Origin of the sequence: Paenibacillus sp. FSL H7-0943 (assembly GCF_037963265.1) — a bacterium.
GTDB lineage: Bacteria > Bacillota > Bacilli > Paenibacillales > Paenibacillaceae > Paenibacillus_AQ > Paenibacillus_AQ odorifer.
This window is the reverse complement of record NZ_CP150148.1, coordinates 1,903,157-1,960,827: the sequence shown is the minus strand read 5'-3', so window position 1 is coordinate 1,960,827 and position 57,671 is coordinate 1,903,157. Positions and strand designations below refer to the sequence as shown.

Below are 57,671 nucleotides of genomic sequence, written 5' to 3'. Positions count from 1 at the left end.
CAACATTAGATAAGTTTTGAGGCCCATCCGTACCATATCATGATCATCTACGAGCAACACTTTTATGACACTCATGCTCTACTCCTCCTCGTCCTGTGTATCTGTTCCTAACGATCTATTCTGCTCTAATTCTGGGTTCCCTTGAACAAACTTAGGAATATGTACACGGATCGTCGTTCCCGCACCCTTGCGGCTAATAATCTCCACTTGCCCACCCAGTTTCTCCGCCCGTTCGCGCATGGTGGTGAGACCGTAGGAGCCTTGTTTTTGCTGCACATGTTCAAAACCTTGACCGTCATCACTAATACTCAGCACAACTTGTCTTGATCCTTCACGAAGTGATAGACTGACCAGTCTAGCCCCGGCATGCTTCACAATATTCGCCATCGCCTCTTGAATAATTAGGAACAGCTGATGTTCGATTGCTTCCGATAACTCGCCCTGAAGTTCGAGCTCCTTCATTCCTTTTAAGCCATTCTGGCGGCAATAATCGGGAAACCATTTTTCCAGCGCCTCGAACAGATTTCGACCTTCCAGCTCCACCGGACGCAGTTGTGCAATTAATGCTCTCATTTGTTTTTGTGCCATCTGAGACATTGTAATCAACTGGTCCATGACCATTTGACCTTGAGCTTCATTGACCTTCAGCACTTTAGGCAGCGAAGAAGCCGACATATGGATGGCAAAAAGCTGTTGGCTCACCGTATCATGCAGATCCCGGGCCATACGCCTTCTTTCCTCCAACACCGCACTCTCCGCTGCCTGTTCCTTCTCAATAACCTCTTGTTCACCCAATCGCTGTAGCAGCTGCATCTTATTCTCGACCGTATCCATCATGACATTAAACTCGTGATACACTCGGGCAAAAGACTGATCGTCACTTTCTGGCATCCGTACGGACAGATTTCCTTTGGCGACCTGCAGCATATTCAGATCCAGATGATCAATCCGGCGCTGAATCCGCTGGCCTGCCATATAGCCGATAACTACAGTGAACAACACAATCCCGAGACATAAGTACAGCCACATCCGATAATCCTTCACTTCGATATAACCAAGGCAAGTGCCTGCATACATCAATCCTGCGCTTACCGCTCCAGTGAGCAAAAAGTAAAACAACAGCAACCATTTGGTATTACTGAAGATTGTCCCCATCTAACCCACCGTTTTAACTTTAATGTCACCTATAAATGCACTTACATTTATACGGACTTTTTTGCCTGCTTCTTTATAATAAGGAGTCTTGCACTGTACACTGCTCATAAAACCACTGCGAGACTGATCCAGAACTTCCATATCCCCGATAAAAGAACTGCTGTTCACCGAGATGCCAAGATCCATATCATTCGGAATGTACACTTTAATGTCGCCTATAAAAGCGGAAATATTAATCCTCGTTTCGCCATAAGCAATCTGTGCATTCGTCAGATCCAGTACGGTATCGCCGATAAACTGCGAGATATTCGTGTTCTTCAGTTGGAAATGCTCGCGCCCCATGTGGACATCTCCGATAAAAGCAGAGCGATTGGTCGATTCCTTTTGATTATTTGATTCATGGAATTCCTCATGCCATTTACCATGTCTATGAGCATGACGCTCATGACGTTCCTGACGTCTGCGCTCGTGTCGTTCCTGCTTCTCTTGCCAACGTGCTTCAGCGCTGGACTTATAAGATCCTGTTTCGTCCTCATCGTCTTCTTCATCTTTTTGAAGATAGTCCTTCCAGTCGCGTTGACCAGAAGCCTTGCCGAATTTTTGCTCAAATTGTTCATCAAGTGTGGAATCCAGTGGTTTGGGCGGCTCCACATCTAGTGAGCTTTTTCCTGAAGGAAAGTGATCTGGTGGTGACGATGGAGCTGGTGGCACAGGTGGTGGTACTGAACCCCGTGGTTTAAAAATCACATAAAGTCCGCCGCCAATCAACATAACTGGAATGAACATTTTGAAAAAATCCCCGGCTGAAATATCGAACCAATCTAAATTCCGTCCAAGGAAAAACACTCCGATCGCCAGAAAGAAAAAGCCGCCGATAGGTGAAGAACCTTTGGATTGTCCATCCCCTGTACCTAAAAGCCGGTTCATTCCCATTAGGATCAAAATTACCGGCCAATAATTCGAAATCAGGTAACCTAAGCTGAAATCAGTGTAACCTAATTGTCTCAGTAGAAACATAGCTCCAATCCCTATCAGGATCAGGCCGCCTAAAACCTGGCTGGTGAACCTTCTTTTCATCATTCATTTCCCCTTTAAAGTAGTGGAACGCTCTCTTCTTCAATCTTATAGCCTTAGTCTACAGGAATGAAGTACTGAGAAACAGCGGCGAGAGAAGGAACTTCCCCTCAGTCTCTAGACTGAGATGAATGGGATAAAATTCTATTTACTTCATTATATATGAAAAAAGACTGTCCCTCAGTAATTAACTGAATTGGACAGTCTCTTTTTTTCAGCAGTCTTCTGCTTCAGTCAGCGCATTATTGTTGCGGTTTCTGAGCTGGTTTAGAAGTATTTCCACTTTGCTTAGTAGCGCCGTCATTCTCAACAGCAAACTCAGCATTGTATTTTTCATTTGGTGTTTTGTAATTTTCTTGTACTTTAGATTTCTTGTTATTGGCCACGGAATTCACCTCCTTTTCTCTTATGCAGCATAGAATATGCTTACTAAGAGAACATCTCGGAAGAGGCAATTGCTTTGCCCCAGTCCGTATTATGGCAAGGTGATGTCACTATTATGCATGACCAAGTGAAAATAAGTTCAATCCCTTTAAATGGATTCTTCGAGCATGGATTGCGGTACTGCTTTGTAAGTCTCAATCGCTTGGCTCAGCTTCTTCAGCATGACTTCCGTACAAGTCCCGTTACCACGCTTAATGAGTTGAACTACAACTGATTTTTTGCCCCATTCCTTATACACCTGTTTCGTAGTAGCAAAATACAGATCAATCTTCCGCCCTTTAATAGCCGAGCCTGTATCAGCAACTATGGCATATCCATAGCCCGGTATATAAAGAATACTCCCCAGCGGCAAAACCTTAGGGTCCGCAGCAATGGTTGAGACTGTATTTTTGTCTCTGCGCACTTTTACCCCTGAATAGGTAATTCCATATTCGGGATGTTTAGATGTTTTACCTGTAGATTCATAACCTGCAGTATATCCAGTCGCCATCACTTTCATTGAAGTAATGATCTGGTCTTCCGCAGGTGCGGCTACAGGAATAGAATTTGGTAACTGTTTGGAAGATCCGCTGCCACCGTTTGTTTTAGTGGTTGGAGCTTTGGTGCTCTGCGGTGCCTTCGTCGCTGCTGGTTTATTTTTTGTTGTTGCAGGTAATACAGGTGCGACGGAATGCGCCTCGTTTGACATAAGTGTGGCACGGCCAGTCGTAAGAATGACCTTATCATCTGTAGTTCTCATAAACACAGAATTAGCCTTGGTATATTGCAACTCGTTCGATAGCGTTTTGTTAATACCCGTGTGCTGTAAAGTGTCTCCTGTCCCAATGGCCCCTACTGCCTGTTGCTTAGATTCTGGAATGATTCCAGCAGCGGTCAATAGCAAAACGATGGTGACAAAAAGACACCAAAACCTCTGAAATATGCCCATTTTGTTCATGTGAAAAACCTCCCCCTTATTAGCGAAGGTTTCCCGATTCACAAAATTTTATACATGAAGATCAGAAGTTGATCCTCATTGGCATATAACAGAGGTCTTATTTAGACGTAATTTTGGTGTTGTTAATTACAAGAAACTAGGAGATCACACGATCAGCAATTTCCTGAGACAAGAGCTCAATCACTTCTTGAAGCGGCTTAGCTCCAATGTCGCCTTCCCCGCGTTTACGGATGGAAACCGTCTGAGCGTTCATCTCATTCTCGCCAACTACGAACATGTATGGCAGTTTCTCAAGCTGAGCTTCGCGAATCTTATAACCCAGCTTCTCATTGCGGAGATCTGCTTCAGCAGAGATACCACGGCGACGCAGCTTGTCTGTAACTTCCTTGGCATAATCGTCGAACGCTGTCGATACAGGAATTACTTTAACCTGCTGTGGAGATAACCAAAGCGGCAGCGAGCCCGCAAAGTTCTCTAACAGGAAGGCAACAAAACGTTCCATTGTACCCAAGATTCCGCGGTGTAAAACGACTGGACGGTGTTTTTGACCATCATCGCCGATATATTCCAGTTCAAAACGTTCAGGCAGCAAGAAGTCGATTTGTACAGTAGACAGAGTCTCTTCTTTACCTAATACAGTCTTAATTTGCACATCAAGTTTAGGACCATAGAATGCAGCTTCGCCTTCTGCTTCGTAGAACGGCAGTCCAGCTTCCTCTACAACCTCACGCAACATCCGCTGTGCAGTTTCCCACATTTCGTCATTTGCATAATATTTCTCAGTATCCTTAGGATCACGATAGGACAACCGGAAACGGTAGTCATTAATACCAAAGTCACTGTATACCTGTTTAATCAATTCGATTACACGAATGAACTCGCCTTTAATTTGGTCCAGACGGCAGAAAATATGGGAGTCATTAAGAGTCATCGAGCGTACACGGTGTAAGCCAGTCAATGCGCCTGACATTTCATAACGGTGCTGGATACCAAGCTCAGCAATACGGATCGGCAGATCACGGTAGCTGTGCATCGAGCTCTTATAAATCATCATGTGATGCGGGCAGTTCATTGGACGAAGAACAAATTCTTCATTGTCGATAGTCATCTTAGGGAACATGTCCTCTTGATAGTGCTCCCAGTGTCCTGAAGTTTTGTACAGTTCAACATTACCCAGAACTGGTGTGTATACATGCTGATAGCCAAGACTTGCTTCCAGATCTACGATATAACGCTCCAGAATACTGCGCAATTTAGCACCCTTAGGCAACCAGATTGGCAAGCCTTGTCCTACCAATTGATTAAATGTAAAGATTTCAAGCTCTTTACCAAGCTTCCGGTGATCGCGTTTCTTCGCTTCTTCAAGCAGACGAAGATGCTCATCAAGCTGAGCTTTTTTAATCCAAGCTGTGCCGTATACGCGTTGAAGCATCTTATTCTTGCTGTCGCCGCGCCAGTAAGCACCGGCTACATTCATCAATTTAAAGACTTTGATCTTAGCAGTCGAAGGCACATGGGGTCCACGGCATAGGTCGAAGAATTCTCCTTGTTCATAGATAGAAATTACGCTATCTTCAGGCAATGCCTCGATCAATTCCAGCTTGTAAGGATCACCTAGCTCACCGAAAATTTCAAGTGCTTCCTTGCGGCTAACTTCTTTGCGCACGATCGGCAGGTTCTCCGAAATTATGCGGTCCATTTCCTTTTCGATTTTGAGCAAATCTTCAGGATTTAGAGGATGTTCCAGATCCATATCGTAGTAGAAGCCATCTTCAATGACCGGACCTACACCAAGCTTAACTTCTTTTGTTCCGAACAAACGTCTAACCGCTTGAGCCATCAAGTGAGCTGTACTGTGACGCATAACCTCCAGACCTTCAGGTGAATCCAAAGTTACGATCTCTACCAGTGCGCCCTCTTCAAGGGGAGTAGATAAATCGACAACGATACCGTTCAATTTCCCCGCTGCTGCATTTTTGCGCAGGCCACTGCTAATAGAAGCTGCTACATCATCAATACTGCTACCCTCTGCGTATTCACGGACAGAACCGTCCGGAAGCTTAATACTTACTGACATTGCTAATTCCTCCTTCATATAATTAAGCCTAAGGGCCCTTTAACCTTTGCGGAACAATAATATCCACGCACACAAAAAAACGCCCGTCCCGCAAAGGGACGAGCGATTACACCCGTGGTTCCACCCAAATTCGATTCTCTCTAGCCTCCCTTGAATCCTCAAGCGGAGTGAAGATTGAATCCTTCGTAAGCATGGAGTAACGACCATGAACCGGCAGCTCTTACTATCCCATTGCAGGGAATTCAAAACCGCAGCTACAAAGGGGTAAATCGAAAGCAGGATGCCGGAGGAAATTTCAGCCTAAGTTTCCTCTCTCTGAACGGTCCAGAACAATCAACTCATATCTTCGTCAATGCTGTTAACGTGAATTATGGAGTAATTATAAATCTGTCCTCTCTGACAGTCAAGTCAGAAAAGGGTCCAAAATGATAGAAGCGCAGGCAGAAGACACACATAAGGACTGTTTTTGCAGCCAATACATGGATGCTGAAACAGCCCTTCTATGGTTATTCCTCTCGCCGTTTTTTTTCAGGTAAGCGGCCTGCACGTTTCAAAGACTCACGCAACAAGTATTCGATATGTCCGTTTACGCTGCGAAATTCCTCTCCCGCCCATCGTTCCAGCGCCTCATGTAAATCCGGATCAATCCGCAGTGGAAAGCTTTTCTTGGCCGCCATGATGCACCGCCTTAGTACAACGAGCCGGCGTTAATGACCGGACTCGCTCCGCGCTCCGACACGATCGCAACCATCAGATTATTAATCATCGCCGCTTTGCGTTCCTCATCAAGCTCAACCACGCCACTCTCTTTAAGCTGTTTAATCGCCATATCGACCATGCCCACAGCGCCTTCAACAATGATTTGACGAGCGGACAGAATTGCAGATGCTTGCTGACGTTGCAACATTGTACTGGCAATCTCTGTGGAATAAGCCAAGTGTGTGAGCCGGGCTTCAATGACCTCTACACCAGATATCGACAAACGTTCTTGCAGCTCGGTTGCCAATTCTTTAGCAATCTCATCTGCATTGGCCCGCAGGGACATGCCCGATTCATTGAAGTTATCATACGGGTATTTACTGGCCACATGACGCAGCGCTGTTTCACTTTGAATTTCCACAAACGCCATATATTTATCTACATCAAAAAGCGCTTTTGCAGAGTTAATTACCTTAAATACGATAACTGCAGCAATTTCAATCGGATTACCTTCCACATCATTAACCTTCAGCTTGACACTGTTAAAGTTACGTACGCGGAGGGAAACCGTCTTGCGCAAACTGAACGGAATGACTGCAAACAAGCCACTTGTCACGATAGTCCCTACATATTGTCCGAAAAAGGTAACTACAACCGACTTATTGGGCTGCACAACCGTAACACTTGTACATAATACCCCAGCTACAACGAACAGAATGACTGGCACTGCGACATACTCTTGAACCGCACCATAAATTCCCCCAGCTAAACAAACTGCAATTAAGGCGAGAACCCAAAATCCACTGACAGGACGAAGCGTTTTCTCTTTCATAAAAGCACCCCCACTAGATATTCTTTTGATATGATTATGATATCACTTTTGGATAATAATGTGAATGGGTAAAAAGAAATAAAAAAATATTTTTATGTTCACATTTATATAAAGCTTCGTTAAAAGGCGTACTCCACACCAACCCTCGTTTGTGTAGTTAACCTTAGTTCAAAATGTTCGTATACTTCAGCTCTATCGGACACTGATGCTCTTATACGCCACATTTTCCGATTTCCCCTGTGCTATCGGACCCCACAGTCCCTATTGCACTAAAAACCAGCCTATATGGGGCTCTTTTCAAGGAATAGCGTCGCTGGGGTCCGAACCCCGACTCAAGAAGCGCTGAATTTGCAATTAAGGTCCACTGGGTCCGTACGCCTAGCGGATGATATAACAAGCGAAGATTCAGATGTGTTCTGCAATAAGGCTTACTAATGATCGTAATCCTAACCTTACAAAAAAACGCTTGATGCTCAGTAATCCACTTAAGGATTAACAAGCATCAAGCGTTGATTAATAATTAATATATATTAGTTCTGCATTACAAAATCATTATCAATCTTCGCATTAGGATCATCGAACACCCGCAGAATATCATAACGTGTATTCCGCTGTGCTGGAACTTTGCCTGCTTCGCGAATCAGCTGAGTAATCGACTCGATGTTTACCTTATAAGTCGCACCCGCTGAAGATACTACGTTCTCTTCAATCATTGTGCTGCCGAAATCGTTGCAGCCATATTGCAAGGAGAGCTTGCCGACCTCTGGCCCCATAGTGACCCAAGAAGATTGGAAGTTCTTAATATTATCCAACACAAGGCGGCTGATCGCTACCGTCTTCAGATATTCCTCAGGCGTTTGTCTGTCCAGCTTCAGGTTGGTATTGTCCGGCTGGAATGTCCATGAGATAAAGGCCAAGAAACCTTCAGAATCATATTTGTTGGCAATACACTCATCCTGAGCCTCACGTACACGTAGTAAGTGCAAAGCTCGTTCTTCCATACTTTCTCCAAGCCCAATCACCATTGTTGCTGTTGTATTCATACCCACTTTATGTGCTGTCTGCATTACATCCATCCACTCGCGCCACGAGCCTTTTAGCCGGCTGATTTTGCGGCGTGTACGGTCATCAAGAATTTCTGCGCCTCCGCCTGGCAAGGAATCCAGACCCGCAGCATGAATTTCACGAACCACTTGTTCCAGTGGTAATCCTGATACTTCTTTCATCTTCATAATCTCCGCAGGAGAGAAGGAGTGCATTGTAATCTCAGGGAAACGTTGCTTAATTCCGCGCAGTATATCTGTATAGTAGCTAAATGGAAGGTTAGGATTAGTTCCACCTTGCATAAGAATTTCTGTACCATTAACAGCAATCGTTTCAGCAATTTTTTGATAAATCGTTTCATCTGGCAGCACATAGCCTTCATCCGAGCCTGGTCTGCGGTAAAAAGCACAAAAACGGCAGTACACATCACATACATTCGTATAGTTAATATTACGGCCAATTACAAATGTGGCTAACGGGTCCGGATGCCAGCGTTCCATAATAGTGTTTGCAGCAGCACCCATTTTCTCAATTTCGTTGCTCTCGAATAGTCGGATGGTATCTTCCAATTGGAGACGGTCACCCCGCAGGGCTTTATCCAAAATAAGATCTATCGTACTCATCGTTCGCATCCTCCTTTTAAACCCTTAGGGATATGGTAGATTCACAAAATCACAAGAAAAATAACGTTGTCGTCCTTTAGAGATAACAACCGTTTCTCGTAGTAACATAAGGATAAAGTATAGTATGTAACTTATACCTTATATTTTAATAAATGAACAGTTCATTTCCTCATCGTATCACAATCTGAACAGCTTGAAAAACTTTTTACTTTCTTAGCAAGATACCATCCAGCAGAAAGAGTCCTTACATTGCTGCCTGCACCCGGTGAATCAAAATTCCTTGAGGCTGCCGGACACAGATGACGTTATTAGTTAGTATTTAGCCTTTGGAGCATAGTTATGGACTCCAGCCACGCTATTCCTTGACAAGAGACTCATGAAGGCTGGTTTTTAGCGCAATAGCTGCTGTGGAGTCCGTTAACATTCCAAATGTGTAATAATGCTGTGTCTAAGGTCAGCTGTGTCCAATAGCAAAAAGTCCAAAAAGAAGAGCTATCCCAGCAGCCAATTCCCGGCTTATGAGACAGCTCTATTTCATCCTGCGTCCAACACCAGCTCTAAATCAACGGTGAGATAGATCCTCGATATTTCCCAGCATTCGGTGCCGATCTGGGTTGCCGTTACTTTTACTTCGTTTCGATTTCCGCCCGCGCAGCCTCTAAAGCTTGACCAAGATCAGCAATTAGATCCTCCGCATGTTCAATACCGACCGAGAAGCGCAGCAATCGATCATCTACACCCACCGCATTCCGAATTTCCACAGGAATATCCGCATGCGTCTGTACTGCAGGATAGGTCATTAGCGATTCAACCCCGCCGAGGCTCTCCGCGAAGGCAATAAGCCGGATATGACGAAGCAGAGGTTCTACGTATCTGGCATCTTTTAATTTGAAAGAAAAAATTCCGGTATTGCCCGAGGACTGGCGATTCTGGATTTCATATCCCGGATGATCCGGCAGGCCTGGATGGAACACTTCCGCAATCGCCGGATGCTCTTGTAGATAGCGGGCAATTGCTAGCGCATTGCTCTCGTGCCGTTCCATACGCAGGGCCAGTGTCTTCATGCCTCTCATCAGCTGATAACTGTCTGTTGGCCCAAGCACAGCGCCAATAGAGTTATGTAGAATCGCTATTTCAGCGGATAATTCAGCTCCTTTAGATACAATAAGACCCGCAAGTACATCATTGTGTCCGCCCAAATATTTGGTAGCACTATGGACTACAATGTCCGCACCTAATTCCAGAGGACGCTGGAAAAATGGAGTCAGCAGTGTATTGTCTACAATTGTGAGCAGCCCATGATGACGGGCCCAAGTAGCAACGGCTGCAATATCCGTAACCATCATCAAAGGATTCGTTGGCGTTTCAATAAATATCGCCTTCGTATTTGGAAGACGTGAAGCCTCAAGCGCATCCAAATCATTCGTATCTACATAGGAAGCAGTGATTCCAAACTTGGACATAATTCGTTCCAACAAACGATAGGTCCCGCCGTAAAGATCCAGCGAAACGATCAAGTGATCGCCTTGCCCAAACAGGGTAAATATGGTTTGAATAGCTGCCATCCCAGAACTACAGGCAAAACCTGCATCACCAGACTCCAATTCCGCAGCCGCATTCTCTAGTACGGAACGGGTTGGACTTTTGGTACGGCTATAATCGAAACCTGTGCTCTGCCCAAGCTTCGGGTGACGGAATGCCGTAGCATTATAGATAGGGAAATTAATGGCTCCGGTAGCCGGATCTTCTTGTGAACCTATTTGTGCCAGTCTGCTTTCAATCCTAAGTTTGTCGTCCATGATAAATGCCTCCTAAATTGTAATGTAGCGCTGATCTTAATAAACAATCGGGTCGATATCGTAAGGTGTCTCTTGATATACATAGTAATTGAGCCAATTAGAGAATAATAAGTTGGCATGTGCACGCCACACTGCAGGAGGTGTTTGTTCTGGATCATCTTTAGGGAAATAGTGTTTCGGCAAGGCCATCTCCATGCCCCTCTCCAAATCACGATCATATTCCCATTTCAAGGATAATGGATCGTATTCGGAATGTCCGGTCACAAATATTTGTTTGCCGTCGGTCGTAGCTACTAGATACATACCAGCTTCTTCGGATTCCGCCAGAATCTGCAGATCTGGATTGCTCTCAATATCTTCGCGGGAGACATCGGTATGACGGGAATGCGGTACATGGAATACCTCGTCAAAGCCGCGCAGCAATTTAATGTTATTTTGATTAATCGTATGGGAGAATACTCCAAAACATTTTTCAGGCAAAGCCACTTTACGAACACCAAAATGATGATACAACCCTGCCTGTGCCGCCCAACAGATATGCATGGTCGAGGTCACATTATCCTTGCTCCATTCAAAAATCTCTTTTAGCTCTTCCCAATAGGATACTTCCTCAAACTCCATTTGCTCTACGGGTGCTCCTGTAACAATAAGACCATCCAAACGGCGGTGGCTGATCTCGTCAAAAGTTTTGTAAAAGCTTCTCAAATGCTCAGCAGAAGTATTCTTAGAAGTATGTGAGCGTGGATGCAGCAAGGTAACGTCAACCTGTAGCGGTGAATTTCCTATTAAACGCAGCAATTGAGTCTCCGTCGTTTCTTTAGTCGGCATGAGATTCAGAATAGCAATCCTTAGTGGACGGATATCCTGATGGAAAGCCAAACTATCATCCATCACAAAAATATTTTCACCGGATAGTATTTCTTTTGCTGGTAAACTGTCGGGAATTTTAATTGGCATTGTCTTTCCACTCCTTAACTGTATTTAGGTTATGATGTCACATCGCGGCTTTCTGAACAATAAAAAGACCTTTCTCGGAAAACGAGAAAGGTCATATCTACAGTCATATGCGCCTCTCTCATCTGCCAGAAACTTTTGGACGAGGTTTAGTCGTCAGCAAAGTTCCGCAAGAATTAGCACCGTGCGTTCACACGCCGGTTGCCGGGTTTCATAGGGCTAGTCCCTCCACCTGCTCTTGATAAGATTTAGCTGTATTCAATTAAATTTCTTTAAAATTTACTTTAAATCATGAACCTCCTTTTCGTCAAGTCCATACAATGCTGAAGTAGCCTCAAAGTAACAATAAATTTGCTTGAAAGAGGCATACTCCGTTGTTATACTAGACAAGTATTTCATACCTGAACGAAAAGAAGAGGTGAGAAGAAGAATGGAAGGCGACCCGAGCTCGCAATTAAGTGTACAGAATGAGCAACCACACAGGATAATCATCAGCTTGCCGGCGGCGGGAGCAGTTCTTCTTCATGCCCTCGAATCGTCATTCGGCCTCTTGTATTGATTGTAACGCCGGCCAAGCTGATTTTTTCTCTGTGCTTAATTAGCAGTCCCTGGTGAAGACCCGGGGATAGAAGGAGTGGAATCAGATGAAAATCCGGCTGGTGAATGCAGGGGTTTTTACACCTATTGATGAAATTGATGAAACATTGACACCCCCAACAGAAGGGTTCTATTGGATTGATGCAGATGTGGAGGATTTGGAGCTGCTTCAGCCCCTGTTCAACCTGCATGATCTCGCTGTTGAGGATTGCCTTAGTGAAGAGGATCAACGTCCAAAGATCGAAATATACGAAAGTCATTACTTTATTGTTGTAAACAGCATCCGCTTTGATGATGAGGAAATCTTCCTGCGGGCGCTCAATATATTCTTGGGCAGACATTATATTATTACTGTAACGAAACAAAAGATTCACGAGCTACGCGTCCTGAAGCCCATGTTATGGGAACAAGAGGTTAGCGAACCCGACCAATTCCTTTACCTGCTTATCGACCTTGTCGTAGATAATTATTTCTCCGTAGGTGACCGAATTGAAGCCCGGATTGAGAAGCTTGAAGAGGATATCCTAATGCATACCAAGAAATCTCATCTGAGTGAGATTATCGGTCTGCGAAGTGAGATCTTATGGTTAAAGAAGATGCTGGGACCACAGAAAGAGGTTATCAATACCCTGAATAAAAAAGACCTCCGTCTGATTGATGATCAGCTGCAGAAATACTTTAGCGACATTTATGAAAATGCAGTTAAAATATCCGAAACCTTTGAGACGTACCGCGATCTCATGGGCAACTTACGTGAGGCCTACCAATCCAGTATCGCCAACCGCGCCAATGAAATTATGAGAGTATTTACCGCGATTACAACGATATTCATGCCTTTGACCGTAATTACCGGAATCTATGGGATGAACTTTGATCATATGCCGGAATTGCATACGAAATACGGTTATTTTGCCGTTATAGGTCTAATGTTGACGTTAGGCTGTGGGATGCTGTATGTATTCCGCAAGAAAGAATGGCTATGAAAATAAACGGACGAATAGGCAAGACGAAGGCCCTTTAACCCTATGGTGTAAGGAAGCCTTCGTCTTTTTGATATGATAAAAAGCTACTAGAAACTGGTCGCCATGCCCACTTTAGGAGCTTGCTCCCGCCGGAAACGAATGCGGATCAGCCGCAGATGTTCATAATAGCTATCCAGCCCTTCTGCTGCTGAAAAATCCTCCCCATACACCTTATGCAGCACTGGCTTTAGAAAAAGATCTCCAACCTCTGCATAGGCATTCCATATCGCCTCCTGCTCATTCTGCGGCACATTTTTCAGTTCTACCTCGATCAGTTTCTCCACGCAATAACCTTCTCTTTCCAGCTCCTCTACCGCTTCAATCAGTTCGCGACGGTTCACTCCACTGTTCACCTTAAGCTGTTCTAACCCTAACCCATTCTCGATCCCTTGCAGCAGAATTCGCCGTAATCGCAGTCTTTCTAGCTGTTTCTTATATTTGACCTCTTTCTGTTTATAGAGCCAGGATACAAAAGAATCCTCCTCAATTTCTTGGTGTACCCAATTCAAAGGAAAGGAATGTTCCCTTGCAGCCGTAGAGGTTATAGCCAACCAATCCGTGCCATATTGGGCTGCCTTTCCTTCCCCTACACCAGGGATCTGCAGCAGCTCCTCTGGTGTATGTGGCAAGAAAGTGCTTATCAAACGTAACAAACGATTGCTGGCAAGAATGTAAGGGGCTTTCCGTTCACTAGAAGCTCGGCTGCGGCGCCAAGCACATAACTCCTCATAAATAGCTTCGCTCCCATTATATTCACTGTAATATTGCAGCCTTAGCTGCTCCTGATTACGCCCGGTAAGGCCGTCTTCTTCATGAAATACGCCATCAATCAACGGCCGATAGCCATCCCCCATCTTCACCGCCAGCTCATGCCTGTAAACACAAAGCATTTCATTCCATGAACCACCCGCGTACCACAAATGCTCCTGGGTTTCCTCACCGCCTGAAAAATCACGCCAGCCCAGGCTCCACACTCCTTCTTCCTCTCCAATCCATAGCTGAGCGAACACCTCTTGATCCACCCCAGATATTCTGGATAAGCGATTCATAAATACAATTTGCATATTCATCCCTGCCTTTCTAGTCTTCAGCAAGCACTATACCTACCGGTCTGAGCTACTTATTCGCTGATGTGAATCCCACACTGTCAGACTCGGAAAACGCAAAAAAGCACCACTCTCACGATAAACGTGAAAGAGGTGCTCCCTCATTAAATGCTATACTGTTAGATCCTACAATACCATATATTTCCTAACAGTCAATATCTTTTTATACTAGTTTCTTGCCAAAGCTAAAGTTGCCAGTCCAATCGCACCTGCAAGTCCTGCGTTATCTCCAAGCTGCGGTGGCACAACATAATTATCGATGTCGGTATTTAGCGCTGGATGCTGAACATAACCCTTCAGCAGCTCCTGCAGCTTGGTACGAATTAGCGGGAACAAGTGGCTTTGCTTCATGACACCACCGCCCATTACGATTTTTTCGGGAGACAGAATCAACACGTAATTCATAAGTGCATGTGCAAGATAATGAGCTTCCATATCCCAAGCTGGATGGTCAACAGGCAGCTCGCCTGCTGGTTGTCCCCAGCGTTTGCCAATCCCCGGACCTGCTGCTAACCCTTCAAGGCAATCGCCATGATAAGGGCAGTAGCCCTCAAACGTGTCCTCTGGATGTCTGCGAACTAGAATATGCCCCATCTCAGGATGAGACAATCCATGCACCATCTGACCTCCAACTACTGCTCCCGCTCCAATGCCTGTCCCAACCGTAATATAAAGGCAGCTGTCCAGACCTTTAGCCGCTCCCCATTTACTTTCCGCAAGCGCTGCACCATTCACATCCGTATCAAAACCGATCGGCACGTTAAATTGCTCAGCCATTGTACCTACCAAATTATATTGTCCCCAGTGAGGTTTTGGTGTCGTTGTTATGTAACCATAAGTAGGGCTGTCCAGCACGGGATCAATCGGTCCAAACGATCCAATACCAAAAGCTTCTACATTCTTCCCATTAAAATAGTCAATTACGAGTCCCATCGTTTCTTCCGGTGTTGTTGTCGGAAAGCTAACTCGGTCCAGAATGGTACCGTCCTCATAACCAATTCCGCATACAAACTTCGTTCCGCCTGCTTCAATCGCTCCCAATAACTTCATAGCAACTATCTCCCTTCTCCATTAAGCAATAATCCGCCATCCAGTTTGAAAATAAAAATTAATATAAAATAAAACAATCAACAGCCCTTATTATACGTTGGATGAAGCGCTATCACAATAATAAAACTCCCTTCATGCTTTTTTGCATGAAGGGAGACTATTGATGTTTAATTATTTAAGTCATCAAACATAGAGCCTTTTACCGTAACCTCAATTTGATCCAGCGGCTTAATGCCGACAAGCTTGCCCAGTGATTTGTACGCGTTGGTACTCTTGGAGAGCTCCACATCTGCCAGCCAAGCCTTAACATAGTACTTCCCATCTGGCATTTCAGCTGTAGTATAGACAGGAATATGGTCCTTATTAATCGTAATCGTCACCGTAGACTTTTCCGTGATCTTGTACATATTCTGATTCAAGCCCACATATTCACGGTATTTGAAATTGTTGAAGCTTCCCAGTGTACTAGACTGTGAGTAACCCTCTAATATATTCTTCCAGAATTCATGGGTGCCTTTATCACTTTCTCTTTCTTGTGAATATGGGATCTCTTCCACATCTTTAGTAAAGCTGTTCTCCACCGTCAGCAACTTCGCATCATTCACTCCGGTGTTATCCTCTACGGATAAAGCCGCTGGCTTTCTTGCAAAGTTATTCCCGTTTTTGCTCAGTGGTTCATTCCGCAGATTGACCGCAACTTTATCATTATTGATATACATAAGATCAGTTTCATATCGGAAAGAATTCGTAAGTTCCTCAACAAGATCCTTATGGTCCTTCGTGTCTTTATCCGTATCTTTAAACGTAACTGTCTCCAGTGTAAAGGTATACGTTCCAACAGGATTAAAATAATATCCGGATTTAATCGGATAATCATACCCTTGAAGTTGCTTATCCGTAGCAAACACGGCGGTATCATAATTAGATTTGTCGTTAAGCATTTTTTTAGCGGTAGCTCTGGCTTTCTTATAAGCTTGAGCCATGCTATTCTCTACCTTCCAGCCGATATCTCCGCTTGCCTGTTGTGTGAAGATTCGCTCGAATTGCCCCTTTACTTTCGTCCAATCCTGTAAGTTCTTATTTTCATCTTCATGAGCCATCCAGCGGATTACATTATAATTGTAAGGCTCACTTGTCCAGAAGAGCTTTCGAATCAAAGAATCCGCTTTATTCTTGTCTATTGAATTCTTGTACAGCTTAGGTGCTATTTGTTTGGCCCCATTATAAATATAAGTCCGAATGGTTTTGACATCCTCACCTGGTGTAAACGGAGCTGAAGTGCTGCCGCTCTCCGTATATGTTTGACAAGATTCAACATCTTTACCTTCCCCGTTCTTTGTTGTGCTGCACACCTGATAATTACGAGTGAAATTTCTGCTCACAGTACCCTGGAAACTGATATTACCTGACTTTTGATTAGGTGTATACGGAGCCGGATTAATGTACCACTTACCGTTAACAGGATCATCACCAAAATCAGGGCGCTGTAGACTAGCTATGATGTCAGGTTGTCTAACTATAGTACTGGCGGCATCGTTAACCAGCGGATTATTCTCCACACGGAAATAACGATAGATAGTATCCGAATTATTGATTACTTCCAAAGCGCCTGTAGCATTCCCACTCCAAGTAAAATCAGAATATTGCGGTTGTAGAACAGCCTTTATAGCAGCGCCATCGGCTAACCCGAATTTCACTTTTTTCGATAACACATTATAATCCAGATCGAAGGAGCCTTTAGTTGTTGGCATCGAGTTGACCTTCTTAATCCATCCGTAAATCTCATTATTTCCGTAAAAGACTTCATTAGGTGACTTCAGCCTGTTCAGATTAAACTGGATGTATACGTCCTCATCAGGCATTGTAAATGTCGCGAAAAGAATATTGTCAGCCGTATTAGCCGCAAGCATAATTTCACCTGCTAACGTTGACGCATGACCATGGTATCTTACAGGGATTTCCTTTCCGTTACTCGTGATCTTCCAAGCGTAATCTGTTGTTTTCTGGGTGGCGAAGCTGGATCTGAGTCTGATTCCAACGGTTACCTCTTGTCCAGCTACCGCGCCGGTTGGCAAAGTTTCGAAATGAGGGGATAAATCATTTACCTGCAAAATAAACGGTGCGATAGGAATGCCTAAGTAAGTAATATTTCCGTTGGAACCTTGGATGTAAATCCTCCCTGATCCCCAAGACAGATAGGTAGGCGGTTGCAGGACGTGAACATAATCTATCCATCGCCCTCCCTTAGACGGTGTAGTATTCTGAGTGTATACAACCCTGTCTTTATACTCCTTGTCTTGATTGTTATAGATGAACCGTTCATATTTCTTACCGGCATAGCTCAGGTTTAGTCCAGTAAGAATAGCCTGCTCAAAAGTCCCGCCGGAATTCACTAGATACTCAATATCCCTACCTACAAATGCATCAAAATCATTTTTTCTAATTTTGTAGCTTGATTTTACGCCAGAGTCCTTCCAAGGTTCCTTAATCATATTAAAATTCTGAATTTGAATCCCGCTCCATCCAGCATACCATGGAGCTCCCTCAGTTGAGACCGAGTCCCCATCAATCGAATACCCGGAAAAAGCAAACATATTGCTATGCTCAAGCCATTCATGATTTCCACCATAGACAATCTCAAAATTACTATTGTTAGATTTTATCTGGTTTTGTAACAAATCCTCTCTTAACTTTCCTTTATTAGTCTCCATTGTGTAATAATTAGATTTTTTATAGAGCTCCGCCATATCTTTATTGATCTTCTCGATAACAGCTGTCGCTGTTTTTGGAAGATTGTTAGAAGTATCATTCACTGACTCTTCAGAGAAAACTGAAGAAGCTATAGATTGGAATAAGAATATTGTCACTATACTAAGCCATATCGATTTTTTCATACCTTCACCTCTCCTACTTCGGCCATACTGCGATTCCTATATCCCCCATACCAGGAGAGTCTACATCAATTTTATAATCTTTGCTTTGGAAGACTTTATAATCTAGCTCATCCATTCTTTTTGTTTTTGTTCTAACATACTTCATAATCGAATCTACGACATCGCCCTCAATGTTTTGTCTAAGAATATTCTCCGCTTCCTTCGCCTCCAGTGCAGGGTCAGAGCCTATATTAGTAAATGTAATTGTAATTTGAAAAAGATACTGACCTGCTTTCCGATCATCATTGTTGTATACTGTCAGCTGTGAATCGGTAATATAAGTCGACTCTAGATTGGCCCCCAGATGGGTATACGGGATTTCAAACCCATGAATCGTTACGGTCTTGGCTCCATTCGTTGATTCTCCCGTAGCAGGCTTATCAGAGGTAGCTATTTCACCTGAAGGAGTAGTGATGTAGACCGTCTTCACAGCATCATCCCATTTCACGTTTACACCGAGTCCTTCATATACAAATCGAAGTGGGACAAAAGTTCTTGACTGTTTGAACAATGCAGCCGTGTCCATTTGTTTTGTTTTTCCATTGAGCTCATAACTCTTTTTCCCGATATAGACACCCATTGTTTTGCCTTCAAGCGAGATTGTTGCCTTTTTAGCCTTACTGTCCCATAACACCTTAGCTCCAAGCGCTTCACTTATAAAACGCACGGGTAGCTGTACCCTTTGCTGCGCATCGATAAAAGGCTGGGCGTCTGGAAAAATAACTTTTTCTCCATTTACTACTACTCTCAATGGAAGACTTGCTGCAAAACCTGAAAATGCAGAAGTCATCAGGGATACCATTAGTAATAAAAGCAGCGAACTAATTATTTTTTTCATATAATTGCTCCTCTCAAATTTATCTTTCTATTTCCTGATATAATTAGTTCAGGTGTATTGTGGTAGTACTTGCACGGGCAGCAGCAACAATTTTAGATTCAATCTCTCGATATTTTGTAACAGTGTATCTTAAACCTGCAGTTTTTCCGTTTATCGCTGTTGTTACACGATTTTTCTGCGTCCGGACTTCATTGCTTAAACGTTGAACTTCTCTTAATTGAGCTTGAACATAAGATTCACTGTAAGCCCTGCCCACGTTAGAACTTACTCCAGAAGCTATAGATAATATCCTCTCGACGACTTCAGCAATGCTCTCTTCCTTACGCACCAGACTTTTCTGCAGACTCTCCAGTTTATCCATATTCGCCAAGATCTTAGCTCCTTGAATGACACTAGCAGATGCAACTGCAATCTTCGTAATGGTTTTCGTTACGGTCGATTTAACATTGCTGATCGCTGAATCTTTAATCGTGCGTGCGCCAGCGATAAATTCTTCCTTTGTTTTCTTAATTTTAGATTTTACACTTTGGAATATATCCCCCATTTTCTTCATCGCTTTGTCTTTTACACTAATCCAATAATCCTTCTGAGCTTCAACATATTGAATGGCATTCTCTACAAAACGATTGAAGCCCTCTTTCATTTTCGTCATAAAATCAGAAACTGCGTGCTTTACCTTTTGTGAAAACTCCGCAATTTTATCACCGATCAAATTAGTCACTCGGACAGCTTCTGTCACCATATTCGTTACAAATTCAACACTTTGATTATAAAAGGAAACTACTCTCTCCTTGATATCCTCCACCCTTTGCTCAATCCAGGGAATCACACTGTCAATTACAAAACCAATCACATAAAGCGCAACCAGAGCTTTTATAGTGACAACGAGCGCAGCTAACGCTGCAGTAAGCGCCGCAGTAACAACTGCAACGGGCCCAACTGTCACCATTAAAAGTCCAACTACGGCTACTCCCGCAAACGCTAATGGCCGCAGATCTACTTCCCCATCCAATACTTTGAAAATCCCTTCGACCAATGCTTCCTTTAGGGGGCCCGGCACAATTTCCAGACCAACTGTAATATTATGCACTAGGTTAGGAACCAAAGCCCGAGTCTGTGACTCTGAACGTTGAAAGGACTCATTGTTCCCGTCGATCTTCAGTGAGAATAAGGAATGATGTGGCAGGACGGTATTCCTTTCAGATTCAGTATCAATGTAAATACCTGCCGATGGATTTTGAAATAGGGCCGGAACGATGTCATTTTTATTTCTGAACTCTTTAATTTTGTCATTCTCATTCAATTCGTCTATAGTGGCCCTGTGTTTATCAAGCAAGGTTCCATTAAATCCCGGTGCATTAAACGTTGATGCGGAAGTTAGTTGGTTCCGTAAATTCTCAGGTAATATAAAAGAGGAATATAGGGCTAGATTACCTCCTAGCGAGTGCCCAGTCAGAAACAATTCATAACCCGCATCTATTTTGAAATTATTCATATATTCTTTAGCTTCCGCCTGTTGTAAAGATTCAAGGGCATATGCAGTTGTTCCGTTGTTTTTCCAGTCATTATGGTAAAGCGGGTTATCCATTGGTTCACTACCCCGGAACGCCGCTACCTTTGCCCCGTTCTTGGTATCTACTGTAAATGCAACAAAACCTGATTCCTCTTTTTTATTATGAGAGACGATATTGGAGATTTCCCAATTCTGATAATCAGATATATTCATCTGCTCTATGAGATCATTCCACTGCTTGTATTCTTTGACTCCGTTAAGATCGTCAGGAAAGCGTTCTTTTAATTGTTGCTGACCTGCGGGAGAAGCGTAGAAGTTGAGAACTTCGCCGAGAGTGATTTTTTTATATAATGCATAAGTTTTTTCCAAATCCTTAATGTTGAGTATATCTAAATAAACAAGTTGCGAGATCTGCTTTAACTCTACCTCTGTAAGCGTATCGTCCATTACAATCCCCCTCTTTGTTCCATTCTTTTTATTCTGTCCTCTTTCCATATATCAAAGAATTCTCTAATCTTGTCTTGAGATTCTACAATCTTTCCATCAACTCCTAATTTGAATCCAGCCATTGTAACTATATTAATAATTCCTGTTTTTTTAGTTTCGTCACTAAAATATATGTCAACACTTTCCTCTGCCTTTTTGACCTCTTCTAATCGACCATAGGCCTCTGGAGTGAGGTATCCTATCCCTATCAGACTACTCACATATTTATTTTCTGCTAGTATTTTTGCAAAATCCATATATTTTCTCATTTCTGCCTCTTGGTCCATATCTCCATTACCATCAACATAGTTATCACTATTTAAATAGACTGAAATCACCAGCGTATTCGTTGGATATAACTTCAGAAATTGCTCGTAGGAAAGCTTTGTATCGTTATGCTTGGGGTAAACCAACCCCGTTTCGTTGGCAACGATAATTTTACTGTCAGGCCAAATGCTAGCAGCGATTGCTTGAATCATTGGTTCATCTTTTTTTGCTACCACCTGGTTTAAATAGTTGTCATACACCTTTTCCAAATCCTTCGTGATTTCCACCCGTACATTAATCGTGTCATCCTTCTTAGGATGCACAGTCGCCTTCAATGTATTGTTGTTCATCGTTCCCCAACCGCCGCCTATGCCATCAAGGATGAATTCCTCGCCATACTTTTCCTGCAAGGAGCTCAAAATTTTCTTTTCACTTTTCTCCTCTCTAGAGCCACATCCCATAAAGCTGAACATTGATAATATCAACATCAGAGTCAACACCTTCCTTGTATAAATCTTTTTCATGCTGGCTTCACTCCTTTTTGATGGCGATTCCAGTTAGTAATCAGAATTCAAAATCCAGCTTCAATTCTGGAAATTTGAGCATTTGATTCATGGTTGTTTCAACCACCTTATCTAGATGTAATGTCATTTGGTTCGTTAGTTTCTCCATACGTTCCATGAGGGCATTTGTCAGTTTATTCAACCATTCCTCTACATGGTCCATCAGCTTATCCCCTACCGGACTGCAAATCAGTAGGATGGATAAGACAGCTTGCGTGATTTCATTAAGCTCTTCTGCTATTCCCGCTGCCTCTAGCATGGCTGCTTCAGATAGTTGTTCAAATTTCGCACGGATGTCATCGAATAAGAAGGATTCCGGAATATTATTCATTTCGGTTCTCCACTCGCTGAACTTCGCATCCAACATTCGTTCATATTTGTGGGCAATTTCAATCAGTGCACCTCGCACTTTTCCTACATCCAACTGATCTATTAAGGTAAATATCACGTAACCCAAATGGTCCGATGCAGATTCTGTTAGTCCGACGGTATCCCCAAATCCACTCATAACAGCATCAAAAACAGGCGTATGCTCTTCCGTTAGGATATTAATCTTGGATAGCAAAGCATAGGCATTCCCTTTTTCACCTATAATCACATTCCCCTCAGCGTCAAAGGTATAGCGCTGCCAAAGCGAATCAGGAATTAGAAATTCCGTTTCTTCTATACCCGATTTAGCAAATACAATCTCTTCGTTGTGTTTGCCTAACGCGGATACAAGACTGTTATAAGCCACAATATTTTTAACCTGAAGCTTTCCCTTTTGCTCCACAGTCAGAATGTTTGCTATACCTGGTGCGTCGAATACCACACCACCAATCCCCTCATTAACCGTTGCTGCATAAAGAGCTAAGGCACCGCCCATGGAATAACCAGTAACCTGGCAATCCTTCTCCCCTTTGTTTTTTAATAAAAATCTTGATGCTTCCTCCGGCATGCTGCTCTGACCGCTTAACAGAGACTGCAGATCCGCAAGCCAATCTTTTCCTTTATATGTAAAGATAATTAATCTATCATCATGCTCATCTCTATAGGCATAGGCTGCTGCTCCAGCAAAAGCCAGACTATCCGTCAGTTCGAGACCGTCTGCTGCTTCTACAACTGATGCCAGTGTTATGTATTGTTGTTCGGTCAGCTTCACTTACAGATCCCCCCAAATAAATTCACATTAAAATCATACTAACAAGGCAGATGGCTCAAAATCTGCCTTGTTATGTATGCCAGCATTATTTTCCACGCAGTTTACTTGCCATTTCTTGCTCGGCTTGTTGCTTGATGTTAGCAATTTGCGTTAGGTTCTTACTGATATTCTCTACACAGAGAACCATTTCCTTAAAACTAGGCATAAGTCCATCGAATTGTTGTATAAAAGCTGTTTGTGATTCTCCTTGCCACCAACCGCTAACGGCATGAATTTCAGATTGCAATTGTTTGATAAGAGTATCTGCATTATTTGCTTTGGTTTTAATAGACTTAGCTACACCTAGTGCCTGATCCGGATTAAATGTAAGATTGTTTCCCGCCACATTATTCACCTCCTTTCAAAGCATTTATATCTCAACAACCCTGTCATTACTTCTGGCTTTGCTTTTGTTTTTCTAATTGCTTTTGTTTCAGTGCCTCTTGCGCCGCCTTCTCTGCTAGTCTTCGCTTTTCTTCTCTTTCCTGTTCAGCACGGATCACTTCTGAAGCCACTCTTTGGACCCCACTTTCGAGCCTACCCAGCATTGTGAGCAGGGTCTTCATTTCGCTATCCAGCTCGTTGTATTCACTTTGAAATGCCTTAGAAGCCGTACCGGTCCAATAGCTGGCCGATTGTGTATAATCGCTTTGCAGTTTTTTTGAAGTACTGTTTACTTCATTAGTTAGACTATGGATCTGTGAAGCGTTTCCCCTGATTTCTGATGGACTAACTGACACTAGCTACACCTCCATCCTAAACTCCTACTCCCGCATTAACTCGATTCTCCTTACTCCATACGGCACATCTTAATCCGGTATATTTATTCTTTACAATGAGATAGCCATCACCTTGCTCCCCTTCTTTCTCCTGGGTTCCGTAAGGTAAAGAAACATTGTAAAGATTTTGTTCTTTCATTCTTCCTAGCAAAATCCCGGTCTGTTCTTCTCGGATAGTCTTGCCCAAGGAATCCCAATTAGAGGTAAGATCACTTGTGTTATCTGCCGCTAGAACAGCTACCTTCATACCGCGTTCTTGCTTCACAATTCGTTCAATCAGCTCATGCAGCATGTACTTGTCTCCGCTCGTAAATTCACTTAGACGATCAATAACGAAGATGATCTGCTTCCACTGTTTCATCAGAGCGCCAACGTCACCACCGGACATTCTGCATGAGAGAATTTCACTGCGTCTAGTTTCCAATTGTTCTTTGATCCCATCAATGAAATTGTCCAAATCATCCACGTTCGATAAATCCGTTACGTAAGACTGTTGTATCAGTTCATAAATGCCCATAGCAGATGAATCCAGCGCATATACCTCTATATCCTGCTTTTCGCTCATCAGCTTCATCCACGATACAAGTAAAGTGCTCTTTCCTGACATAGCCTCTCCAGCTATCATCAGCACTGGTGTTGCAACAAGGTCTATAAACACAGGCTGTAAATCATTGTTGCCCAAGCCTATGGCCAGTTGCTCTGTATTATTATTGAGCTGCCGCAGATCAATCGTAGAAGGCATCACCGGAATTGGTGAGGCTCCACTTAGATTCAAAGCCTCCATTCTCTTCAAGATGAGCTCGGTAGCGGTATGTTGATATTCAGGAAGCGAAGTCTGAAATTCCAAAGGCGGCTTGCCTCTTACCAATCCTCTGCCTGCAACCTTTGCGGGTTCCAAGCCTTCCGTTCGTCCTACAATACCATCATATTCACTCTTCTCAGTCATCTGGAAGCTGATCGCCATTTTGAAGTTAACCGAAAATTTATATCTGACCAAAGCACTATTGGTTGCTGTAGCGACCATATAAATACCGTATTTAAAACCTTCACGAGCCAGCAGCACCATTTGAGCGTCAAAATCTTCGTAGGTCTCCGATAAAGCAAAGTAGTTGTCGACTATGACTATAAATGCGGGCAGTTTTCGTCCACTTCTACGGTAATCATTGAACCCTTCACTTCCATTATTTTGAAACAGCGTTCTTCGATCCTCCATAACCCTGAACATAAAGCGCATAAATTGGTCAATTTTATCTTCTTGCTCCAGTGTCATTACCCCACCGACATGAGGAAGCTTCTCCATAGCTTTAAGTGAGCTTCCGCCAAAATCCATAATATAGATATTGACGTCATCCGGCGGATACATCAGAGCCAGCGATAAACATAACGTTTTGAGGAACACAGTTTTACCTGTACCCGGCGTTCCATAGACAAACAGATTCCCCTCAGATGCAAAATCTATCTCCAGCGCTTCCTGTCTCTGTCCTCTTGGATCATCCATGAGCCCCACTGGCACACTGAGCAGTTTCTGCTGCTGCGGCCATCTACCTTCTGCTAAGCTATTCGGCAGCAATAAATCGAGGTAGACTACATCAGGCAGTGGCGGTAGCCAAGGCCCTTTCATTGGAGAAATCCCATATTGCTTGGCGGTTTCTGTAATGTATTCAACCATGGCATGGAGCTGGGAAGCGGACTCATTTTTGGAGATTTTCTCTTCTTCAAGCGGAAAGATCTGCTCGCTTCTACCATTCAGAGCTACCTTATAGATTCGTTTGGGCTTGTTCTCCTGTTTCTGTAGTTCGCCTTTCGGATCATAATCAGCACCAGAATACGCAGATTGGAACAACTCAAAGATCTCATCATTTCCGACCTGTATATACGCCCGTCCCGGTTCCTTAATCATGGCCGCATCAGGACGTTTAATAACATCCCTACTGTCAGCCTCATCCTGCACTTTAAGACATATTTTAAATTTCGAGTTACTCCATATCTGGTCATCCACTACGCCGGCAGGCTTCTGGGTGGCAAGGATCAAATGGACGCCAAGGCTTCGACCTACCCGGGCCGTACTTACAAGCTCTTTCATGAAATCCGGTTGATCCTGCTTAAGCTCCGCGAACTCATCCGCAATCATAATCAGATGGGGAATAGCTGGCATGTCACCTTTTACATCTTTGCTATAAAATAATTTCTGGTATTTATCAATATTGTTCACGCCATATTCCGAGAAGACACGTTGCCGCCGCATGAGCTCACTTTTGATAGACAATAGTGCTCTCGTCGTTTGATTTCCATCCAAATTCGTAATGGTACCGACCAGATGAGGCATTCCTTTAAATACATCTGCCATGCCTCCCCCTTTGTAATCGATGAGAACAAAAGCAATATCATGGGGATGGTAATGAATGGCTTGGGATACGATGATACTTTGCAGTAACTCACTTTTGCCAGAACCTGTTGTTCCGGCTACAAGACCATGGGGCCCAAACCCCGTCTCATGCATATCTAAAAATAAAGCTTCTCCGCCAGCTCTCACCCCTATAGGTACGCTCATGCCCATATAGGTTTTGTTGCGGGTCCAGTTCAGAATTACATTTACTTCAGACACCTTTTCGTTCTGTAGCATTTCCATCAGCGTGATGGAGGATGGAAGCGAGAAACTAGCACTTGAATTTTTAATACGAAGCGGTGCGAGCTTTCTCGCGACTAGATCTAAATCATTTATGTCTGCCTGGTCTGGAGTAAACACGATCTTCTCTCCGGTTAATCGATTGGCCATTTCACCACTTTTTCCGTTTAAATGAATAACCGTTTTACAGTTCATGGGCAGATAAGCGGAATTCTTGGCGATAAAAAGGGTTGATACTCCAAGCTTTACACTGCCGTTGTACAAATATTTACTGATTAGCTCATTCTCAAGCAAGGAAGCGTCCTCTACAATAAAGAGATAATGGGGCAATACACCACCGCTCAAAGACCTCATCTCCCGTTCCTTCAAAGAGCCATAAATCTCGGACAAGGTCTGATGGGCAATAGCTTTACCACATAAAAGAAATCTGATATTAAACCCGTCATCCCATAGGTGGGGTACAAATTTCAGCCAATCCCATTTCTCCAATTCATCCTCTGCGGCAAGAACAATAACCCTGACATCGTCATAACCATGATGAGTCACAAGCTGTAGCAGCATCAGCTTTATTAGCACAGCTGTTTTATCGCTTTCACCGGCAATCCCGCATATTTCGGAAGTCACCAGATTAACCGTTATGGGAACATTCGAGACCTTCTCGAATTCCATGGCCAATCTCTGCGGCTCCATCAACAGCGGGTCCGTTTCAAGGATGATCGCCTGTTTGGTGTATTTGATGTGCAGTTCCAGCGGTACACTTCCCACCCCGATCCGCAGAGCCAGAAAATCATTATGTGAAGGCGTTTTTTCCCATAGCTTGTTATCCCTGCGCAGGATTCGTTGCACACATTCCGCAGGTTCCGGGCTCATTTCATTCATGGCTTTTACCTGTTGTTCGCGAGCTATCGACAATTCGCTGCGGACATCGGTTATAAATTGAAGATATTTTTCTTCCCGTTCCTTCTTCTTTAGCTTATATTTCCGAATCTGAGAAGTTGCTCCTGTCAATGACCCAATCAGTGTCATTACTGTAGTCGCAACTGAGATCAGTAAATAGATAGACTGTGAAGTCATTGCGATTAATACGGTAATAATCAACATTACGATAGGTGGAAGCAATATTCCGAACCAAGAGATTTCTGGTTTCTCGTTAATCATAGGTGGATTAGGAACATCAATTTCTCCCCGGGGCATATCCGGTAGGAAACGGGGCTGACGACTGAATTCATAGCTCATTAGATCTACCTTCCTATAAAGGTTATTGTCTCCGCCTCTCCACCAAATAGAGAGATTCGATGCCATTCACGACCACTGCAAAAATAAAGATCATTGTCCAGAACATGTAAATAGTCCGCGCTTTCCCCAGATATTCGAATACTCCCTCCATGCAATGGATCCACTCGATATATACTGTTGTCATTTAATCGGTTAGCACAATAAATATATTTGTCATCCGAGCTCATACTAAGGGCCTCTATATTGTCTACCACAGTTACCGTATCACGCTCCACATCAAGCAGCGTCAAGCGGTGTCCATTCCCGGCATCTGAAAAACACAGTTTACTTCCTATTCGGATCAGTAAACTTGTAACCATTTCACTAATCCTTTCACTAGCCTCACCGGATTCTATGCTCCTCTTAATCCCATTTGGTGTAGCATAGTAGATTTGTCCTTCATACAAGAGAAAACTCTCCACATGCTCATCAATCAGCTTCATATCACGTTTACCACTAGTAGCACAGCGATACAATCGATGGTCCTCCTCGTGAATATAGTATATCCAATCTCCATGTCGCTGAAGCTGATAACAAGGTTTGTCTAACAATACTTCTGTATGTCGCTTTACAATATCAAGCTTACAGAGCACATTCCCCTTTAACTGATCACTGTAATAAAGGAAATTTCCAGCCTCATTCATGAACCAGAACAAACCCTCATAATGAATAGGCACTGCTTGATCATTCGCTCTATCTAAAGAATAGGTTCCTGAATAATTTTTAATATCCGTAATAAAAAGAGATTCATCAGCCTTTAGGATTAATCCGCCACTTTGCAGGTTGCTATTCATTTCATTGCCCCTTCTCAGATAAGTGTGAGCAGTGCGCCTTGGGCTACACCTTCTTGATCCAAGGTTTTACTATTACTTAATATTCTGCCTAATGGCTCAGCCTGAAGCTTGGCCCCGCTTCTCTCCTTTAAGCTCAAGGACTCCATTAACATGTCTAACAGTTCTTCTATAGTCACAAACACCGGAACTTTTAGGTCCATTCTTAGAGCTGTATCCGTTTGAAAAGTAACCATTATATAATCCATTCCGATTATTCCTTTCATCAATTCTTAACGGAGAGAATATATTTCCTCTCGCTAATTAACTGATAATCTACTTCTTTGTCTGCTTCTTCAGCGAGCTTTAAGTATCTGGTTTTAAATTTGTATGTTGCCTGTGCTTTCACATTAACTTCTGATACTCTTTGACTGGTTTGGGCATTCTCCATGTTAGAAAAATCTAAACTTACCGTAAAATCATTGTATCTATCATCATTGGATGTAAATGTAAGCACGTTGCCATCATCGGTCTGTTCCGATACATTTAGAGCGCTTTCGAACGCATCTGAAAAGTATTCTTTGAACCTCTCCTCGTTAATCACCGCATCCAGTCCACGTAGCAGTTCATACTCCAAACTCCGATCCTTAGCTGCCCGGCAAGCATTTGAGATCGCAGTGCTCAGCACTACCTTCTCTCTAAATACAATGCTCATCTCCACCAAAGGCTCCACAACAATTGACACTAGAATAATCAACAATACTCCTACTGCAATATTTTTCACCAAAAGTCATCCTATCAATCTATATAGTAGTCCAGATCCTTATAATGTTTCAGGCCTGTCGTTGACATGGAGAAGTGGACCGGAATTTCACGTTCCAGCTTCTTTCCCCATAAAGTGATAGAGAAAGGATACACAGCTTTAATCTCAACCGTAAGTGGTTCGCCTCTTTGCCGATAAGGTTTATTCCATTCGTTCCCTTCATCGTAATATGAGGTTTCATCATCATTACCAATCGCATTATCATGATCTGCATTAGTGACCGTAATGACAATATCATCGGCTTTATCTCGGTAAATAGGGCGCTCCTGTAATCTCTCCATAGCATCCTCATAATACGATTCCTTCAAGTAGTTATCACCAGCTACAATCTGCGAAACACTATACGTCTCTGTGACTAGCGTTAAATACCATGGGAAAAAGAAAGCCAAATTCACAAACAGCAGAATCGTAACCGAAGTCAGTATGGTAAGTAATACTGCCTTTGCTATCCCTTGCATTGTATTTTCACCCCAAATTAGCTAACCATCTTTTTGATCAAATCATCGAATAAAAATGTCCAGATATCATCAACCCATCCTGCCAGTACTCCGCCCTTTAAATAAGTGACTACCACACCAATTAATATAATAACGCCGACCGTAATCGCGATTTGCTTGATGCCTACTTCCCCTTTTTCCTCCACTAGCAATTCCTTTAGATCTGTCTTCATTCGTGTATCCCCCTATAAATAAAATTGGCTTATTGAAACATCTTCATCGAACTCAGAATGGTAAATAAATAGTACATAACGATATAAATGGCCAACACTATAATCAGTAGAAATTGGATTCTTGCACTGCTGCGCTGCCTGCTCTCCAGTTCTTCTTCCAAAGCCCTGATTCTGAAGCCATCTAATTCATTCTTGAGATATGCCATCTGAGACACATTATCGTATCCTTTAAGCCTAGTCTCCATAATGTCGCAGAACTTGATCACATAATGCATTGGAATCCGTTTCTTCAGCTGCTTAAAAGCGAATTCTTCTCCGTAATCAATATTATCCAGCATCACACCAAGCTCCTCGGCTATATCAGGATTTGCACTGGGAATGTAATCCTTAAGCACATCCGAGAAATGTATGTTGACCGACTTTATATACTGGTAATAGACCATACTATAAAAGGCTGGGAAATCCAGGGATATATTTTTGTTCTTCTTATCGATAATCTTCTCCAACTCGACCACCGGATAGAGCCAGCCCAGCATGATGAAGATGGCAGAGATACAGCCAAGCAGGATGTTCACCTTCCATAGCAACAACATAATCACAATAGCACTTAGCGAGTACATGAATTGCTCGGTCCGTATTTCCTCTGGAGTCTTTTGTAGATCAAGTCGGTCAATGATTTTCTTGAATCTTAACCTTTCAGCACTTCCCAATAACCCTTTAACATATTTCATTGCAATTCTTCGTTTATATTGGTTGAACTTCTCTTTTAACGCCGCATTTTTACGCTGCTTGATATATTGACGTGCACGTTTTTTCTGTTTTCTGCTCACAGGTTTAAAGAAGGGGTATAACAATATCTTGATCAAATAAAGGATGGAGAGCATGGCTATCAGCTTAACTAGGAATATCATTTGCGCTCACCACCCATGCCGACGTTCCCTTGGAGTACCTGGCTGCGTGCAAAGCTTAAACAAATGACACTAATCAATATTGTGTTGATCAATTTCCCAACATTACTTACAAGCATAAATTCTCTAAAATCCTTTACAGTTTATGCGTACAAGAAAAAAAGCACAATGATTCCGGTTTTAAACATAAAATCTCGATTCATCTTTCTAAAAATCCGTTCCTTTTTAGAGTTAATCTCGCGCAGCACGGCATTTTCATCTACAATATCGAGGAAAATGTCTGCCATACCTTTTCTTTCGTTATATTCGAAAACCACTGCTTTTTTTGTGAAATTATCAAATTTAGGACCAAGCTGTCTATTTAACAGCGTAATAGCTTGCTTAAAGGAATAGCCGTTGTTATCACAATTATCTATAAACTGCTGGAAATAGGGCCTAAGGTTAGGACTGATATATTCATCGCTCTCCATCACCTTTTTAATGGCTACTAGTACACCTTCACGGGCTAACGGACAAATTACATCTTCGGCATCCATTATATTTTCCAGCCGTTCTGCTTGGATGGCTCTAGACTGCATCACGAAAAAAGTAAACAAGCCTACAAAGATTGAAATCGTGATCACAAGCGAAAGCGTAATGCTATTCATAAGCAGAACCACTAGCAGAGCTATAATAGCAAAACAAATGCAAAGCATTGAGGTGAAGCTCTCCAGTGTAAAAGGCATATTAAAATCTAAAATTAGACCCTCTACCATTCGATTGTATTTCGCATAAATATTTTCCTTCTGCCTGACAATTCGTTCCTTCTTGATCCGGTCGACATAACGCTTTGTGTTATACTTGCCAAGGTACTCTGCGAGGGTATCCATAACGTCGAGAACATATCTTACAGACCCCTGAAAAAACTTGACCTCAAAGATGGCGTTAAATAGTACAAATGCAGCCGTACCAAGAAGTAGACTAATGATTAAAGTTGTATTCATCGAATTCGTACACCTCTGTTTCGCCCTCCAACGGATCCTTGGTAAAGAACTCAAACCTGCTTCTCTTAATTCCGGCCTTGAGCATTAGCTGCTGTATATTCTCCGAGATCTTTCCTACACGTAAATGTCTGCCAACAATTTTGATCATCTTCTTGCCTTCAATCATCTCTTCAATAACATCATCACAATCAAATCTATAGATTTGATTAATCAGTGGATTCAAGCCATCTGAGCCCAAAATCTCTGAAATTGAAGTCACTTTACGCGTACCATCTGCCAGTTTCTCTTGAAAGATTACAAATTTTACAGCACTGCAGATATTTCGTAGAGCAAGTTCCGCTGGCTCATTAGAGGCCATTAGATAGGCCGTTAGAAATCTGAAGATCGCTTCCTTATCCCCCTCTGCATGAAGTGTGGAAAAGAAATAGTGTCCCGTCTGTGCTGCTCGGAGCGCTGTGGCGAATTCACCGGGTGTTCGAAGCTCCCCTGGTCCAATCCAGTGAGGTGATTGTCTCATCGCATTAATAAGCAAATTTTCCATAGTCGCTGGGCTTGAGTCATCATCATCAGGGACCGACTCGTATTGCAACACATCATTCAGCACTCTACCGTGTTCGCTGTTATCTTCTCTTTGAATCAATCTCATCTCCGAAGGATTTTCAATGGTAATGATCCTTGATAGAGGATTGATCTCCTTCACAAGAATTTCATTTAGCGTTGTCTTTCCGCTTCCTGTCGGTCCCACTGTAATCCAGGATAAGTCTGATTTCGGGATCAAAGACAATAATTTATACATGTTTGAGGAGAAGGATTTATTCTCAATAAGCATTTTCGGAACAATACTCTTCTTGCTGAACTTTCGGATCACAAACGCTGGTTGGTCATACGGTGAGATCTCAGCATGAGTGGCATTCACACGATACCCCTCAATCGTTCTGGCATTTACCATGGGTATCTTTGGAATCAGCCGAACCTTGGAGATACCTATAAGCTTGGCGATAATCCGTTCCATATGATCACGATCTGTAAAATGTTGATCCCACTGCAGGCTTCTTCCGCCGCTTTCCACAAAGATTTGATCAGGTCCGTTGGCTCTGATTTCATCTATACCAGGGTCCTCCATAGCCTTGGTAATAGGACCATAGTGAGTGATTTCATTGGTGAGTGCGTTTTTCAACTCTGCTAGGTCATAAAATCCCTCGACAGAAGGTTTCTGTGCATCTACAAATTCATTTATGTAAGCCTTCGTCATTTCACGTTTTCGAGCAGGGTCGCTTTCTCGCCTATAGGCATGTGTCGTTATTTTCGTAATATATTTTTGGCATAACTCCAAAGCCTCATCAAAGCTTATGGTCGTATATTTACTAGCCAGATCCTCCATGTTCTCCTTCGGCCCTACCTGATGCAGTACTTTTTGCTGCATATCGCTAATTTTCGCACGTGTCAGCAAATCGCTCTCCCCTTTACTGATCCGCCAACCGATCGGCCAGTTTTTGGATCTCTTTTTTGAAATATTTATTGATTAGGGGGTTATCTTTTATGTACAGCCTGCCCTCATGTGCACGAACTACGGCATCCTTCACAAGTGGCAGTACAGAAACTATGTTAAAACCCATATCCTTCATAACCTTATAATCAAATTCAACATGCTGAATATTCATCATCACCACACTGGTGAACTTAGCCGTACTTATCCCCACCGATTTAGCATAGTCCAGCAGCTTCACCATATTTATTGTAGCTTCCATCCTCTCTGTTGCCGTAAAGAATCCTATGTGACAATACTTCATGGCACCCAGACAAAATTCCAATGGAGGGTTGTTGGGAATGTCGATCAGCACGATATCAAACATCTGCTTAAGTGTAGTAATTACACGCTCTAAATTTCCAAACTCAAAATCAAAATACTCCTCCATTAGATCCTGTGGACTAGCTGATAACAGGAACAGCTTCTCGTATTTGGTCCGCTGTAATTCATCTCGGAAATCTACCTTGTCGCTTTTCAACACCTTAATTAATCCTTGCCCCTTCTTATGTGCAGGGACATCTAGAAATTGATATAAGTTTGGATAAAACACCTTAAGGTCAACCACACAAGTATTTAGACCCTTTTGAGATAACAAATATCCTAAGTTGCTTATGAGCATGGCATTATCTACACCATCACAAGCAGGTATAAAACCTACTACACTATAAATCAGATTATTCTCTTGAAGTTCGGCACCGACGAGATCCTTAGATGATATTTTCTGAAAAATGCTGTCGATTCCTAATCCTCTTTTCCGATCCACGATTCCACCTCTTTCTCCAAAGTGGGCAATTGGTCAATGATGACATCACTACTTTTTCTGCTCAGTATGGTAATCAGAAATGAATTTCCATTAAGTCCTTTGTATTTGGCATAGTTGTTAATTTGTGCACTCGTCCCCTCGAGAAGTAATGCTTTAGGTTGAATGTTCTTTAAGAAATCCTTACTCTTCATAACATTTTGTTTCTTATCCTCATCCAGTTTCTGCACTTCTTTATATACTTCGTAGATGGAATGACTACTTGCGTTGAGCATATCCTTCACAACAATGCTTTCAAACAATACTTCAGTTTTTTTGATCGTATTGGTGGACTCGGAATAAATAGCGTTTGGATTGCCACCCGCGGTATCCTTCTCCTCTACCTCATAGGACACACGGATACGAACACGGTCTCCTGGCATTAGAATATCTCCACCAACCTCCAGAAAATTATAAGGAAGCGTCAAGACCTCATTTTCCTCATTCACTTGATACAGCCATTCATTTTTTTGCGGTTTTTCATCCAGTAACTGATCTTTGTAGAGCACGCTGTTTTCTCGAAGATAATATGCGGACAGTTTATCCTTCACCGAATCTATATCTTCAGACAACACCATGTCCTCCGTGTATTCTTTTTTGATAATATTGTATTTCTCAATCATAGGTTCCGTAATGACTACGTAAGCCGGAATACCATCACTCTGCTTCACCCGCAACACCTCTACCACATCGCTGGCATCTTTGCTGGCTTTCGTAATGAACATATATGAAACCACGATGATCAATAGACTAAAGAGCAATGCTGCAATCCGCTTGAACATTTGCTTATTGGGTGTCGCGTTTTTAAGCCCGCTTAAATCCATTAACTACTCCCCTCCAGTAATCTAAGAAGTATATTTCCATATGCCCGCTCATGGTCTTTGTTTGAATATACAAGCGGCACATCGGTTTCAATCTGAGTATCAAAGTCCGTGTCATAAGAGACATGACCTGCCACTTTCATTCCGTATGTAAAGCTTTCTAAAAGACCGGATGTAGCAATTGCACTTACCTTATCTGGTACGAAAATTTCACCTTGAAATCTGGAACGGTCATTATATTTGGTGACAATTACTTTTGATTTAGCATTCAAATAGGCCGTATTTTCCTTATTCAGTGTCTCTTCCACATTCCTCAGAGTGCTTAAAACAGCATATAGATTATTGGGAATACAGAGGCCAAAGCTGTCGATATGGATTAATGCTTCTCGAAATCTGTCTAATAAGTTCAGTGGTAGATCCAATAGGATCAAATTAAATTTGTTTCGGAGTAAGGACAACAGACCGACAAGTTTAGAGCTGGTGTAAAATTGCTCGATTAACTTGGGGTCGGAAAAGCTGTAACCCAGTCCAGCCAGCCATAGATTTTCTTTCAAATGAAAAGCCGTAGTCAAACAATCCTGAGGTCTTGCTAACGTTCGGATGAGAGATGCATTTATATCTTCATCCCGCTTGGTTCGTTCATGAAAGCTGCTAAAATACATATTCGTACTTCGATATTCGATGTCCATATCCACGATTATTACATTCAGACCCCGTTTACTCGCTTCACTTGCAACATTGATAGTTGTGCTAGTAATTCCGCATCCACTATGGCCGGTTATCGCTACAATACGACTAATCCCTCGGCTAATCTTATCAAGCTCCCTAGTAAGGGTATCTGTAGCCTGTAATTCAGTTGGGGCTTTCAGTTTCGGTTTAAAGCGATCCAGAAACGACCCTTTTCTGTCTATACTCTTTTGATTGCTCTTATCGTCGTGAAGTCTGGAATGTTGTTTCAATTGAGGTTTGGTATCGGATAAATGCTCAAGAGCTTCCTGAAATAATACTGGTGTAATGCGTATGTATTCGTAATTCTTAATTTGGAGATTCGGATATCTATAGCTGAGATTCTCCCATTCTTTATCTTTCCTTATGTGCCTGGTGAGGATTAAAATCTTTACATTTGACTTTTGATTATATAAGAGCCAATTGATTAGGTTATTTAAATCACTCCTGTTCTGTTCCATCCTCAGAGATAATCCATCATCTGTTATTAATATGCTGTCTATAGAAGGATTGATGTTTTGCAAAAACTCCAAAATACCTCCAAGGACTAATTCAGACTCGTTCACTACGTCTATGGTCCGCCTGCAATAATTACCTACTATCTTCTGGAACTTGTGCGTGACCAAAAGTATCTTCATCTCATCATCACCTACTATGGAAAATAATCCCTATGTATTTCCTTTGAAATTTCATTAAACCAATATCCATGATTAGAAACCTTAATTTGTAATTAAGTCAAAAAAAGACATATATTGATAAATTTCCACATGAATTCGACAACAAAAAAAGCAGATCAAGGAAAGTAACCTTGACCTGCCATTATGTTTATTCACCTTTTCATCAGAAGAGAACCACTCTCCTTAACCCAGATCACCTAACTCAATCTGTACAATTCCCCGTTCGTCCTGCACCTCAGCGATCAAATGCATCAGGCTGCCAAATTCCAGTTCTTGAAATTTACGCGCGGCTGTTTCCCGTTGTAATTGCCATAAAGCTTCCGCCAGCTCACAGACCACAGGCACATCACAACGGATTTCAGCCAGCTCTCTTGATAGATGCAGCATATCAAGGTCGGCTTCAATTTTGGACCGTACACCTTTAGGGAGCAAGTGAAGATTCTCAATTACACCTTCAACTGTACCGTATTCCGTTAACAGCTTCAGCGCGGTTTTCTCACCAATCCCTTTTACACCAGGGTAATTATCACTTGTATCGCCCATAAAGCCCTTCAGGTCAATAACCTGTCTAGGGGTTAGACCTTTATCCTCAAGCAATTCTGCAAGGTCATAAACTTTATAGTTGGAGCGTCCTTTTTTCATAATGACGACCTTAACATTCTCATCAATAAGCTGCAGCATATCATGGTCACCCGTCAGAATGTAAACCTCAGAATTATCGCTGTAACAGGATGCTAGCGTACCAATGCAATCATCTGCTTCATAGCCGGCAAGACCGATGTTTGGCACACCTAGCTCAGCCACTACTTCTTTTACTAGATCAAATTGCGGAATTAATTCCAGCGGAGCTTCGATCCGGTTGGATTTGTATCCATCATATTTCTCGGTACGGAACGTTCCTTTACCCATATCCCAGCAGCATACGACATGAGAAGGCTCAAACGTACTTACTGCATCAAAAAAATACTGCAAAAATCCATATACCGCATTCGTCGGTAAACCTTCTTTTGTCTTGCGAATATATCCTCCATAAGAGGTCGCATAAAAGGCCCGGAACAGCAGAGCCATTCCATCTACAAGCATTACCCGGCCCGTTGTATCTGTTCTCACTTATAAACCTCTCCCTTGATCGTTGTATTGATATTAAACATTAGCCCAAGTATTGGCATATTGGTCTTCTTTGAATCCCACCGTAACTTTAACTCCATCGGTGACAATCGGACGTTTGATCAACATCCCGTGGCTTGAGAGCAGTTCTAACTTCTCCTGTTCCGTAAGCTGGGGCAGCTTGTCCTTCAGACCTAATGATTTATATACTTCACCGCTTGTATTAAAAAACTTCTTCAGCTCAAGGCCGCTGTTCGCGAGCAGCTCACGCAGCTCGTCCACCGTAGGTGGCTGCTCTGCGATGTGCTGAAGCTCCAGCTCATGACCTTGTCCCTGCAACCATTTCACTGCGCTGCGGCAGGTGCTGCATTTGGGATATTGATATACTTTTAATTTGCTCATGCTGTGCTCCTTTAATAATCGGCTAATAATATCGTAACTACGGGGAATGTTTGGATTTCTGGCCGCTGTTGTCTACAGATTTCTTCAATTTCACCGTTAAACGAGGTTGAAATCCGCAGACAAGGGCGGTCGCTATCGCTCCTACAGTTCCAAGCTTCCCCTTCGCCACTCCATCGCCTGAATTATAATTTTATCACAAATCCGCTGTCGGACCTTGCTCCAATATTTTCTCCAAGTCTGCCATATCAGGTGGCAACGGGGCCTCGAAAATCATTTCTTGCAGAAGCACCGGGTGCTTGAACGTCAGACGGACTGCGTGCAGTGCCTGACGCGGTATGGAAGCATCGAGTGCTGCAACGGTCTCTAATTGCTCGCTTTGAGTTGAAGTCAATTCTGGTAGATTGTACAGCTCATGACGGTACATGCTGTCCCCAATCAGCGGACAGCCGATTGAGGTCATATGGACCCGAATCTGATGCGTACGCCCACTCTCCAGCTTTAGTTCAACTCTAGAGCCAGCTGAATACACCTGCTTAACCTCATATCGGGTTAGGGAAGGATATCCATCCGGTGTCACGATACGCCGATGTGGCTCCTCAGGATCACGATCGATAGGGCCGTCGATATCGCCGGATAACTCCGCAGGAACCCCGTGAACAAATGCAGCGTAACGCTTATCCACAGTACCGGCGATCATCTGCTCGGAAATATGCTGATGGCTGTAAGGATTTTTGGCGATCACTAACACACCGGAGGTCTCCTGATCCAGACGATGAACAGGCCGGAAACGGAAGCGTTCATTCTTCTGTGCCCAATAATAAACCACGCCATTGGCAAGCGTGTCGGTGTAATGTCCATGGGTGGGATGAACTATAATTCCCGCTGCCTTGTTAACCACTAGCAGATGTTCATCTTCAAATAAAATCTCAAATGGAATCGGCTGCGGCAAAATATCATCCGAAGTCTCCGTTTCCATGCGAATCTGCACGGTATCTCCTGCCTTTACATGCACACTAATGTATACACGTTCACCGTTTAATGTAATGCCTTGCTCCGTCTGCTTCAGGCGAGAGAGCAGCTTGCGTGAGACATCCATCCGTTTGTGCAGGATGGTCTTCAGCAGGAAGTCATCCTCTTCAGGCGGTATGATATAAGTAATGGGTGAATAATAGCTTGTCATATTAGTCTCGGAACACCTTTTTACTGCGGATGTATTCTACATCAGTAATCCCTGACCGTGTATTAGCCGTTCTAGCCAAAGCGAAAAAATAATCCGACAATCGATTGAGATAAATCACCGCTTCTGGGTTAATGTCCGCAGTTCGCCCTAAGGTAACCGCCCGGCGTTCTGCACGACGGCAAACCGTGCGGCATACATGTAGAACCGAAGCCAGCTGACTACCTCCTGGCAGGATAAATTTCTCAAGTGGCGGATTCTCCTCTTGTAGAGTATCTATCCAGCCTTCCAGCCGCTGAGCCATCTCACTTGTCACCATATATTGACCACCATCAGCAAGTCTAACAAATGCTAAATCCGTGCCGCAATCAAACAGCTCATGCTGTATTTCGAGCAATTGCTCGCGGACATCGTCGAAATTATCACTTTCCATCAGGCTTCGTGCTTGCCCTACAAAACAATTCAGCTCATCGATCGTTCCGTAGGCCTCGACGCGGACATCATCCTTGCCGACCCGGCCGCCAATCACTGAGGTCTGACCTGCATCACCCGTACGTGTATAAATCGCCATGGTTTAAGCCTCCTATCCATTCTTAAAAAACATATACTGATAGTTTAAGCTTTCTGCTATAAGGAAGGCAATAAAGATAGCAAATTAAGAGTATACACAAAAACACCATCATTAGTAAGAGTGCACAACAAAAAGAGGACCCTAGGGTCCTCTCAAGAGCATTCAGCAGCACTATTTTCCAGCTGGACGCCCCTTCATGTACTCATTTATTTTGAGGTCCAATAAACTGCTAATTTCAATCACATTATCCGAAGTGAATGATTTTTCCTGCAGGAAAAGCTGCTCCATCTTGCTGCGGAGTATTCTAATTTCATCTTCCAGAGAGAGTATGCGAGCAGAAGCATCACCCTTGGGGGGTATTTTCCCATTTCCAGAGAAACATTTCCCACCATAGGAAGGTAAGTAATAATCGGCGCTAAGCACAATCATCCCTCCCAAAAGTATTATTGAGCGCGTGCTGCAAAAGAGCATAAAAGTTAAATAAAGCAACTTCAAAGCAACGCCTTAGTTCCAGAGTAAATGAATCCTTTTAAGTTCTATTATAGGGGCTAATTACTCTCAAAGTAAAATAATACCATAGGATTGTATGATCGGCTATAGTTCAATTTTCACTAATCCGTTCTCTCACGTGTAAGCTTTGTGACAAAAGCACCAATGCGTTCTACTGCTTCGTTCAGTTGGGATACTGATGTGGCGTAGGAACAGCGTAAGTAACCTTCTCCACCTAATCCAAAGACACTTCCAGGCACAGCTGCAACCTTGTATTCAAGCAAAAGCCGCTGAGCAAATTGATCAGAAGTCAGCCCTGTCTTGCGCACGCTTGGAAAAGCGTAGAAGGCGCCCTGCGGCTCATGGCACTCCAGCCCCGCATCGCGTAGGCCCTTGACGATCAACCTCCGCCGTTGGTTATAGGAATCCACCATCCGGTCCTTCTCTTCCATCCCATTGGTCAGCGCTTCAAGTGCAGCCACCTGTCCCATAGAAGGAGCACACATCACAGTATACTGATGAATCTTAAGCATTGCAGCGATAAGATCCGGGTGACCACAAGCATACCCCATCCGCCATCCGGTCATTGCAAAAGCTTTGGAGAAGCCGCTAACCAGAATCGTACGGTCTATCATGCCTGGTAAAGAGGCAAAGCTGACGTGATTAATGCCATAAGACAACTCTGCATAAATCTCATCTGAAATCACTATAAGATCATGTTTCTCTACTACCTTAGCAATCGGCTCCCAATCTTCTCGGGTCATTACACTTCCCGTAGGGTTACTTGGGTAACATAAAATCAGAACCTTGGAGCGCGGAGTGATTTTGGCTTCCAAGCTTTCTGCAGTAAGTTTAAAGTTATTCTCACCAACCGTTTCAATACCTACAGGTATCCCTCCACCAATCGCGGTAATCGGCGAATAAGAGATGTAACAAGGCTCCGGAATCAGAATTTCATCCCCCGGTGAAATCAGCGCACGTAGTGCCAAATCGATGGCCTCGCTTCCGCCAACGGTTGCTATAATTTGATTGGCAGGATCATATTCCACAGCAAAACGGCTGTGTAAGTAATTCGCGATCCCTTCCCGCAGTTCAGGCATCCCTGCATTGGATGTATACCCTGTAAACCCTCTTTCCAGCGAATAGACGCAAGCCTCTCTGACATGCCATGGGGTCTTGAAGTCAGGCTCTCCAACTCCCAAAGAGATGATATCCTTACTGCCTGCAGCCAGATCAAAAAACTTGCGGATACCCGAAGGTTGAATTTGCTGTACCAACGGGGCCAAATAAGAATCCATTGATTTGCTGTCTTCTCCAGTTAGCTGCGATTTATTCGTGATCATATGATTACTTCCTTTATGGAGAGATCATCAGACGGTTGTCTTCCTCATGCTCTTCGAAGATGATCCCGTCCTGTTTGTATTTTTTAAGGGTAAAATTCGTTTTGGTTGAAAGTACTGAATCAATTGGAGACAGCTTCTCAGATACAAAATTGGCCACTTCACGTAAATTCCGGCCTTCCACTTCCACCAGAAGATCATAAGCACCAGACATCAGATAAACTGATTTGACCTGTGGATACAAGTAGATTCGCTCAGCAATCCCTTCAAAACCACGCCCTCGTTCAGGCGTAATCTGCACCTCAATCAGTGCGGTTACCTTCTCATCGTCCACTTTATCCCAGTTTACAACGGCGGCATATTTTACAATGACATGATCTTTCTCCAACTGCTCAATCGCAGTCTTCACATCTTCTTCTTCCGCGCCAAGCAGCGTTGCTAAGAGTGCAGTAGATCTTCTCGCGTCTTCCTTAAGCAGTTCCAGCACTTTCCTCTTAAGCTCGTTCATTTCCTTCATGCCTTCCCTCCGGATAGTTCGCCAATGACGGTACGCTATTAATGCGTCGCCCCGCGAAAAGAGTTTAATACTAATATGACATGAAATGTGCATCTCTGCAAACAAAATAACCCCATAGGAGCTTCCATGAAAGGCAGAGTTTACATAGAACATACACAAAAAAATAGAAAAAACGCCCGTTCTACCGGATTTAACCAGTAAAAACGGGCGTTATCTCCACACACATGAAGCGATTTGCTTCATTCGCCAACCATCATGGTTACATTAAATGAGAAGGCTGATGTTGTCCGTTAGCCGGGATATGAGCATTCTGAGCGTATGCGCCAAATTGCCCGGTTTTTTGTTGAACAAATTGCCCGGTTTGCTGTTGCATTTGCTGTGCGGTTTGAAGCTGCTTGTCCACATCTTGGCGCAATGCTTTTGCAGGTGCAGGATACATATTCAGTTGAGACATATGCGTGTATAAATCACCTTGGAGTTGCAAAGTGTCCATGGTCATAGTGTTAAAAACCCTACGAACGGCTGGACATGCTGATTCTGTAGCAGCTGTAGCATATTCGCGTACGGTCCGCTTCAAATCACACAAAATGGTGTTTAGTAAATCCTCATCCGGCATAAATGCCCCAGTATTTTGCGCGTTCATTAAATAACCTCCTTAGAATTAATATTGCAATTATTGTGGGCTTGTTGGCGCGTATTGTTGATGTTGTTGGATTAACTGAGTGAGCTCAGTCATGTGTTTGGTGTGATTTTGCATATGCTGCATACAAATTTGACGAACTTGTTGATTCTGTGTTGTCGCAGCTGTTGCTGCACATTGCTTAAGAAGCAAGTCCTCATTAGAGATGGAGTCAGCGATATATTCCAATTCCTTACCACTTAGCGCTTGCATTTGCGTTGATTGCATTTGTTGTAGTCCCTCCTTGTAGTTGATTCATACAGGCTTTAGTATGCCGCCTATGCCCGCGATTTATTTGCCGAAAGGCACTAGAGAGTTATGACAGAAATAAGAACATACCGCGAATGAGACGATAAAATGCCGCCAATACTAAATCACGGCACGAATGAAGGAGCGAACAATTCATGAATTTAAATAGTGGAAATACACCTTGGTCAAGCACTTTACAGAACCCTCCAACTTACCCCTCTCTAGAAGGTACTATTCATTGTGATTGCCTGGTTGTAGGCGCCGGAATGGGTGGGGCAATGGCCGCCTATCGCTTGTCCTTAAGTGGAGCGGATGCTGTTCTGATCGAAAAAAGACGGGTCGGCAGCGGCAGCTCGCATGCTAACACTGGACTCCTGCAGATTTCCAACGATAAATCGTTAACCTCATGTATGAACACCTTTGGGCAAAAGAACGGTTTGCTCTTTTATCAGTTATGCCAGGCTGGGGTAAGGAACATTCTGGACCTGCCGGACAAGCTCGATATCGATCCGCAGATCATTCCTCGCAGCAGTCTTTTGTATGCCAGCACTCCTGCGGATGTACCTGCATTGCGGGAAGAATATGAGAATCTCGTGGCTAATGGCTTCGATTCTGAATTCTGGGAAGAGGATAAGATTGCAGCTCTGTACTCTTTTTCAAAACCAGCAGGACTTTATTCACGTGGGGATGCCGAAGCGAATCCTTATCGAACGGTGCACAGCCTAATCGCCAAGGCAGCGTCGAATGGCGTCCGCGTCTTTGAACAGAGCGAAGCGAAACATTATGAGTTTACTGAGAATGGCGTGATTTGCCATACAGAAAGTGGCCGGATTATTGCCAAGGATGTTATTTTTGCAATGGGTTATGAAACACAGGAATTCAAAAAAGACCGGGGCGCTGAGCTGATCAACACGTATGCAGTGATGACCAAACCTCTAAAGGATTTTCCAAAGTGGCATGAGCGTAGCCTGCTGTGGGAGACAGCCCGCCCTTATTTATATTTTCGGACAACCCCTGAAGGCAGGATTATTGCAGGAGGTAAGGATGAGCAGCTGACAGACCCCGAACGTCGTGAGGTCCGGGTGATTTCTCAAGGTCAAAAATTGCTCGAAGAGCTTGAAGCCTTATTTCCAGAAATTAAAGGCATTGAGCTGGAGTACTCCTGGGGTGCTGTGTTCGGTTCTACTCGTGATGGACTTCCATATATCGGCCCACATCCAAAGTTCCCTCACTGTTACTTCATCGAGGGCTACGGAGGCAATGGGACGGTGTACAGTATGATCGCTGCGGAGTTGTTAACGGATACGATTGCCGGCAAACATCGGCCTGAGTTAGATTTATTCTCACTCACCCGATCAGCCAAACCCTCTCCTTCTAAGAGTTTGGACGTGATGAAACAGAACTGATTTTTGTAGAAAATAAAAACGGGGCTGTCCCTCGCAGCCGCTTCACTGCTTTTTGGACAACCCCGCTTTTTATTTTCCCTGCTTCAATCATAAATCCATCAGCCCATGGAGCTTACGGACTCAGTTGACGTTATTTACATGTTTTTAGCCTTTAAAGCAAGGTTTCGGACTCCAGTGATGCTATCCTTGGAAAGAGGCCCATATATAGGCGTTTTTCAGGCCAATAGCTGCACTAGAGTCCGATAGCATTCCAAATATCGGATAATGGTGCGATTAAGGTCGGTTGTGTCCGTTAGCGGGTTAATAAGCGCTTCCGACAGTGATTTCATATACACACGCTTTCGACAACGGACAACGGACAACGGTCAAGTAAGGTCCAAAAAAAAGAAGGGGCGCCCCCAGCAGCTATTAGCTTACGGGACCGCCCCTTTTTTTATATACTTATTCTTACGCCTGAGCGTTGCTCAAATTGCGTACGAGCTGAATCCGATCTTCCTGCGCCAGACTGTGCTGAACATGGAAGCAGGAAGGACATACGTAAACATTGAGTGAGAATGGAGCGGTTAATACCGACTTACCTAATGTAGCTGGAGCAGACGGCTCAAAGCTGCTCACAGGCTGCTTACCCGCAAGGATAGTGAGCTCATGGCATTGAGTACATTCCGGAGCTTCCTCCTGAATGGCCAGAATAGCTGAGACACTCTCTTCGTACTTGTTCAAGTCATAATCATCGCCGAATTGATTAAGCGTATTATAGATTGGAACTACGCTGTCTTTATCAGGCTCTCCCCAAAGATCATCGTCATTAACAACCTCTTGTTTGGGTTCCTCTACGACTTCCTCTACTACTTCTTCTTCGATGCCGTCAATCCCAACAGTGACCGTACGGTATCCGCTAAGCTCATTGTTACAGTGAGGACAATTCTCCTCAGGTCCAAATTCCTCGTCCCATACAATTTCAGTATGACACCAAGGGCATACAGTTGTTTCCATCTTTTTAATCTCCTTCACACTTTCACTTTTAAATTTAATTCATCATTAAATAAATAATACCGGCTGCTATAAAAGCAATCGCTGACAGAAACAGAACTCGGGTGAGAATCTTCATGATTTCCTCCTAAGATACCCCACAAAGAGTGGGACTGCTCAATTCAAAGCTTGTCCAGATCCATAATCCTTTGCAGGGTGTCCTTATAAGGACGGATTTAAAAAATAGCCGCACCTATTACATAAGACAACGATACCGAGATCAGCATGGCAATAAGTCCAACAGCACGGTTATCCGCAGCGATCTCCTCGTCAATAGAGAATACAGGGGTCAGAAATTCAAATAAAAAATAGGCAAGCAGCAGCAGCAAAAAACCGACGACGGACCACTTCATTGTCTCGTAAATTGAAACACCAGCTTCAATACTGAAACGCAGTACGTTGCAAATTCCGAAGATTTTGCCGCCTGTGGCCATTGCCACTGCCAGGTTTCCCTTACGTATTTCTTCCCAGCAATTATATTTCGTTACCATTTCAAAAAAAGACAGAAATACAACCAGCCCAAGAATCGCCACTGCAAAGTAGCCAAGCAAGGCACCTAGCGGATGACCCAGCAAAAGATCAATATCTTCTTGCACGCTTTCCCCTTCTTTCTGCCGGGAAATCCCGCTATTGCAGCTCAGCCACAGTTACGCCCGCGCCGCCTTCGTTATAATTCCCGAGCCGATAACTCTTCACATGCTTGTGCTTACGCAAATATTCCTGAATTCCTGTGCGCAGCACACCCGTTCCTTTACCGTGAATGATGGCGATTTGGCCCAGATTACCTAAAAAGGCTTCATCGATAAACCGATCTGTCTCCATGATAGCTTCCTCCAGGTTAGTCCCGCGCAAATCCAGTTCACTGCGAATGTTCTCATCACGGGAACGTTTGACGGTTGTCGCATGGCGAAGGGCCGTTGGCGCAGCTGTTGCTTTCGAGGAGAGCAATTCCAAATCATCCAGCCTTACCTTCATCTTCATAATGCCAAACTGCACCAGTGCCTCTTTAGTACCGCTTAGCTCCACCACAAAGCCCTTTTGGTTCAAGCTGTCGACTTTCACTTCATCTCCAGGACCAATTGTACGTGGAGCCTTGGTAGTCTTGCGGGTAACAGCCTTCTTGCGCGGTGATGGCTCAGCTTCATCCAGACGTCGCCGCGCTTCAATCAGCTTATGCTCTTTAACTGAAGCTCCTTCTTCCATAGCCAAGCGGCGCAAATCACTGATAATTTCCTCAGCTTCCTTACGCGCTTTGTCCAGGATCGCGCTGGCGTCCTTCTCAGCCTTCTCGAGGCGTTTCTCACGCTGGCTTTCCAGCTTCTCAAGCTCTTGCTGTTGTCTGCTGCGCAGCTCCTCCACTTCGCGGCGGATGCCCTCTGCACGTTCATGCTCCTGTTCCGCTCCCAGCCGATTCTCTTCGAGAGAAGCAATCATATGCTCCACGCGCAGATCTTCTTCCTTCACTTCGCCGCGGGCATGCTCCAGAATCGCATGAGGCAGGCCTAGACGCTCGGCAATCGCAAAGGCGTTGCTTCGTCCGGGTACGCCGATCAATAAGCGATAGGTTGGGCTAAGGGTCTGGACATCAAATTCCATACTGGCATTGATGACTCCCTTACGCTCATAAGCGTATGCTTTCAGTTCGCTATAATGTGTTGTTGCGACCATCCGGCATTCGATCCGGTGAATATGCTCCAGAATGGCAATTGCCAGCGCAGAGCCTTCTGCCGGGTCGGTTCCAGCCCCCACCTCATCAAGCAGAATAAGGCTCTTAGGAGTCATTCTACGCAGAATGGAGATAATATTAGTCATATGACTAGAGAAGGTACTCAGACTTTGTTCAATGCTCTGTTCATCGCCAATATCAGCATAAATGGCATCAAACACACACATCTGGCTGCCTTCCTCTGCTGGAATAAACAAGCCGGACATCGACATTAAGCTCAACAAGCCGATGGTTTTGAGGGTAACGGTCTTACCACCGGTATTCGGTCCGGTTACGATAATTGAGCTGTATTGATTGCCCAGCTCCACGTCCAAAGGAACCACATGCTCCGCTGGAATAAGCGGATGCCGCCCTTTGCGCAGCTTAAGATAACCGCGGTCATTCATACGCGGCTGAGTAGCCTTCATATCACGAGCAAGACGCGCCTTGGAGAAGATGAAGTCCAGTTCTCCCAGAATATCAATATCGTAGGTCATTTCTTCCGCAATGTCGGCTACAAGTGCCGTCAGCCTGTGTAAAATGATCTCGATTTCCCGTTCCTCACGCAGCCGTGTTTCACGAAGTTTATTATTCATCGCCACAATAGACTCTGGCTCGATAAATAAAGTCGCTCCTGATCCAGACTGATCATGTACGATACCGCCGAAATGGGCACGGTACTCCGCTTTTACGGGAATAACAAACCGATCACCACGAATGGTCACCAGCTGATCCTGCAGCATTTTCGCTACAGAAGACGAACGAATCATCGAATCCAGCTTCTCACGAATTCTGGTCTCTCCTCCGCGCAATTCACGGCGAATGTTAGCCAGCTCAGAACTAGCTGTATCAAGTACATCAGCATTCTCGTCTATACATAAACGGATGGCATCTTCCACATGTTTTTGCTCCGATAAAACGTCGCTCAGTGAGAACAGGAGCTCAATCTTTTCTTCCTCATGCATAGCTGCCAGGAAACGTTTGACTCTGCGTGCGCCGCCAATGGTATTTCCAACGGCCAGCAGCTCAGTTGTTCCCAGCATTCCGCCGATAGAGGCACGTTTTAGTGCAGCTCGAATATCGCTTACCCCGCCGAACGAAGGAATGCCCTTCAGGCGATCCACATTAGCCGCTTCATCCGTGGCTTGAAGCAGCTTCTTCACACCTTCGAAATCGCCGGAGGGCCTTAGCTGCTCCGCAGCCAATCTTCCCATGGGGGTTTGCGTATATTGCATTAATTTATTTAAAATCTTGCGATATTCAAGCGTATGCAAAATTTTGTCGTCCAATTACAGTCACAGCTCCCTTCATAGATGTTTCCATTATACAGAATTCAGGTCAATTTCGCTATTTGGGTCTTATTTTTAAGCATAGAATCACGTAATAAGGTCACAATAAGAACTGCACATATCCTTAGCATGGGCCAAAGGAGGTTAGTACAGTGAATTTCTTAAGTCATGTTGGTCGTTTTGTGGTCGCAGCGCTTGTTCTGATGGTTGTTGGCTGGATTGTTCCACAGTTCACGGTTGGTGGGTTCTGGAGCGCTTTAATCCTTGCACTGGTGATTGCGCTACTCGGCTGGGTAGTCGAAGGAATCTTCGGCAAAAAAGCAACGCCTTTCGGTCGTGGTATCGTCGGCTTTATTGTCAGTGCGGTAGTAATCTGGGTCGCTCAATTCGTAGTCAGCGGAGTCAGCGTATCCATTCTGGGTGCCATCTTAGCAGCTCTTGTCATTGGGATTATCGACCTGTTTCTGCCGGTATCCACTCCATTTGAGGCCGCTAAGTAACAAAAGCTCTTCACAACACAGAACCCCCTATTCCGGTTCTTCTCCGGCAATAAGGGGTTCTGTGTTGTTTTTATGCAAAAGACACAATCTCCTCTTTATGACTCTCCGCACAGTTGACCACTCTGTTCTTGCCTTGCTTTTTAGCGGTATAGAGCGCTTTGTCTGTTTTACGAAAGAGAAGCTCTTTTCCATCCCCAAGCTGATAATCACAAATTCCAATGCTCACGGTGATCGGCTTGTTACCAGCCTGCAAATGTTCAATTTGAGCAATATTTTTCCGTAATTTCTCTACTGCTTCATAGGACTCCGAGAAACTTTTATCTGTAAAAATCACAGCGAACTCTTCCCCGCCATACCTAGCCGCAAAATCATTTAACTCAATCATGCCGCCTACCTTGTCCGCTATCACCTTAAGTACAAGGTCTCCAACCCTGTGTCCGTAGGTATCATTCACTTGCTTGAAGTTATCAATATCGAAAAGAGCCAGCTGTAGCTGAAGGTTGTTGCTTTCACATTGCTCCAATAATGAATCCAAATATTCATGAAAGGTTTTATGATTATAGAGTCCAGTGAGTGCGTCTATCTTCAGCAGCTTATCCGAAATAGCCCTCTCCACCATTAGATCTTGGCCCGCCTTGGTTAATCTTTCTAAATTAATACGCGCTTCACGAGCACGAATAATTACTGCAATAGCCATCAGCACAAATACCAAAAATACACACTCTACCATCAAGAATTCAAGCAGCGGTTTATGTAGGAATGGCCGTTCCAACCCAAAATATACCCCGGCATAAAACACAATACTAAATAACCCCATTATGTACAGGAGCTTACGATCAAAATAAATAAGAGCAACCATAATCGGCATCATAAGTGTCATCTGAGCACCGTCAACAAAAGGCTCTAATACAAAATACATAAGGTAGGACACTAAAAATCCGCAGCTAACCACCCCATATTTAGGGGACTGTTTACTATAACGCAGCCACAGCTCCGCGGTAATCATAAGGATCACAATTAGTAAATTACAGGCTATAAATAAATGCCATAGATTCGTATCCATGGTTGTTTTTATTTGGAGTCGGTCAATATTCGACAAAAACAGCAACTGTGAGATTAATAAAAGAATGACTACCATCCAATAGCCTTGTAAGATTCTACGGTGCCAAACCTCCGTACTTAGCGCATCATTAATACTTGTAATATGTATCCCCTACTTTTATACGTTAATGTAATAGCTTTCATTATAATAAATTTTAGTTATATTTTCATCATTTTTTTGCAATTTACGACAAAGTTTGAACAGTCTGCCTGTTCACATAGTTTTCACATTTCATCAAAGCGCTTACTTAAATTTTAAGTTATGATGTCTACATAATTGTCACATTTTCACTATGCTTGGACTTCTTGGGAGGGGATTTAGATTATTAAAAAATTTGCAATTCTACTTTCAATGGTGTTCGTTATAGCACTTACAGCCTGTGGGAACAACAATGATAGTGCTGCTGGCAATACTAACACATCGGAGCCGGAAATCGAGGCAGAAACAGAACTCATAATTACAGCTACAAATTACAGCTTTGATCAGGAAGAATATCATCTAAAAAAGGGTGTTCCCGTCAAAATCATTTTTAAAAATGATGACGGCAATCACGGTATCCTTATTCCAGAGTTCGAGCTGCAGCTTAATGAAAAAAAATCCTCAAAGGTGATCGTACCCGAGGAAGCTGGAACTTTCGAAATGACCTGCTCCATTATGTGTGGCTCCGGACATAGCGGAATGAGAGCTACAATCATCGTGGAATAGATTACACATAAACAGCCGATTATTAGGGATTCCCCCTGAGATCGGCTGTTTTTTTAATTTGAGCTCATTAATAAAGAGAGCTGACCCGAAATAGATCTCTCTACTCATCAGGTCAGCTCTTTTACTTGCATCCGGCACTCAACTGTCTTGCTCGATCAGTTGAATCCATTCATTATATTCATTTTGTAGCTTGGCATATTCCTCTTTAAGGTTACGATGCTCATCTGTCAGCTTGTCAAGCTCTTCCTGACGCATTTCAAACTGGAGCTGCAACAAACGAAGCTGTCCTTGAACCATTTCATAGCTTTCACCAACTTCACCTAGCTGCTGAAGCACTTCGCTACGTTCACGATCAATAGCTTCCTGCTTCATTTCAGCCTCACCGGCTTCCTGCTGCCAAATGTCGATCTCCTCACGCAGCTTTGCTTCGAGATCCGTCCACTGCAGCTGCTGATCGGATAGTTCCTCGTACTTATGCTTCCAGGAAGCTCCGTACGCCTCTGCTTCCTTCAGCACTTCCTGTTGCTCAGCAACAGTAGCAGCAGCTTCACGACTAGCTTCAGATAACTCTTCTAAGCGTCGTGTTGCCTCTTCCCCTTCTTCCTGCAACAGTTGATATCTTTCCTGCAGGCGTTCTCCTTCTTGCAGTACATCGTCGTATTGAGCAATCAGTTCCTCATAACGAACACGAAGCGCAGACAATTCCTTCTGAGCCTGCACACCTTGCTCCCGAAGTACCGCTGTTTCGCGTTCTGCATCTGTACGAAGCTGAACCTCCTGATCCAGCTGCTGTACTAATCCATCGGCTTGCCCACGTAGCGTGTCAATCTCTTTCTGGAGCAACACGGATTTCTCCTCAGACTCCAGCAGATTCATTTCCAGTTCACCAATATCTTCCATGCGTTTATCCGAAAGCTCCTGCCAGTTAGCCGCCTCTGCTGCTGATCCCGCAAGCTCTTCCTGAACACGGTGCAGATTTTCACTCGTCTCCTGTAGTGACGCTCTTAGCTCTGTAGCTTCATTCTGTGACTGTTGATAACGCTGGCGTAACTCTTCCAGCTCCTCATTCAACAGTGTGCCCAGCTCAGTAGCCGTGTGAAGCTCTTCACTGAGCTGTTCTTCACGTTTAACAATCGCTTCATATTGTCCAAGAAGCGTCTGTCTTGCATCTCGTTCACTCTTAAGACTGGCTTCAGCCGCACGTAATCTGGACTGAAGTTGCCCTGTCCCACCACGAAGCTCAGCCAGCTGTTTTTCCAGCTCTTGAATATTTTGCTTATGTCTATGCTCTTGAGTGCCTTGTGACTGCCGCAGTTCCTTATTCTTGGTTTGTTCCCGCTGCAGTGCTTCACGTTCTTCCGCCAGCTCTTTGCCCAACTTCGCTTTGGTACTCTCAAGCTCTTTACCTAAGGTCAACTTGGTATCTTCAAGCTCCTTACCTAACGTCAATCTGGTATCTTCGAGTTCTTTACCTAATGTAGACTTGGTAACCTCAAGCTCTTCCTCCAGTGTTGACTTGGTCTCGGTCAGCTCAAGCTGCAGAGCAGACAGCGTATCTGCCTTCTCCTTGGTCAGCGTCTCTCGGATGTTCTCCAGCTCTTGCAGATGAGCAGCCTTCTGCTCCTCTAGCTGCTGCAAGCGGATGGCTTCCGCCTTCGCCAGTTCCTGCCGCTGGTGTTCACGACTAGCTGCCTGCTCTTCTTCGTAGCTTGTCCGCAGTGCTTGCAGCTCTATCTCGCGCTCAAGCAATTCTTCTTCCAGCTTCTTGCGTGCAGCTTCCACAGCTTGCACTGCCTCCTGAAGCTGTTCCTCATGTACCTTGCGTTCATTCTCCTGAATCTCCAAATGCCGCTTACGTTCTTCCTCCGCAGCAGCAATCAGTCGCCCAGCCTCTTCTTTGGCCGCAGCTTCTAGTCGCTCGAATTCTTCTTGCCGCTCCCGCTGTACCTCCAGCAGGCGAGATACTTCCAATCGCAGTTCACTGCGTTCACCTGTCATCATGTTTAGTTCATTTTTGAAGTCCTGAACCTGAATAGCCTGCTCCGCCATATGTACAGCTGCAAGCACCGCTATACGCGGTGTGTCCAGTCTGGTGTGAGATTTAGAAATCGTGCGCATATGTTCATCAACATAACGGGCCACTTGTTTCATATATTCAGTACTGCTTCCGACGAGTTTATAGGAAGTTCCGTATATCTCCACGGCGACACGTGTCCGGTCCATAGCCACAGTTGTGCCCTCCTTTGTATGTGTGCGGATTCTAAGCTAGTTTCACTTCTTCTATTGTAGCTTTTTTGGTAAGCATTTGGCAAAATCCCTAATATTCAATAGATTATGGCTGATATTCTCCGCTTTGCACTCTACCTAGAAAAAGCCGCAGCGAATCTCAGTTTCTAAATGGATTCGCTGCGGCTTTACACAATTCCTGCTACTTTCTTAATTCTGCACCAAAAGTTTGTTGAAGAGATGCTAATACCTTCTCATGCACCTCTCCTACTTCCTCATCAGTCAGTGTATGTTCACTATGACGATACAGCAGTGAGATCGCGATGCTCTTCTTTCCATTCTCCAGCTTACCACCAGTATAAACGTCAAATACCTGTACGGACTGGAGCAAAGAACCTCCGTTATCGCGGATGGAAGCTAGCAGATCGCCCGCTGGTACAGCGGAATCCACGACCACAGCAATATCCCGCTCCATTCCTGGGAAACGCGGAAGCTCATTATATTGCAAACGGCTTTGCGCACTTTCATATAACGGCTGCAATAAAATTTCTGCCGCATAAGTATCCACCAGATCCAGCTGTCTTTGCAGATCCGGATGAATCTGTCCCATCGTTCCGATCTTCACACGACCCTCGTTTCCGAGTAAATATACCGACGCGGAACGCCCAGGATGATATCCTTCTGGACTATCTCCTACATAGACGATTTTATCGGTCAGCCCTAAATGAGCAAATACCGTTTCCAGCGCACCCTTCAAATCAAAGAAGTCCACAGGCTGTGCCGAAACATTCCATTGCTTCACTGTTAAGCTTCCGCTAAGCAGCAGCCCCAGCACCGGCAGTTCGCGTGGCTGACGAGTCAACTGTTCTTCATCCGTGAAGAAGACGTTGCCGATTTCAAACAATGCCAAGTCGCTTTGACGACGATTGGTATTGTAGCTGGCAATATCCAAGAGTTGTGGTAGAAGGCTGGTACGCAGTACGCTGCGTTCTTCACTCATCGGCATAGCCAGCTTCACCGCTACTGCTCCTTCTGATAACTCAGGGAACATTGTGCTTTGTTGCGGCTGGATGAAGGAGTAACCCATCACCTCTTGGTAACCGCCATGTGACAATAGGCGACGCAGTTCACGACGGAGCGCTTGCTTGTGAGTTAGTGCTCCTGGCGTTGTAATTCCTTCAATTAGAGTCGTTGGAATATTGTCATACCCGTACAGGCGGGCAATTTCTTCAATAAGATCAACATCATAGCTGATATCGCCACGTCTGGTTGGGACTTGAACTTCAATCAGCCCTTGTGCGGTATCTCCACATTTGAAATGTAGACGGCCAAACAATGTCTTCACTTCCAACAAGGACAAATCCGTTCCCAGATAACGATTCAGTTTCTCTAAGGACAAGGTGAGAACCTTCTCTTGAACAGCGTCAGTTCCTGCTTGCACGATGCCTTCATGGACCGATCCGCCAGCATAACGTGCAATCAGTACGGCTGCACGGTTCAATGCAGGAATAACTGCACTTGGATCCACTTCCTTCTCGAAACGAAGGGAGGCTTCAGAGCGAAGTCCCAATTGACGCGAGGTTTTACGGATCGTTCCTCCATCAAACTTAGCAGATTCCAGAACAAGGTTTACCGTCTCAGCAGTAACCTCTGTATCCCGTCCACCCATTACTCCGGCCAGACCTACAGCTTTTACTCCATCAGCGATAACGAGCATTTGCGGCTCTAGCTTACGCTCTTGACCGTCAAGTGTAACCAAAACTTCACCTTCATGGGCAAGACGAACGCCGAGTTCTCCACCTTGTACTTTATCTGCATCAAAAGCATGCAGCGGCTGTCCATATTCCAGCATCACATAATTGGTAATGTCCACAATATTATTAATTGGACGAACCCCAGCAGCCATCAGACGATTCTGAATCCACAGCGGTGATGGTGCAGGTTTAACACCTGCAATATAACGAACTGCATAATGGCTGCAGTATTCTTCATCTTCAATCTTGACGGAAATGGAATCCGCAGCAGGACCACTGATCTCAATCATTTCGCTTTTTGGATCAGGTAATTTAACTTCACGCCCAAGAATTGCACTTACTTCATAAGCAGCTCCAATCATGCTGAGGCAATCTGAACGGTTCGGAGTCAGATCGAATTCCAGAATCTCGTCATCTAAGCCGAGGACCTTGGAAATATCCTGACCAATCTCTGTCCCTTCAGGCAGCACAAGAATACCTTCTTGTTGCTCTTTTGGAAGCAATTTATCATTCAGTCCCAATTCTTTGGCCGAGCAGATCATTCCTTGCGACAGGACACCGCGCAGCTTGGCTTTTTTGATATCCAGTCCTGGCAGCTTTGCGCCAACCATTGCTACAGGTACAGTTTGACCTGCAGCTACATTTTTTGCGCCGCAAACGATTTGTAGCTCCTCATCTTGGCCCACATCCACGATACATACGTTCAGCTTGTCTGCATCAGGATGTTTTTCCTTTGATTTCACATAGCCGGTTACGATGCCGGAAATGCCTTTATTGCGGCGCTCTACGCCGTCAATCTCAATGCCGGCAGCGGTAATCTTCTCCGCTAGCTGTTCGGCGGTTACTCCTTCAATCGATGTATAATCAGCCAACCATCCGGTTGATACTTTCATATCCGCTCACTTCCTTTATGTTTCAGATGTATTTATTTCACTGTCGTTCGCGCTGCTTCCTGTGGGAGAATGCTCCAAAGCCATTCTCCGCCACTATCAGCCAGCGCGCCCACAAAAACTAAACGCCCTTGAATTGCTTCACAAAACTCATGTCATTACTATAGAAATGTCGGATGTCATCGATGCCGTATTTAAGCATTGCAATCCGCTCTACACCCATTCCGAAAGCGAAGCCGCTGTACTCAGCAGGATCATAGCCACCCATTTTCAGTACATTTGGATGCACCATACCTGCGCCAAGGATTTCTAACCATCCGCTTTGCTTGCATAGTCTGCAGCCATCGCCGCCACATTTGAAGCAGCTTACATCTACTTCAACACTTGGCTCAGTGAATGGGAAAAAGCTCGGACGAAGACGAATGCCTGTATTCGGTCCAAACATCTCCTGCACAAATTGTTGCAGGGTGCCCTTCAGATCACTCATTCGAATGTTACTTCCAATGACCAAACCTTCGATTTGGTGGAACTGGAAGGAATGCGTTGCATCATCATCATCACGGCGGAATACTTTACCCGGGCAGATGATTTTTACCGGAGCTTCACCGTTCATAGCCTGCATAGTACGAATCTGTACCGGCGAGGTTTGTGTGCGCATTAACAGGTCATCCGTTAAATAGAAAGAATCCTGCATATCACGTGCCGGGTGATTCTTAGGCAGATTTAGAGCTTCAAAGTTATAATAATCGGTCTCTACTTCCGGGCCTTCAGCTACACGGTAGCCCATGCCGATAAAAATATCCTCAATCTCCTGTACGACTCTGCTAAGCGGGTGAATGCCCCCTTGCTGCATACGGCGACCCGGTAAGGTTACGTCTACTTTTTCAGCCTGCAGACGTTGCTGGGTTTCCTGCTCTTGAAAAGCCTCCTGCTTCGCGCCGATAATCTCCTCAATAGCACTGCGAACCTGATTCGCTACTTGCCCGATTACCGGACGTTCCTCAGCACTAAGTCCTCCCATACCGCGCAGAACCTCTGTAAGCTCACCTTTTTTACCGAGATACTTCACTCTTAGATCATTTAGTACCTGCGGATCCATAACCTCCTGCAGCTTAGCCAGCGCTTCAACCTTCAATGCTTCCAACTTCTCTTTCATGGCCGTGTACAGCCCCCTTCAATCATTGTCTAGTTCAACAAAAAAAGGCCTTTCCTCCCGGTAAGGGACGAAAAGACCGTGGTACCACCCTTGTTAGACAAGCTGATCTGTTCCCCTTAAGAGCTTCATTCCCTCTTTTGGCTGGACAGATACCTATCTCACTTTATACAGAAATAACGGTCTGTGACCGGTATCCCCTACCCTTCCCTATTAGATAGCTTAAGGAATTCAGGGAACTGCTCCGGAGTGAACTTCGACAGCTCTGCTTCTTAGAAACGCTCTCAATCCGCGGCGTATCCTCCCTGTAAGTCAGGCACTGTGTACTCTTCTCCATCACTGCATTTCACAATTCATGCTAATTGTCAGGTATCTCTTTACTACAAGAGATATGTCTCTTTATTATATGCAAAATCTGTCGTTTTGACAAGCTGGACAAAATTAGGCTAATTTTTATCTTCTTTTAAGCTGGCTTTAAGCTTCAGAGCCATTTTCCCAACTTTTTTTCAGCTAACATTCAGCGGGGCTTGATAATTTCCATTACTAGGAAGGCTTGCTTATCCACTCAGGTGCACCTTCGCAGACTATTAACTATCCTATTGGGAGGAAATCAAATGCATGTACGGAGAATAAAAGTAGCCGCGGTGCTGCTAAGCACAGCTGTGCTTAGCCAATCTGCAGCGTATGGAGCTCATGCCGCTTCGGCCGGGACTACATCCACCAAAGTAGCAACAACAGCTACTGTATCCGCTCTGGATAAACTCGGCTCCATAGCCTTGAAGACTAACATCAGCGCAAAGCTG

At 44.0% G+C, this 57,671-nt stretch carries 53 protein-coding genes, 1 riboswitch and 1 other annotated feature (2 of these 55 running past the window's edge); of the genes, 5 read left to right on the top strand and 48 right to left on the bottom strand.

Annotated features, from left to right (window positions below; all coding sequences use genetic code 11):
* The 11 genes from NSQ55_RS08455 to metA all read right to left on the bottom strand — a co-directional run.
* Window positions 1-75, bottom strand: the start of a protein-coding gene (locus NSQ55_RS08455; RefSeq protein ID WP_036684464.1) for a response regulator transcription factor. It extends 579 nt beyond the left edge of the window; only the first 75 of its 654 coding nucleotides appear in the window; it begins with the start codon at window positions 73-75; the stop codon falls past the left edge of the window.
* A 3-nt stretch (window positions 76-78) separates the two neighbouring features.
* Window positions 79-1,155 carry a sensor histidine kinase gene (locus NSQ55_RS08450; protein WP_076126420.1) on the bottom strand — a complete coding sequence of 359 codons (1,077 nt, stop codon included), beginning with the start codon at window positions 1,153-1,155 and terminating at the stop codon, window positions 79-81.
* The gene (liaF, locus tag NSQ55_RS08445; RefSeq protein ID WP_305954112.1) at window positions 1,156-2,235 is read right to left on the bottom strand and encodes a cell wall-active antibiotics response protein LiaF; all 1,080 of its coding nucleotides are present in this window, start codon (window positions 2,233-2,235) and stop codon (window positions 1,156-1,158) included. It lies immediately after the preceding gene.
* 236 nt (window positions 2,236-2,471) lie between these two features.
* On the bottom strand, window positions 2,472-2,615 hold the full coding sequence (locus tag NSQ55_RS08440) for a hypothetical protein (RefSeq protein ID WP_156113077.1): 144 nt from the start codon (window positions 2,613-2,615) through the stop codon (window positions 2,472-2,474).
* A gap of 146 nt (window positions 2,616-2,761) precedes the next feature.
* On the bottom strand, window positions 2,762-3,610 hold the full coding sequence (locus NSQ55_RS08435) for a 3D domain-containing protein (protein WP_248547672.1): 849 nt from the start codon (window positions 3,608-3,610) through the stop codon (window positions 2,762-2,764).
* 136 nt (window positions 3,611-3,746) lie between these two features.
* The gene (gene thrS / locus NSQ55_RS08430) at window positions 3,747-5,687 is read right to left on the bottom strand and encodes a threonine--tRNA ligase (protein ID WP_076135889.1); all 1,941 of its coding nucleotides are present in this window, start codon (window positions 5,685-5,687) and stop codon (window positions 3,747-3,749) included.
* A gap of 506 nt (window positions 5,688-6,193) precedes the next feature.
* The gene (locus tag NSQ55_RS08425) at window positions 6,194-6,364 is read right to left on the bottom strand and encodes a toxin-antitoxin system HicB family antitoxin (RefSeq protein WP_036684471.1); all 171 of its coding nucleotides are present in this window, start codon (window positions 6,362-6,364) and stop codon (window positions 6,194-6,196) included.
* A gap of 11 nt (window positions 6,365-6,375) precedes the next feature.
* The gene (locus tag NSQ55_RS08420; protein WP_036684473.1) at window positions 6,376-7,218 is read right to left on the bottom strand and encodes an SPFH domain-containing protein; all 843 of its coding nucleotides are present in this window, start codon (window positions 7,216-7,218) and stop codon (window positions 6,376-6,378) included.
* A 530-nt stretch (window positions 7,219-7,748) separates the two neighbouring features.
* On the bottom strand, window positions 7,749-8,885 hold the full coding sequence (gene mqnC, locus NSQ55_RS08415) for a cyclic dehypoxanthinyl futalosine synthase (RefSeq protein ID WP_076184682.1): 1,137 nt from the start codon (window positions 8,883-8,885) through the stop codon (window positions 7,749-7,751).
* A gap of 626 nt (window positions 8,886-9,511) precedes the next feature.
* Window positions 9,512-10,684 (bottom strand): PLP-dependent transferase, encoded by a 1,173-nt coding sequence (locus NSQ55_RS08410; protein WP_076184683.1) that lies wholly within the window; start codon window positions 10,682-10,684, stop codon window positions 9,512-9,514.
* A 36-nt stretch (window positions 10,685-10,720) separates the two neighbouring features.
* Window positions 10,721-11,641: a homoserine O-succinyltransferase gene (gene metA, locus NSQ55_RS08405; RefSeq protein WP_076281068.1), complete on the bottom strand. Its 921-nt coding sequence runs from the start codon at window positions 11,639-11,641 to the stop codon at window positions 10,721-10,723.
* A 115-nt stretch (window positions 11,642-11,756) separates the two neighbouring features.
* A riboswitch (SAM riboswitch) is annotated at window positions 11,757-11,886 on the bottom strand.
* 396 nt (window positions 11,887-12,282) lie between these two features.
* On the opposite strand from metA, the gene corA reads away from it, so the two are divergent.
* A complete protein-coding gene (gene corA / locus NSQ55_RS08400) occupies window positions 12,283-13,218 on the top strand; it encodes a magnesium/cobalt transporter CorA (protein WP_036684479.1) in 936 nt (311 codons plus the stop codon).
* Between the two features lie 86 nt (window positions 13,219-13,304).
* On the opposite strand, the gene NSQ55_RS08395 is transcribed toward corA, so the two are convergent.
* From NSQ55_RS08395 to NSQ55_RS08250, 30 genes are all read right to left on the bottom strand, one after another.
* A complete protein-coding gene (locus NSQ55_RS08395) occupies window positions 13,305-14,321 on the bottom strand; it encodes an HRDC domain-containing protein (RefSeq protein WP_339172591.1) in 1,017 nt (338 codons plus the stop codon).
* Between the two features lie 210 nt (window positions 14,322-14,531).
* Window positions 14,532-15,413 carry an ROK family protein gene (locus NSQ55_RS08390; protein ID WP_051491338.1) on the bottom strand — a complete coding sequence of 294 codons (882 nt, stop codon included), beginning with the start codon at window positions 15,411-15,413 and terminating at the stop codon, window positions 14,532-14,534.
* 167 nt (window positions 15,414-15,580) lie between these two features.
* Window positions 15,581-18,307, bottom strand: coding sequence for a hypothetical protein (locus NSQ55_RS08385; protein ID WP_339172587.1), 2,727 nt, complete (start codon window positions 18,305-18,307; stop codon window positions 15,581-15,583).
* 13 nt (window positions 18,308-18,320) lie between these two features.
* Complete coding sequence (locus tag NSQ55_RS08380) at window positions 18,321-19,184, bottom strand: copper amine oxidase N-terminal domain-containing protein (protein ID WP_339172584.1); 864 nt, start codon at window positions 19,182-19,184, stop codon at window positions 18,321-18,323.
* Between the two features lie 43 nt (window positions 19,185-19,227).
* Window positions 19,228-21,144 carry an Mbeg1-like protein gene (locus NSQ55_RS08375; RefSeq protein WP_339172581.1) on the bottom strand — a complete coding sequence of 639 codons (1,917 nt, stop codon included), beginning with the start codon at window positions 21,142-21,144 and terminating at the stop codon, window positions 19,228-19,230.
* Window positions 21,144-21,974 carry a hypothetical protein gene (locus tag NSQ55_RS08370; RefSeq protein WP_076281072.1) on the bottom strand — a complete coding sequence of 277 codons (831 nt, stop codon included), beginning with the start codon at window positions 21,972-21,974 and terminating at the stop codon, window positions 21,144-21,146. The genes NSQ55_RS08375 and NSQ55_RS08370 overlap by 1 nt, the downstream gene beginning before the upstream one ends.
* Window positions 21,975-22,014: 40 nt before the next feature.
* Complete coding sequence (locus tag NSQ55_RS08365) at window positions 22,015-23,154, bottom strand: Mbeg1-like protein (protein WP_280752668.1); 1,140 nt, start codon at window positions 23,152-23,154, stop codon at window positions 22,015-22,017.
* Between the two features lie 85 nt (window positions 23,155-23,239).
* Window positions 23,240-23,539 (bottom strand): WXG100 family type VII secretion target, encoded by a 300-nt coding sequence (locus tag NSQ55_RS08360; protein WP_036684485.1) that lies wholly within the window; start codon window positions 23,537-23,539, stop codon window positions 23,240-23,242.
* A gap of 46 nt (window positions 23,540-23,585) precedes the next feature.
* The gene (locus NSQ55_RS08355; protein WP_076281074.1) at window positions 23,586-23,933 is read right to left on the bottom strand and encodes a WXG100 family type VII secretion target; all 348 of its coding nucleotides are present in this window, start codon (window positions 23,931-23,933) and stop codon (window positions 23,586-23,588) included.
* 16 nt (window positions 23,934-23,949) lie between these two features.
* Entirely contained in the window at window positions 23,950-27,834 is a 3,885-nt protein-coding gene (gene essC / locus NSQ55_RS08350; protein ID WP_339172575.1) for a type VII secretion protein EssC, read from the bottom strand.
* A 5-nt stretch (window positions 27,835-27,839) separates the two neighbouring features.
* Entirely contained in the window at window positions 27,840-28,667 is an 828-nt protein-coding gene (locus NSQ55_RS08345) for a DUF5050 domain-containing protein (protein WP_339172573.1), read from the bottom strand.
* Window positions 28,668-28,681: 14 nt separating this feature from the next.
* The gene (locus NSQ55_RS08340; protein WP_175623546.1) at window positions 28,682-28,912 is read right to left on the bottom strand and encodes an EsaB/YukD family protein; all 231 of its coding nucleotides are present in this window, start codon (window positions 28,910-28,912) and stop codon (window positions 28,682-28,684) included.
* A 17-nt stretch (window positions 28,913-28,929) separates the two neighbouring features.
* Window positions 28,930-29,427: a hypothetical protein gene (locus NSQ55_RS08335; protein WP_339172570.1), complete on the bottom strand. Its 498-nt coding sequence runs from the start codon at window positions 29,425-29,427 to the stop codon at window positions 28,930-28,932.
* Window positions 29,428-29,441: 14 nt separating this feature from the next.
* Complete coding sequence (locus tag NSQ55_RS08330; protein ID WP_076103998.1) at window positions 29,442-29,924, bottom strand: hypothetical protein; 483 nt, start codon at window positions 29,922-29,924, stop codon at window positions 29,442-29,444.
* A 17-nt stretch (window positions 29,925-29,941) separates the two neighbouring features.
* Entirely contained in the window at window positions 29,942-30,136 is a 195-nt protein-coding gene (locus NSQ55_RS08325; protein WP_076281079.1) for a hypothetical protein, read from the bottom strand.
* Between the two features lie 29 nt (window positions 30,137-30,165).
* Window positions 30,166-31,047, bottom strand: a complete 882-nt coding sequence (locus NSQ55_RS08320; RefSeq protein WP_076281080.1) for a hypothetical protein — start codon at window positions 31,045-31,047, stop codon at window positions 30,166-30,168.
* Window positions 31,048-31,187: 140 nt separating this feature from the next.
* Window positions 31,188-32,027 (bottom strand): hypothetical protein, encoded by an 840-nt coding sequence (locus NSQ55_RS08315; RefSeq protein WP_339172567.1) that lies wholly within the window; start codon window positions 32,025-32,027, stop codon window positions 31,188-31,190.
* Window positions 32,005-33,477, bottom strand: a complete 1,473-nt coding sequence (locus NSQ55_RS08310; RefSeq protein ID WP_339172564.1) for an ATPase, T2SS/T4P/T4SS family — start codon at window positions 33,475-33,477, stop codon at window positions 32,005-32,007. Before NSQ55_RS08310 ends, NSQ55_RS08315 begins: the two co-directional genes overlap by 23 nt.
* Window positions 33,478-33,490: 13 nt before the next feature.
* Window positions 33,491-34,318: a hypothetical protein gene (locus tag NSQ55_RS08305; protein WP_076301354.1), complete on the bottom strand. Its 828-nt coding sequence runs from the start codon at window positions 34,316-34,318 to the stop codon at window positions 33,491-33,493.
* A complete protein-coding gene (locus NSQ55_RS08300; protein ID WP_076281084.1) occupies window positions 34,297-35,178 on the bottom strand; it encodes a hypothetical protein in 882 nt (293 codons plus the stop codon). The genes NSQ55_RS08305 and NSQ55_RS08300 overlap by 22 nt, the downstream gene beginning before the upstream one ends.
* Window positions 35,178-36,467: an AAA family ATPase gene (locus NSQ55_RS08295; protein ID WP_339172558.1), complete on the bottom strand. Its 1,290-nt coding sequence runs from the start codon at window positions 36,465-36,467 to the stop codon at window positions 35,178-35,180. Before NSQ55_RS08295 ends, NSQ55_RS08300 begins: the two co-directional genes overlap by 1 nt.
* A gap of 294 nt (window positions 36,468-36,761) precedes the next feature.
* A complete protein-coding gene (locus tag NSQ55_RS08290; RefSeq protein WP_076126491.1) occupies window positions 36,762-37,661 on the bottom strand; it encodes a 5'-3' exonuclease H3TH domain-containing protein in 900 nt (299 codons plus the stop codon).
* Between the two features lie 60 nt (window positions 37,662-37,721).
* On the bottom strand, window positions 37,722-38,087 hold the full coding sequence (locus NSQ55_RS08285; protein ID WP_339172555.1) for an arsenate reductase family protein: 366 nt from the start codon (window positions 38,085-38,087) through the stop codon (window positions 37,722-37,724).
* A gap of 193 nt (window positions 38,088-38,280) precedes the next feature.
* A complete protein-coding gene (locus tag NSQ55_RS08280; RefSeq protein WP_076206337.1) occupies window positions 38,281-39,267 on the bottom strand; it encodes an RluA family pseudouridine synthase in 987 nt (328 codons plus the stop codon).
* A gap of 1 nt (window position 39,268) precedes the next feature.
* Complete coding sequence (locus tag NSQ55_RS08275; protein ID WP_076126402.1) at window positions 39,269-39,835, bottom strand: cob(I)yrinic acid a,c-diamide adenosyltransferase; 567 nt, start codon at window positions 39,833-39,835, stop codon at window positions 39,269-39,271.
* A 171-nt stretch (window positions 39,836-40,006) separates the two neighbouring features.
* Window positions 40,007-40,195, bottom strand: coding sequence for an aspartyl-phosphate phosphatase Spo0E family protein (locus tag NSQ55_RS08270; RefSeq protein WP_232061510.1), 189 nt, complete (start codon window positions 40,193-40,195; stop codon window positions 40,007-40,009).
* 251 nt (window positions 40,196-40,446) lie between these two features.
* Entirely contained in the window at window positions 40,447-41,667 is a 1,221-nt protein-coding gene (locus NSQ55_RS08265) for an aminotransferase class I/II-fold pyridoxal phosphate-dependent enzyme (RefSeq protein WP_036683526.1), read from the bottom strand.
* Between the two features lie 13 nt (window positions 41,668-41,680).
* Entirely contained in the window at window positions 41,681-42,181 is a 501-nt protein-coding gene (locus tag NSQ55_RS08260) for an Lrp/AsnC family transcriptional regulator (RefSeq protein WP_036683529.1), read from the bottom strand.
* A gap of 259 nt (window positions 42,182-42,440) precedes the next feature.
* Window positions 42,441-42,824, bottom strand: a complete 384-nt coding sequence (locus tag NSQ55_RS08255) for a spore coat protein (RefSeq protein ID WP_076126401.1) — start codon at window positions 42,822-42,824, stop codon at window positions 42,441-42,443.
* Window positions 42,825-42,854: 30 nt separating this feature from the next.
* Window positions 42,855-43,088 (bottom strand): spore coat protein, encoded by a 234-nt coding sequence (locus tag NSQ55_RS08250; RefSeq protein ID WP_036683535.1) that lies wholly within the window; start codon window positions 43,086-43,088, stop codon window positions 42,855-42,857.
* A 176-nt stretch (window positions 43,089-43,264) separates the two neighbouring features.
* Here NSQ55_RS08250 and NSQ55_RS08245 point away from each other — a divergent pair, with 176 nt between their 5' ends.
* A complete protein-coding gene (locus NSQ55_RS08245; protein ID WP_339172547.1) occupies window positions 43,265-44,515 on the top strand; it encodes an FAD-dependent oxidoreductase in 1,251 nt (416 codons plus the stop codon).
* Between the two features lie 447 nt (window positions 44,516-44,962).
* Here the strand turns inward: NSQ55_RS08245 and NSQ55_RS08240 are convergent, their stop codons facing one another.
* The 3 genes from NSQ55_RS08240 to NSQ55_RS08230 form a co-directional block, all read right to left on the bottom strand.
* On the bottom strand, window positions 44,963-45,508 hold the full coding sequence (locus NSQ55_RS08240) for a hypothetical protein (protein ID WP_076301359.1): 546 nt from the start codon (window positions 45,506-45,508) through the stop codon (window positions 44,963-44,965).
* Window positions 45,509-45,720: 212 nt separating this feature from the next.
* A complete protein-coding gene (locus NSQ55_RS08235; RefSeq protein WP_036683543.1) occupies window positions 45,721-46,140 on the bottom strand; it encodes a DUF350 domain-containing protein in 420 nt (139 codons plus the stop codon).
* 31 nt (window positions 46,141-46,171) lie between these two features.
* Window positions 46,172-48,538 (bottom strand): endonuclease MutS2, encoded by a 2,367-nt coding sequence (locus NSQ55_RS08230; RefSeq protein ID WP_076126396.1) that lies wholly within the window; start codon window positions 48,536-48,538, stop codon window positions 46,172-46,174.
* A 152-nt stretch (window positions 48,539-48,690) separates the two neighbouring features.
* Between NSQ55_RS08230 and NSQ55_RS08225 the strand changes: the two genes are divergently transcribed.
* Window positions 48,691-49,038 carry a phage holin family protein gene (locus tag NSQ55_RS08225; RefSeq protein WP_036683548.1) on the top strand — a complete coding sequence of 116 codons (348 nt, stop codon included), beginning with the start codon at window positions 48,691-48,693 and terminating at the stop codon, window positions 49,036-49,038.
* 70 nt (window positions 49,039-49,108) lie between these two features.
* Here the strand turns inward: NSQ55_RS08225 and NSQ55_RS08220 are convergent, their stop codons facing one another.
* A complete protein-coding gene (locus NSQ55_RS08220; RefSeq protein WP_076192829.1) occupies window positions 49,109-50,176 on the bottom strand; it encodes a GGDEF domain-containing protein in 1,068 nt (355 codons plus the stop codon).
* 315 nt (window positions 50,177-50,491) lie between these two features.
* Here NSQ55_RS08220 and NSQ55_RS08215 point away from each other — a divergent pair, with 315 nt between their 5' ends.
* On the top strand, window positions 50,492-50,845 hold the full coding sequence (locus NSQ55_RS08215) for a cupredoxin domain-containing protein (RefSeq protein ID WP_254847636.1): 354 nt from the start codon (window positions 50,492-50,494) through the stop codon (window positions 50,843-50,845).
* Between the two features lie 138 nt (window positions 50,846-50,983).
* Here NSQ55_RS08215 and NSQ55_RS08210 read toward each other — a convergent pair whose 3' ends face one another.
* From NSQ55_RS08210 to pheS, 3 genes are all read right to left on the bottom strand, one after another.
* A complete protein-coding gene (locus NSQ55_RS08210; protein ID WP_339172537.1) occupies window positions 50,984-53,074 on the bottom strand; it encodes a hypothetical protein in 2,091 nt (696 codons plus the stop codon).
* 199 nt (window positions 53,075-53,273) lie between these two features.
* On the bottom strand, window positions 53,274-55,718 hold the full coding sequence (gene pheT / locus NSQ55_RS08205; protein ID WP_076126389.1) for a phenylalanine--tRNA ligase subunit beta: 2,445 nt from the start codon (window positions 55,716-55,718) through the stop codon (window positions 53,274-53,276).
* 118 nt (window positions 55,719-55,836) lie between these two features.
* Window positions 55,837-56,871 carry a phenylalanine--tRNA ligase subunit alpha gene (gene pheS / locus NSQ55_RS08200; RefSeq protein ID WP_076126387.1) on the bottom strand — a complete coding sequence of 345 codons (1,035 nt, stop codon included), beginning with the start codon at window positions 56,869-56,871 and terminating at the stop codon, window positions 55,837-55,839.
* Window positions 56,872-56,931: 60 nt separating this feature from the next.
* Window positions 56,932-57,217: a binding site (T-box leader), on the bottom strand.
* A 265-nt stretch (window positions 57,218-57,482) separates the two neighbouring features.
* Here pheS and NSQ55_RS08195 point away from each other — a divergent pair.
* On the top strand, window positions 57,483-57,671 hold the 5' end (the start) of the coding sequence (locus tag NSQ55_RS08195; protein WP_076184691.1) for a hypothetical protein. 2,373 nt of this gene lie beyond the right edge of the window; 189 of the gene's 2,562 nt are visible here — the first part of the coding sequence; its start codon is at window positions 57,483-57,485; its stop codon lies off the right edge, out of view.

Bases quoted from the DNA above. Each gene is read 5' to 3' on its own strand.
- NSQ55_RS08450 (WP_076126420.1), bottom strand. From the start codon at position 1,155: ATGGGGACAATCTTCAGTAATACCAAATGGTTGCTGTTGTTTTACTTT.
- liaF (WP_305954112.1), bottom strand. From the start codon at position 2,235: ATGATGAAAAGAAGGTTCACCAGCCAGGTTTTAGGCGGCCTGATCCTG.
- NSQ55_RS08435 (WP_248547672.1), bottom strand. From the start codon at position 3,610: ATGAACAAAATGGGCATATTTCAGAGGTTTTGGTGTCTTTTTGTCACC.
- thrS (WP_076135889.1), bottom strand. From the start codon at position 5,687: ATGTCAGTAAGTATTAAGCTTCCGGACGGTTCTGTCCGTGAATACGCA.
- NSQ55_RS08425 (WP_036684471.1), bottom strand. From the start codon at position 6,364: ATGGCGGCCAAGAAAAGCTTTCCACTGCGGATTGATCCGGATTTACAT.
- NSQ55_RS08420 (WP_036684473.1), bottom strand. From the start codon at position 7,218: ATGAAAGAGAAAACGCTTCGTCCTGTCAGTGGATTTTGGGTTCTCGCC.
- mqnC (WP_076184682.1), bottom strand. From the start codon at position 8,885: ATGAGTACGATAGATCTTATTTTGGATAAAGCCCTGCGGGGTGACCGT.
- NSQ55_RS08410 (WP_076184683.1), bottom strand. From the start codon at position 10,684: ATGGACGACAAACTTAGGATTGAAAGCAGACTGGCACAAATAGGTTCA.
- metA (WP_076281068.1), bottom strand. From the start codon at position 11,641: ATGCCAATTAAAATTCCCGACAGTTTACCAGCAAAAGAAATACTATCC.
- corA (WP_036684479.1), top strand. From the start codon at position 12,283: ATGAAAATCCGGCTGGTGAATGCAGGGGTTTTTACACCTATTGATGAA.
- NSQ55_RS08395 (WP_339172591.1), bottom strand. From the start codon at position 14,321: ATGCAAATTGTATTTATGAATCGCTTATCCAGAATATCTGGGGTGGAT.
- NSQ55_RS08390 (WP_051491338.1), bottom strand. From the start codon at position 15,413: ATGAAGTTATTGGGAGCGATTGAAGCAGGCGGAACGAAGTTTGTATGC.
- NSQ55_RS08385 (WP_339172587.1), bottom strand. From the start codon at position 18,307: ATGAAAAAATCGATATGGCTTAGTATAGTGACAATATTCTTATTCCAA.
- NSQ55_RS08380 (WP_339172584.1), bottom strand. From the start codon at position 19,184: ATGAAAAAAATAATTAGTTCGCTGCTTTTATTACTAATGGTATCCCTG.
- NSQ55_RS08375 (WP_339172581.1), bottom strand. From the start codon at position 21,144: ATGGACGATACGCTTACAGAGGTAGAGTTAAAGCAGATCTCGCAACTT.
- NSQ55_RS08370 (WP_076281072.1), bottom strand. From the start codon at position 21,974: ATGAAAAAGATTTATACAAGGAAGGTGTTGACTCTGATGTTGATATTA.
- essC (WP_339172575.1), bottom strand. From the start codon at position 27,834: ATGAGCTATGAATTCAGTCGTCAGCCCCGTTTCCTACCGGATATGCCC.
- NSQ55_RS08345 (WP_339172573.1), bottom strand. From the start codon at position 28,667: ATGAATAGCAACCTGCAAAGTGGCGGATTAATCCTAAAGGCTGATGAA.
- NSQ55_RS08340 (WP_175623546.1), bottom strand. From the start codon at position 28,912: ATGGATTATATAATGGTTACTTTTCAAACGGATACAGCTCTAAGAATG.
- NSQ55_RS08330 (WP_076103998.1), bottom strand. From the start codon at position 29,924: ATGCAAGGGATAGCAAAGGCAGTATTACTTACCATACTGACTTCGGTT.
- NSQ55_RS08325 (WP_076281079.1), bottom strand. From the start codon at position 30,136: ATGAAGACAGATCTAAAGGAATTGCTAGTGGAGGAAAAAGGGGAAGTA.
- NSQ55_RS08320 (WP_076281080.1), bottom strand. From the start codon at position 31,047: ATGATATTCCTAGTTAAGCTGATAGCCATGCTCTCCATCCTTTATTTG.
- NSQ55_RS08315 (WP_339172567.1), bottom strand. From the start codon at position 32,027: ATGAATACAACTTTAATCATTAGTCTACTTCTTGGTACGGCTGCATTT.
- NSQ55_RS08300 (WP_076281084.1), bottom strand. From the start codon at position 35,178: ATGGATTTAAGCGGGCTTAAAAACGCGACACCCAATAAGCAAATGTTC.
- NSQ55_RS08290 (WP_076126491.1), bottom strand. From the start codon at position 37,661: ATGCTTGTAGATGGAATGGCTCTGCTGTTCCGGGCCTTTTATGCGACC.
- NSQ55_RS08285 (WP_339172555.1), bottom strand. From the start codon at position 38,087: ATGAGCAAATTAAAAGTATATCAATATCCCAAATGCAGCACCTGCCGC.
- NSQ55_RS08280 (WP_076206337.1), bottom strand. From the start codon at position 39,267: ATGACAAGCTATTATTCACCCATTACTTATATCATACCGCCTGAAGAG.
- NSQ55_RS08275 (WP_076126402.1), bottom strand. From the start codon at position 39,835: ATGGCGATTTATACACGTACGGGTGATGCAGGTCAGACCTCAGTGATT.
- NSQ55_RS08265 (WP_036683526.1), bottom strand. From the start codon at position 41,667: ATGATCACGAATAAATCGCAGCTAACTGGAGAAGACAGCAAATCAATG.
- NSQ55_RS08260 (WP_036683529.1), bottom strand. From the start codon at position 42,181: ATGAAGGAAATGAACGAGCTTAAGAGGAAAGTGCTGGAACTGCTTAAG.
- NSQ55_RS08255 (WP_076126401.1), bottom strand. From the start codon at position 42,824: ATGAACGCGCAAAATACTGGGGCATTTATGCCGGATGAGGATTTACTA.
- NSQ55_RS08250 (WP_036683535.1), bottom strand. From the start codon at position 43,088: ATGCAATCAACGCAAATGCAAGCGCTAAGTGGTAAGGAATTGGAATAT.
- NSQ55_RS08245 (WP_339172547.1), top strand. From the start codon at position 43,265: ATGAATTTAAATAGTGGAAATACACCTTGGTCAAGCACTTTACAGAAC.
- NSQ55_RS08240 (WP_076301359.1), bottom strand. From the start codon at position 45,508: ATGGAAACAACTGTATGCCCTTGGTGTCATACTGAAATTGTATGGGAC.
- NSQ55_RS08220 (WP_076192829.1), bottom strand. From the start codon at position 50,176: ATGGTAGTCATTCTTTTATTAATCTCACAGTTGCTGTTTTTGTCGAAT.
- NSQ55_RS08215 (WP_254847636.1), top strand. From the start codon at position 50,492: ATGGTGTTCGTTATAGCACTTACAGCCTGTGGGAACAACAATGATAGT.
- pheT (WP_076126389.1), bottom strand. From the start codon at position 55,718: ATGAAAGTATCAACCGGATGGTTGGCTGATTATACATCGATTGAAGGA.
- pheS (WP_076126387.1), bottom strand. From the start codon at position 56,871: ATGAAAGAGAAGTTGGAAGCATTGAAGGTTGAAGCGCTGGCTAAGCTG.